The organism is Marichromatium bheemlicum (genome assembly GCF_012276755.1).
Lineage (GTDB): Bacteria > Pseudomonadota > Gammaproteobacteria > Chromatiales > Chromatiaceae > Marichromatium > Marichromatium bheemlicum.
Genome location: NZ_JAAXKX010000022.1, coordinates 1 through 57,671, shown reverse-complemented (window position 1 = coordinate 57,671; position 57,671 = coordinate 1). Strand labels below are relative to the sequence as shown.

General features: G+C 69.3%; 48 protein-coding genes and 1 pseudogene (1 of these 49 running past the window's edge). 27 read left to right on the top strand and 22 right to left on the bottom strand.

Annotation, left to right across the window (positions count from 1 at the left end):
• Positions 1-724 (bottom strand): annotated as a pseudogene (locus HF203_RS13455) (IS4 family transposase); its annotated part reaches 30 nt to the left of the window's first position; the annotation flags it as partial.
• Between the two features lie 363 nt (positions 725-1,087).
• Between HF203_RS13455 and HF203_RS13450 the strand changes: the two are divergent.
• The 9 genes from HF203_RS13450 to HF203_RS13410 all read left to right on the top strand — a co-directional run bounded on the left by HF203_RS13450 (position 1,088) and on the right by HF203_RS13410 (position 15,817).
• On the top strand, positions 1,088-3,736 hold the full coding sequence (locus HF203_RS13450) for a hypothetical protein (RefSeq protein ID WP_168670540.1): 2,649 nt from the start codon (positions 1,088-1,090) through the stop codon (positions 3,734-3,736).
• Positions 3,737-3,739: 3 nt separating this feature from the next.
• A complete protein-coding gene (locus HF203_RS13445) occupies positions 3,740-7,054 on the top strand; it encodes a hypothetical protein (protein WP_246221783.1) in 3,315 nt (1,104 codons plus the stop codon).
• Positions 7,055-7,062: 8 nt separating this feature from the next.
• Positions 7,063-8,493 carry a WD40 repeat domain-containing protein gene (locus tag HF203_RS13440; protein ID WP_168670538.1) on the top strand — a complete coding sequence of 477 codons (1,431 nt, stop codon included), beginning with the start codon at positions 7,063-7,065 and terminating at the stop codon, positions 8,491-8,493.
• Positions 8,493-8,933 (top strand): hypothetical protein, encoded by a 441-nt coding sequence (locus HF203_RS13435; RefSeq protein ID WP_168670536.1) that lies wholly within the window; start codon positions 8,493-8,495, stop codon positions 8,931-8,933. The genes HF203_RS13440 and HF203_RS13435 overlap by 1 nt, the downstream gene beginning before the upstream one ends.
• Positions 8,934-8,936: 3 nt before the next feature.
• Positions 8,937-9,818, top strand: coding sequence for a LamG domain-containing protein (locus HF203_RS13430; RefSeq protein ID WP_168670534.1), 882 nt, complete (start codon positions 8,937-8,939; stop codon positions 9,816-9,818).
• Positions 9,815-12,019: a hypothetical protein gene (locus tag HF203_RS13425; protein ID WP_168670532.1), complete on the top strand. Its 2,205-nt coding sequence runs from the start codon at positions 9,815-9,817 to the stop codon at positions 12,017-12,019. The genes HF203_RS13430 and HF203_RS13425 overlap by 4 nt, the downstream gene beginning before the upstream one ends.
• Complete coding sequence (locus HF203_RS13420; protein WP_062273850.1) at positions 12,016-12,243, top strand: hypothetical protein; 228 nt, start codon at positions 12,016-12,018, stop codon at positions 12,241-12,243. The genes HF203_RS13425 and HF203_RS13420 overlap by 4 nt, the downstream gene beginning before the upstream one ends.
• 270 nt (positions 12,244-12,513) lie before the next feature.
• Positions 12,514-14,124, top strand: a complete 1,611-nt coding sequence (locus HF203_RS16310) for a diguanylate cyclase (protein ID WP_168670530.1) — start codon at positions 12,514-12,516, stop codon at positions 14,122-14,124.
• 13 nt (positions 14,125-14,137) lie between these two features.
• Positions 14,138-15,817: a GGDEF domain-containing protein gene (locus HF203_RS13410; RefSeq protein ID WP_168670528.1), complete on the top strand. Its 1,680-nt coding sequence runs from the start codon at positions 14,138-14,140 to the stop codon at positions 15,815-15,817.
• Between the two features lie 36 nt (positions 15,818-15,853).
• Here HF203_RS13410 and HF203_RS13405 read toward each other — a convergent pair whose 3' ends face one another.
• From HF203_RS13405 to HF203_RS13380, 6 genes are all read right to left on the bottom strand, one after another.
• The gene (locus HF203_RS13405; RefSeq protein WP_168670526.1) at positions 15,854-16,090 is read right to left on the bottom strand and encodes a thioredoxin family protein; all 237 of its coding nucleotides are present in this window, start codon (positions 16,088-16,090) and stop codon (positions 15,854-15,856) included.
• A gap of 10 nt (positions 16,091-16,100) precedes the next feature.
• Entirely contained in the window at positions 16,101-17,054 is a 954-nt protein-coding gene (locus tag HF203_RS13400) for a permease (RefSeq protein WP_168670524.1), read from the bottom strand.
• 192 nt (positions 17,055-17,246) lie between these two features.
• A complete protein-coding gene (gene arsB, locus HF203_RS13395; protein ID WP_168670522.1) occupies positions 17,247-18,329 on the bottom strand; it encodes an ACR3 family arsenite efflux transporter in 1,083 nt (360 codons plus the stop codon).
• 3 nt (positions 18,330-18,332) lie between these two features.
• The gene (locus HF203_RS13390) at positions 18,333-18,842 is read right to left on the bottom strand and encodes an arsenate reductase ArsC (RefSeq protein ID WP_343043925.1); all 510 of its coding nucleotides are present in this window, start codon (positions 18,840-18,842) and stop codon (positions 18,333-18,335) included.
• A gap of 124 nt (positions 18,843-18,966) precedes the next feature.
• A complete protein-coding gene (locus HF203_RS13385; RefSeq protein ID WP_168670520.1) occupies positions 18,967-19,320 on the bottom strand; it encodes a metalloregulator ArsR/SmtB family transcription factor in 354 nt (117 codons plus the stop codon).
• 176 nt (positions 19,321-19,496) lie between these two features.
• A complete protein-coding gene (locus HF203_RS13380) occupies positions 19,497-21,506 on the bottom strand; it encodes an acetoacetate--CoA ligase (protein WP_168670518.1) in 2,010 nt (669 codons plus the stop codon).
• A 163-nt stretch (positions 21,507-21,669) separates the two neighbouring features.
• Between HF203_RS13380 and HF203_RS13375 the strand changes: the two genes are divergently transcribed.
• Together HF203_RS13375 and HF203_RS13370 are read left to right on the top strand one after the other, a co-directional pair.
• Positions 21,670-22,929: a hypothetical protein gene (locus tag HF203_RS13375; RefSeq protein WP_168670516.1), complete on the top strand. Its 1,260-nt coding sequence runs from the start codon at positions 21,670-21,672 to the stop codon at positions 22,927-22,929.
• Positions 22,930-23,014: 85 nt separating this feature from the next.
• A complete protein-coding gene (locus tag HF203_RS13370; RefSeq protein WP_168670514.1) occupies positions 23,015-23,854 on the top strand; it encodes a class I SAM-dependent methyltransferase in 840 nt (279 codons plus the stop codon).
• 13 nt (positions 23,855-23,867) lie between these two features.
• Here the strand turns inward: HF203_RS13370 and HF203_RS13365 are convergent, their stop codons facing one another.
• The 7 genes from HF203_RS13365 to HF203_RS13335 form a co-directional block, all read right to left on the bottom strand.
• Complete coding sequence (locus HF203_RS13365; protein ID WP_168670512.1) at positions 23,868-24,758, bottom strand: hydroxymethylglutaryl-CoA lyase; 891 nt, start codon at positions 24,756-24,758, stop codon at positions 23,868-23,870.
• Complete coding sequence (locus tag HF203_RS13360; protein ID WP_062271329.1) at positions 24,755-25,228, bottom strand: MaoC family dehydratase; 474 nt, start codon at positions 25,226-25,228, stop codon at positions 24,755-24,757. Before HF203_RS13360 ends, HF203_RS13365 begins: the two co-directional genes overlap by 4 nt.
• Positions 25,229-25,292: 64 nt before the next feature.
• A complete protein-coding gene (locus HF203_RS13355) occupies positions 25,293-27,305 on the bottom strand; it encodes an acetyl-CoA carboxylase biotin carboxylase subunit (RefSeq protein ID WP_168670510.1) in 2,013 nt (670 codons plus the stop codon).
• Between the two features lie 30 nt (positions 27,306-27,335).
• Complete coding sequence (locus HF203_RS13350) at positions 27,336-28,136, bottom strand: enoyl-CoA hydratase-related protein (protein ID WP_062271324.1); 801 nt, start codon at positions 28,134-28,136, stop codon at positions 27,336-27,338.
• A gap of 25 nt (positions 28,137-28,161) precedes the next feature.
• On the bottom strand, positions 28,162-29,769 hold the full coding sequence (locus tag HF203_RS13345; protein ID WP_062271321.1) for a carboxyl transferase domain-containing protein: 1,608 nt from the start codon (positions 29,767-29,769) through the stop codon (positions 28,162-28,164).
• 85 nt (positions 29,770-29,854) lie between these two features.
• Positions 29,855-31,018: an isovaleryl-CoA dehydrogenase gene (locus tag HF203_RS13340; RefSeq protein WP_200189317.1), complete on the bottom strand. Its 1,164-nt coding sequence runs from the start codon at positions 31,016-31,018 to the stop codon at positions 29,855-29,857.
• Between the two features lie 771 nt (positions 31,019-31,789).
• On the bottom strand, positions 31,790-32,239 hold the full coding sequence (locus HF203_RS13335; RefSeq protein WP_168670508.1) for a MerR family transcriptional regulator: 450 nt from the start codon (positions 32,237-32,239) through the stop codon (positions 31,790-31,792).
• Between the two features lie 289 nt (positions 32,240-32,528).
• Here HF203_RS13335 and HF203_RS13330 point away from each other — a divergent pair, with 289 nt between their 5' ends.
• The 9 genes from HF203_RS13330 (at position 32,529) to HF203_RS13290 (ending at position 43,093) form a co-directional block, all read left to right on the top strand.
• Positions 32,529-34,217 carry an AMP-binding protein gene (locus HF203_RS13330; protein ID WP_168670506.1) on the top strand — a complete coding sequence of 563 codons (1,689 nt, stop codon included), beginning with the start codon at positions 32,529-32,531 and terminating at the stop codon, positions 34,215-34,217.
• Positions 34,218-34,447: 230 nt separating this feature from the next.
• The gene (locus HF203_RS13325) at positions 34,448-35,254 is read left to right on the top strand and encodes an ABC transporter ATP-binding protein (RefSeq protein WP_025275262.1); all 807 of its coding nucleotides are present in this window, start codon (positions 34,448-34,450) and stop codon (positions 35,252-35,254) included.
• Positions 35,244-37,223, top strand: a complete 1,980-nt coding sequence (locus HF203_RS13320) for an AMP-dependent synthetase/ligase (RefSeq protein WP_168670504.1) — start codon at positions 35,244-35,246, stop codon at positions 37,221-37,223. Before HF203_RS13325 ends, HF203_RS13320 begins: the two co-directional genes overlap by 11 nt.
• 2 nt (positions 37,224-37,225) lie before the next feature.
• The gene (locus HF203_RS13315; RefSeq protein WP_005224230.1) at positions 37,226-38,113 is read left to right on the top strand and encodes a branched-chain amino acid ABC transporter permease; all 888 of its coding nucleotides are present in this window, start codon (positions 37,226-37,228) and stop codon (positions 38,111-38,113) included.
• Positions 38,114-38,117: 4 nt separating this feature from the next.
• Positions 38,118-39,191 (top strand): branched-chain amino acid ABC transporter permease, encoded by a 1,074-nt coding sequence (locus HF203_RS13310; RefSeq protein WP_168670502.1) that lies wholly within the window; start codon positions 38,118-38,120, stop codon positions 39,189-39,191.
• A gap of 41 nt (positions 39,192-39,232) precedes the next feature.
• Complete coding sequence (locus tag HF203_RS13305; protein WP_168670500.1) at positions 39,233-40,480, top strand: ABC transporter substrate-binding protein; 1,248 nt, start codon at positions 39,233-39,235, stop codon at positions 40,478-40,480.
• 123 nt (positions 40,481-40,603) lie between these two features.
• On the top strand, positions 40,604-41,437 hold the full coding sequence (locus HF203_RS13300) for an ABC transporter ATP-binding protein (protein ID WP_168670498.1): 834 nt from the start codon (positions 40,604-40,606) through the stop codon (positions 41,435-41,437).
• A 23-nt stretch (positions 41,438-41,460) separates the two neighbouring features.
• A complete protein-coding gene (locus HF203_RS13295; RefSeq protein ID WP_168670496.1) occupies positions 41,461-42,270 on the top strand; it encodes a universal stress protein in 810 nt (269 codons plus the stop codon).
• Between the two features lie 61 nt (positions 42,271-42,331).
• Complete coding sequence (locus HF203_RS13290) at positions 42,332-43,093, top strand: enoyl-CoA hydratase-related protein (protein WP_168670494.1); 762 nt, start codon at positions 42,332-42,334, stop codon at positions 43,091-43,093.
• On the opposite strand, the gene HF203_RS13285 is transcribed toward HF203_RS13290, so the two are convergent.
• From HF203_RS13285 to HF203_RS13250, 8 genes are all read right to left on the bottom strand, one after another.
• Positions 43,069-43,467 carry a very short patch repair endonuclease gene (locus HF203_RS13285; protein WP_168670492.1) on the bottom strand — a complete coding sequence of 133 codons (399 nt, stop codon included), beginning with the start codon at positions 43,465-43,467 and terminating at the stop codon, positions 43,069-43,071. The genes HF203_RS13290 and HF203_RS13285 overlap by 25 nt on opposite strands.
• Before the next feature lie 67 nt (positions 43,468-43,534).
• Positions 43,535-44,320, bottom strand: coding sequence for a hypothetical protein (locus HF203_RS13280; RefSeq protein ID WP_062271303.1), 786 nt, complete (start codon positions 44,318-44,320; stop codon positions 43,535-43,537).
• 23 nt (positions 44,321-44,343) lie between these two features.
• Positions 44,344-45,528 (bottom strand): DNA cytosine methyltransferase, encoded by a 1,185-nt coding sequence (locus HF203_RS13275; protein WP_062271466.1) that lies wholly within the window; start codon positions 45,526-45,528, stop codon positions 44,344-44,346.
• Positions 45,529-45,654: 126 nt separating this feature from the next.
• On the bottom strand, positions 45,655-48,705 hold the full coding sequence (locus HF203_RS13270; protein ID WP_168670490.1) for an efflux RND transporter permease subunit: 3,051 nt from the start codon (positions 48,703-48,705) through the stop codon (positions 45,655-45,657).
• A gap of 18 nt (positions 48,706-48,723) precedes the next feature.
• The gene (locus HF203_RS13265; RefSeq protein ID WP_168670488.1) at positions 48,724-49,812 is read right to left on the bottom strand and encodes an efflux RND transporter periplasmic adaptor subunit; all 1,089 of its coding nucleotides are present in this window, start codon (positions 49,810-49,812) and stop codon (positions 48,724-48,726) included.
• The gene (locus tag HF203_RS13260) at positions 49,809-50,378 is read right to left on the bottom strand and encodes a TetR/AcrR family transcriptional regulator (RefSeq protein ID WP_168670486.1); all 570 of its coding nucleotides are present in this window, start codon (positions 50,376-50,378) and stop codon (positions 49,809-49,811) included. Before HF203_RS13260 ends, HF203_RS13265 begins: the two co-directional genes overlap by 4 nt.
• A gap of 156 nt (positions 50,379-50,534) precedes the next feature.
• Entirely contained in the window at positions 50,535-50,846 is a 312-nt protein-coding gene (locus HF203_RS13255) for a hypothetical protein (protein ID WP_168670484.1), read from the bottom strand.
• 96 nt (positions 50,847-50,942) lie between these two features.
• Positions 50,943-51,719 (bottom strand): DUF2189 domain-containing protein, encoded by a 777-nt coding sequence (locus HF203_RS13250; RefSeq protein WP_168670482.1) that lies wholly within the window; start codon positions 51,717-51,719, stop codon positions 50,943-50,945.
• Positions 51,720-52,020: 301 nt separating this feature from the next.
• On the opposite strand from HF203_RS13250, the gene HF203_RS13245 reads away from it, so the two are divergent.
• The 7 genes from HF203_RS13245 (at position 52,021) to HF203_RS13215 (ending at position 57,626) form a co-directional block, all read left to right on the top strand.
• Complete coding sequence (locus HF203_RS13245; RefSeq protein ID WP_168670480.1) at positions 52,021-52,677, top strand: CDGSH iron-sulfur domain-containing protein; 657 nt, start codon at positions 52,021-52,023, stop codon at positions 52,675-52,677.
• A gap of 32 nt (positions 52,678-52,709) precedes the next feature.
• On the top strand, positions 52,710-52,958 hold the full coding sequence (locus HF203_RS13240) for a helix-hairpin-helix domain-containing protein (protein ID WP_123141775.1): 249 nt from the start codon (positions 52,710-52,712) through the stop codon (positions 52,956-52,958).
• 106 nt (positions 52,959-53,064) lie between these two features.
• Entirely contained in the window at positions 53,065-54,048 is a 984-nt protein-coding gene (locus tag HF203_RS13235) for an SPFH domain-containing protein (RefSeq protein ID WP_168670478.1), read from the top strand.
• Positions 54,049-54,061: 13 nt separating this feature from the next.
• On the top strand, positions 54,062-54,946 hold the full coding sequence (locus HF203_RS13230; RefSeq protein WP_062271288.1) for an SPFH domain-containing protein: 885 nt from the start codon (positions 54,062-54,064) through the stop codon (positions 54,944-54,946).
• Between the two features lie 131 nt (positions 54,947-55,077).
• Entirely contained in the window at positions 55,078-55,743 is a 666-nt protein-coding gene (locus HF203_RS13225; protein ID WP_168670476.1) for an HAD family hydrolase, read from the top strand.
• Positions 55,744-55,747: 4 nt separating this feature from the next.
• Positions 55,748-56,716 carry an AAA family ATPase gene (locus HF203_RS13220; protein WP_062271284.1) on the top strand — a complete coding sequence of 323 codons (969 nt, stop codon included), beginning with the start codon at positions 55,748-55,750 and terminating at the stop codon, positions 56,714-56,716.
• Complete coding sequence (locus HF203_RS13215; protein ID WP_168670474.1) at positions 56,709-57,626, top strand: DUF58 domain-containing protein; 918 nt, start codon at positions 56,709-56,711, stop codon at positions 57,624-57,626. Before HF203_RS13220 ends, HF203_RS13215 begins: the two co-directional genes overlap by 8 nt.
• The last annotated feature ends 45 nt before the right edge of the window (positions 57,627-57,671 follow it).

The window sequence follows — 57,671 nt, the reverse complement described above, 5'->3', positions numbered from 1 at the left end:
GAGCAGCTCGGCATCGAGTTCGGCGAGCGCGCGCCCGAGGCGCATCAGTCGGGTGATGCGCCAGGCGATGATCAGGAACAGGACCAACGCCTTCTCGATGCGCTCGACCTCGGCCAGCTGCAGCGCCTCGACGCGGCAGCCCTCCTTGAGCACGCGGAAGAACAGCTCGATCTCCCAGCGGGCGCGATACCAGTCGATGAGTTCGGCGACGCTCTCGGCATCGCTCACCTCACGGTTGGTCAGCAGGCGCCAGACGATCGGGCGGACCCCGCTCGGGGCGCCGATTTCGGTGGCGACCAGGCAGGTCACCGCAAGCGTGCCGCCGCAGCGATCGTCGAGCGCGACGCGCTCGGCGCGCAGCTGCTGGCGCACCCGTCGCGCCTTGCGCCCTTTGCCCGCCGGCAGCTCGAAGCACAGCTCGCCGAGCGGCTCGGCGGCCTCCAGACGACTCCAGAGCTTGCGCCCCTCGGGCAAGGCGCGATTGTGACTCGCGCGCACCAGGTAGTCGGCACGATGCCTCAGCTCGCGCGCGCACCAACAATGCCAGCAGGTCGGCCTCGCGATCGGTGACATAGACCAGGCGGGTCTCGGGTAACTCCGCGGCCAGCTCCGCCACTCGACTGTAGCCCTCCACCCAGCGCGTGCTCTCCTTGCCGCCCGGGCGCATCCCATCGGCCCCCTTCGGCGCTCGCGCCCACATCCACGCATCCACCATGCCGAGCGGGCGTTCAACCGCTCGTCTCCCAGATCGACCGTGCTCAACTCGGCGGCGGCCCAACTCATCTCACGTGTTCTGCTCTGCTGATGACGACAAGGCGATCAGGATAGCTGGTGGTGGGAATTATGTGTAAGGCGACTTGCTAACCCACATTCACTGATCTCAGGCACCATTGCCAGCAATCCTACCTGCATGGCAAAAGACCCCGAAATCAAACTTCGCATTGACGTCGATGGTGCTCCGGCCGAGGTTGCACTCGATGGCGTCGAATCCTCTCTCTCAGAGGTCGCTAGCGCAGCTCGCGAGGCTGGTGCCGAGGTCAGTGCCTTGATCAGTGGACTTGACGTCGCTGCTGATGCGGTACCAGGTATGGAGCGCGTAGGCGGTGCTGCTGGTGAACGGATTGGTGCAGGCCTTGGTCGTGTTGCGGAACAGGCGAAGGATGTCGTCGACAAGCTACAGGAGGCGACGGACGCGCTCACTGGCCTCACCTCGGTTGCTGCTGGCATCGAAATCGGTTTTGCCGCCATCGACGCGCTCAAAGACGTCGCTGCCGTGCTGCTCGATGCCGGCATGCGCGCCCAGGACCTGCGCAGTGATCTCATCTTCGCCGCCGGCGGCCTCGAGGAGGCCGACGCGGTCATGCGGGCGCTCAGAGTGACCGCTGATGACCTAGGCGTGCGCACCGACGAGTTGGCTCAGGCCTGGATCCGCCTCAAGAATCTCGGGCTCGACCCCTCGCGGGAGGCACTGGAGGCCTACGCCAACATCGCCGCAGGCAATTCTGGTAAGTCCATCATGGACTTCGTCGAGGCTGTTGCCGATGCCTCGGAAGGCCAGTTCGACCGCCTCAAGGCGTTCGGTATTCGCGCTACCGACGAGGGCGAACGTGTCGCGCTAACTTTCAAAGGTACGATGGTCGAGGTCGAGAACGACGCCCGGGCCATCCAGGGGGCCCTACGCGAGATCGCTGAGACCGAGTTTTCCGGTGCGCTGGAGGCACGTTCCGGCAATGCGAGCACGGCGCTGGATTCGCTCAACGAGTCCGTTGGTCGACTGACTGCAAGCCTTGCTGAGAACTCAGGGTTGGTCGACAAGACAAGCAGCCTGGCCAGTGCGTTCACCGAGCTATCCGATGCCCTCGCAGCCCCGAGTCAACGCCCCGCATTAACTGGGATGCTGCGGGAGATCTACGACAGCGCGCTGGCAGTCAATAACCCGATCGGCCTCATCAATGAGGCCCTAGGGCGGATGGGGGTTACCGCCGAAGCCACTGTTAAAGGTGCCGCCGGGATGGCGCGTGCCCTCAAGGATATCGAGGCGGGCGCTGAGACGAACACCGGCGTACTCGCCGATCACAGCAATGTTGTAGAGGACAACACCAGTGCGCTCCTGAGTGCCGAGGACGTCGTCAAGGCATACGCCGTCGCGCTCGCAGACCTCGTCGATGAGCACGCCGCCGAGGTTACCGCTGCCGAGCACGCCACCGAGCAGCTTGAGGGTGAGACCGACCTACGCGCCGACCACCTCCAGCACCTCGTCGCCGAGGCCCGCGCCCGCGGCGACGAGGCCGAGGCGTTGCGCCTAGAAGCCGAGGTACGCGCCGCGGCCATCGACGGCATCACCGCGCTGATCGACGCCAAAGAGCAAGAGCTTGCTGCGCAACAGCGGCTGCTTGCCGTCAAGCGTGCCGCGACGGCCGCCGATGGTGAGATCACACAGCAGGAGCAAGCCAAGCTCGCCACTCAGCAAGCGACCGTCGAGGGGGTCGAAGCCGAGATCGCCTCAATGCGCGAGCAGTTGCGCCACCGCCAGATGCTTGCCGATATCGGCGATTCGGCTGCCGACACCACCCGCACCTTCTCCGATTCCCAGCGCGACCTCGGTAACAGCGCCAAGGTCGCCGACGAAGGCATCAAGAAGGTCGTCGGGTCGAGCAACGACCTCAACATCGCCTTCCTCAACTCCCGCGAGCAGATCCGCAACGCTATCGCCGATCTGCGCGGCTACTCCTCGGCGGCGGCCGACGCCGTCGAGGAGATCGTCGGCAGCATCGATCGCTGGGACAACAAAATTCGCGCGATCGAGGCGCTGGAAGCGAGCGACTTCGTCGGCGACGGCGCGGACGAGGCTTCGGCGCGCATCGCTCAGCTCGAGGCCGAGCTGGAGGCGACGGCCGAGACGGCCGACCAGCTCGCCGAGCGCGTCGACATGGCCTTCAACTACCTGCGCGACACCGACGCCGTGGTGCTCGCGATCACCCAGCTCAAGCAGGAGGTCATCGAGGCCGAGATCGCCGTCGAACGTCTGGCGCAGCAGGGCGAGCGACTGCAGGCTGAGTTCACCGGGCTCGCTGATGCACTCGACGCTGGGTCGATCGGCCTGAGCGAATATGCTGGCAAGCTCGATCGCCTGATCAACGCCAACCAGCGCCTCGGCGAGGAGGAGTTGGAGCCGCTGCGCGCGGCGCTCGACGATGCGCGGCGCAAGATGGATGCACTCACCCAGAGCGCCGAGGACGGGCTCAACCAGTGGCGCGCCAAACTCTACGAGATCCAGGGCCAGCAGACTCAGCTCGAGGAGATGAACTGGCGCCAGGATCGACTCGAGACCGAGCGCGCCCTCGCCGAGGCGCGCCGTAACGGCAACCGCGAGGAGATCGCCGCCCTGCGCGAGCAGCTGCACCTTATCGACCAGTACTACGAGATCAAGACCGCCGAGGCGCGGCAGGCCGAGCGCGCAGCTGCTGCCGAGCAGGCTGCGGCGCAGAGCGCGGAAAGCCGCGCCGCTGCCGCGACTGCATCAGCGCCCTCAACCGGCAACCAAGAGGGCGCCACCCCTCGGATCGAGCCTGCTGCACGCATCACCCCCGATGTTGCGCCGGCGCGCACCGTGCGCCACGAGGTCGTCTTCCCGGGCGGGTTTACCGCTTCTGTCGAGGTTGCCGAGGCCCAGAGCGCCAACCTCGAGGCCGTGTTACGTCAATTCGAGACTGCGGCCGCCGTGGCGGCCAGGTGATATATGCCCATCCAGGAAGAGAACATCGTCTTCGTCGAGTCCCAGGTCATGGACGACGTCCCCGAGGGTGGCGGTGCCGCCACCGGGCGCGAGATCGTCGACGGCGCACTCAACAACGTCTTCGAGGACATCTCTGATCTCGATCGCGCCTATGGTCGATTCAACCTGCGCAAGCTCGCGCTGGCGGTGCGCAGCCTCGACGCCAGCCTTTACGGCGGCGCCAAGCTCGCCCTCACTGCGCTACCGCGCGACCCCTCCGTCAGCTACACCATGCTCCGCACCGACGACCCGTTCGATGTCCGCGCTGAGGCCGCCGACCGCGTCCAGGCCTATCTCTACAAGGGGCCGATGTGGCCGGGCGTGCTCTACGACAACCACATCGCCGGGATGCGCGCCATCCGCGTGCTGCAACGTGTCGGCACCGCGTTGCCGCCGATCGGCAAGACCCTGGTGCTCGTGCAGCACGAGGGGGAGGCCAATGCCGTCGAGCAGTACGTGCGGGTGATCGACGTCGAGACCGTCGAGGCCACCTTCACCGACGCCAACGGCGACTACACCCGCTGGGTCGTCACCCTGACCCTCAAGGACGCGCTGCGCCACGACTTCACCGGCCACACCCCGCGTCGCAGCGATGGCTACGACTATGAGGGTGGCGCGCGCCTGCGTGACACCACGGTAGCCGATGCCGCGCGCTACAGCGGCGCCCAGCCGCTGGCCGAGCCCGCCAAATCGGGCGACCTGCGGGTGCGCGCGGCGAGCATCTACAGCCAGCTCGTGCCGGCCACTCAGACCGAGACGCCGCTGGTTGCGCAGTCCATGTCCCTCGAGCGCGTCGACGTGGTCGATGCCGGCGGCGGCCATCAGGTCGAGGTTGCGCAGACTGCGCACACCCTGGCGCGCGAAGTCAGCGCAGAAAACCGCCGACTCAACTGGATCGAGACGCTGCGCCCCATTCCGCGTGATGGCTCGCTGACGGTGAGCTTCATGTCCCAGGGCAACTGGTACGAGCTGGTCGAGTCAGATGGTGTGCTCAGTGGCGCCGACCCCACGATCGGCGCGGGCACCTTCGATGCCCAGACCGGCACGGCGACGGTGACCCTGGGTGCGCTCCCGGACGCCGGCTCGCAGGTAATGTGGGTGTGGTCGAGTGCGGTGCATTACAGCCAGCGCCTCGGACCTTTGCCTGCAGCCAACCGCGAGATCCGCCTGGCACTCAACGAGCCGGCCCAGCCCGGCAGCGTAACCCTGACCTACCTCAGCGACGGCCAGCTACGCACCGCTACCGCCAACACTACCGGATACATCGAGGGCGACGGCACAGGCTATGTGGCTCACGCCGCAGGTGAGCTGTGGTTCAGCCCGGCGCTGATGCCGGACATCTCGACGCAGATCCAGGTTGAATACGCGCCACAATCGACCGTGACGCGGACGTTTGAAGGGGGGGTCGAGTCTGGCGGACTGGTCAGCTTGGCGCTTGGTGAGGCGATCCTCCCGGGCAGTCTGACGGCGGCGTGGTCGACCAACTACACCGAACGCTGGTCAAACGTCATCGAGAAGCGGCACTGGTATGGCGACATCAAAACGGTCGACGTGCAGCAGTCAAGCTCGACGACGCAGCGCATTGACCACATCGCCACCGACAACGGCGAGGGTGGCATCGTGGGGGCTGGCGGATTCGTCAGTTACGCCAACGGCGACATTCAGCTGCCGGTATTGCCGCCAATTAGCCAGACGATCTGGGATTCGAATGAGTCGGCCTGGGAGACGCGCGCCGACACCGAGGCGTCAAGCGAGCGCCTGCATCGTTTCACGTCAGGTCTGGTCACCGTCAGCTACATCTCTCAGTCTGCGGCAGCAGACCCGCCGCGAGCGGTCGCGTTCGACTGGTCGGCGCTCGAGGTGCGAGTGCTTCCGCCACTACTGGTCGAGCCAATCGTTCCCGGCTCGCTGCGCTTTGAGATGGGCGCGCGCTCCTACGAGGATCGCGGCACCGGCATCCTCTATACCGACAGCCCCTCGGGTGCGATCGAGGCGGGCGCTATCAACTATCAATCCGGCGTAGCAGCACTGACCGAGTGGGCCGTTGACGGCGGGCCGGTTGTCACTGCCTGCCTGACGCGTCGCGGTAACTGGGTTGGAGTTGAGGCATCTTTCCGTACCGAGTTGACCCCGCTCAAGCCTGAGGCGCTGTCGATCGTCGTCACCACCGAGGATGGCGAACAGCTGACAGCCAGCGCCGACGCTGACGGCGTGATTGCCGGCCCCGACGTGCTGGGCGCCGTAAATTACGAGTTCGGCACTGCCGTCGTGGCATTCGGTCACTTCGAAGGCCAGACATGGGTACCGCGTCGCGTCGATCCATCCACCCTGCGCTACAACGCCGTCGCCTACAGCTACCTACCGCTGGACGCTGATATCCTCGGCATCGACGGCACCCGACTGCCAGCCGATGGTCGGGTGCCGATCTACCGCCCCGGCGATCTGGTGATGATCCTCCACGCCGCCGAGACCACTCTCAACCTCAGCCCCGGAGTCGCTACCGAGATTGGCCGCACCCGGCTTGCTTGGGTGCGGGTGACCGACGCCACGGGCGCGGTGGTCAGTGGTGAGCGCTACCAGCTCGACCGCGCCGCCGGGCAGATCATGTTCCCCGACCTTGACGGCCTCACCCCGCCGCTCACCGTGCGCCACACCGTCGGCGACCTGCGCCAGGTCACCGATGCCCAGATCAGCGGCTGGCTCGCGCTCTCGCGCCCGCTCACCCACGACTACCCGGCCGGGGAGACCATCGTTGCCGGCTGCCTGATCATCGGCGATCGTCGCGCCCGGGTCTCGGCGACCTGGGATCAGGCGAGCTGGAGCGGAGAGTGGGCCGACGCCCCCAGCGGCAGCGCCGCCACCGCCACCCTCAACCTGATCGACCACCCCATCCAGGTCAGCAACGAGGGCTGCGATACCGACCGCTGGGTGCTGCGCTGCGCCAACGCGGCCAGCGACCAATGGGAGCTGATCAGCGAGAACCGCGGGCTCGTCTGGCAGGGCGTCTACGCCCCCGGCGGCGCCGACATCGCCCCGATCAACCCGCGCACCCGGATCGACCTCGGCGGCGGCGCCTACAGCACCGGCGCCCCCTACATGACCATCCCCGCCGCGGCCAACGGCGGCGGCTGGAGCACCGGCAACGTGGTGCGCATCGATACCGTCGGCGCCATCGCCGAGTTCTGGGTCGCGCGCTCGATCCAGCAATCCGACGAGCCCACAGACTCCGCCGCCGATGGCTGCGAGATCCACGCGCTTGGCAATGTTGACCGACCCTGAGGTGAGGGATGACTGACTACTTCCTGGCCATCGGCTCGACCGACGACACCCTGCGGACCCTGGAGGGGCCGACGTTCGATGTGGCGACGACGCGGTTTGCCTCGGGAGGGGATGTCAATGCGGTGGCGTTTTCGCCGGATGGAAAGTATCTGGCGGTGGCGCACAGTGGCGCGCCTTATCTGACCATTCTCGATACAAGCGACTGGTCTGTACTGTCTGACGCACCGGCATTTGAATTACCCGGTCGTGTAGAAAGCTGTGCTTTTTCGCCCGACGGCAAGTATTTTGTTATGGGGTATGTCGGTGGGGCGCCTCACCTACAGGTGTGGGATACCGAGGCGTGGTCTCGGGTCTCGATAAGCCTGAGCCTTTCGAGCTATGTAGCCGAGGTTGCTTTTAGCGCGAGTGGGCATTTAGCAATCGCACACTACGCTGCGCCTTATCTGACCCTCCTTGACACTGCCGAATGGAACCCAGTTAGCGGTTTGCCAGTGCTGCCTCTTTATGGGCAGGGTGTCGCTTTCAGCCCCGACGGCTCCTACCTGGCGGTTGCGCATTACGGTTCGCCATTCTTGACAGTGCTTCAGTCCCCTAATTGGGCGGCTGTTTCTGGTCTCCCCGCATTGCAGAGTACTGCTCGCCGATGTTGTTGGAGTCCAGATGGCGCCTACTTGGCGGTGGTGTACGCAAGCTCGCCCTATCTCGTCATCGTCGATACTGCCGACTGGTCAGCGGTCTCCGGCGTGCCAGCATTGCCGGGTGCGGGATACGAATGCGCGTGGAGCCCAGACAGCGCCTACCTAGCAATCGCTCACAACGGAGCGCCTTACCTGACCATCCTCGACGCGACTGACTGGTCCACCCTGCCTGGTGTCGCCGCAGGCGGTAATTATGGCCGCGCCGGTGCCTGGCTCCCCGACATCAACCGCCCGACCCGTCACGGCATCCTCTACGACCATGACGGCAACCCCCTGAGCCTCCCGGTGCAGCTGTTGCGCCGCCCGGCCTGGGCGCGCTCGCAGGTCGTCAACCCGGACCCGGTCTCGGGGGCGTTCACGGTGCGCGGCTTCGCCCCCGGCGACTACCACCTGCTGATCCCCGACACCCGCCCCGGGGCGACCGACGATCGCCTGCTGCGCATCACCCTCGACGAGACCACCGGCGCGCTCGCGCCGCTGAAGGTCTACATGCCCTACGCTGGGGCGCTCGCCACGATCAACGGCAACGCCACCAAGGCCATCGACGGCAGCGCCGCCGATGATGTGATCGTGCGCGCCTGGGGTAGCCACGGGCACGTCATCGACGTGGTGCCCGTGCCCAGCGGCGACTGGTCGGCCGAGGTGCCGCCGGGGACCTACGACATCACCTACCGCAGCGCCGGTTGTCAGCCGGTCTGTCACGGCCCCTACACCATCACCGCGCCGGAGGAGCAGGACTGATGGACCTCGGCGCCCAGCACCAGGCCGCGCGCGAGGCCGCCGCCCGCCTGCCAGTACTCGAGGCCGGGCTGGCCTTGCTCACAGGTGGCGCGGTCGGGGCGCGGCTCGTGCTCTACAGCGCGCCGCTCCCCGTCGCCCCCGGCGAGACCCCGCCCGAGGCTGCCGCCTTGGTCGAGATCCCGCTGGCGACGGGTATCGGCGCGGTCGACCCCGAGACCTACCAGCTCCGCCTCGACACCCCGCTCGAGGCACCGATTACCGGCGCCGACCCCGCGACCGGCACCGCCGCGGCCTGGGCGCGAATCTATGACGGCCACGGCGACTGGTGGGCCGACTGCACGGTGAGTGCCGCCGGTGACGGCGGCGAGGTGCAGCTCGACAGCTCGGTGCTGTACCAGGGCGCGTCCGTGCGCGTCACCTCGGCGGTCTTCCAGGGCTGAGCCATGAGTGCTCCGACGAGCGGCTACAACGTGTCGAGCGGCCCCGTCCCGGGGATGCGGATCCCCAATCCGCTCCCGCTCGATAACGAAGGCCATGCGCGCCCGTTTACGGTCGAGCACTGGTACCGCTTGCACGCGCTGCCCAGTAACGCGGGCGTGCTGGGGACGCTCATCCCCGGCGAGCGGTTCGACGCGGTCGGCATCAACCTGTATTTCCGCGCCGCTGCCGGGGTCGGCCTACGGCTGGGGATCGGCGCCTCCGACATCCGCGTCGGCACACCGGTGATCGGCGCCTGGACTCATCTCGCCTGGGTGTACGACGGCGCGCTCGCCGAGACCTGGCAGGATGGCGTCCTGGTCGGCTCCGGGGCCGTGACCAACATGGATCTGCGCGCGGCGGCCCCCTTTTGGCACGCCCAATTCAACGGCAGCGAACCGCGCGCCGACTGCGAGATTGCTAGGCTACGCTTCTGGGATCGGGCGCTGACCGGCCCTGAGATCACCGCCGCACGACAGGCCGAGTATCTGCCGTTCGGCACCCCGGGGCTGCTCGCCGAGTACCAGCTTGATACCCAACACCCGCTGGAGCCGCCCAGCGTCCACGCGGTCCCGGCCCAACTCCTCGGCAACACCGAGCAGACCGCGACGAGTGTCAGCGGCATCATCACCGATCAACAGGGTGCGCCCGCCGCGCGCACCGTGCGGCTCTATCATCGACAGAGCGGCGCGCTGCTCGCCGAGACGCGATCGAGCGCCACCGACGGCGCCTACCTGCTCACCACCACCGTGCCGCGCGAGGTCGATCGTCTGGTGCTCTCCGACGACGATGGCGGTCCGGCCGATCCGGTGCTCCCCGATCTGGTCGATCGCCTGATCCCGGGGTGAGCGACGTGCGCCTGCCGCCGGACGCCGCCGACGTCTCCTGGCAAGGGCGCGCGCCGCTGCTGCGCCTGCCGCCGGACGCGGCCGACGCCGCATGGCGCGAAGATGGCATCGGTTACGCGGCGCTGTACGCCACCTTGCCCGCGCCGACGGCGGGGCTGACGTTGGCGCTGACGGCGCGCGTCTATCAGCGCATCCGTCCTGGAGATCCCGCGCCATCACTTGATCGAGCCGTCGTGCTCGCCTGTGGCGCGCCGCCGCCGGCACTGGTCGAGACAGCCCTGCAATCAGTCGTGGTGCTGGGGCGGTCATATGGCTCGCCACCCCTGGCCGCCACCGTGCTCGACCCGATCTGCCGCCCGGTCCTCGACTCGAGCGATGTCGAGGCCGTGCTCCAGGCCGCGTTGCCCGCGCCGAGCGCCTGTCTGTCACTCACCGCCGCGCTCCGGGCGCGGGTCGTTGAGGATGCGAGCCTCGTTGCCGCCTTGCCCGCGCCGACGGCGGGGCTGACGCTCGGGGCTGCGCTCGTCGTCGAGCTGGATCTGGCCCTCCCTGCCGCCACCGGCCCCAGCGCCGAGGTCCCGGCACGCGACCAGCGCGCCACCGCTCGCGGTTGGCGGCTCATCGGCACCGAGATGCGCGCGACCCGCCACGCTGCGGTGCTCGGCCACCGGCAGGCGCGCTCGCGCCCGGGGCCGGTGCTCGGGCTGCGCCACAGCGAGACCCGACGGCTGCGCCGGGTCACCGACATCCCGCACGCCGAGGCGCGCCCGATCCGCGCCGCGCGTACCGCGCCCCATGCCGACACCCGGCGGTTGCGGCGCGCGACCCGGGCGGCGTGCACCGAGGCCGCCCCGATCCGGGCCGCCGCCCGAGCGGGGCATCGCGATCGAGAGCGCGCCCGCGACCGGTTGCGACTCGATCAGCAGGACGCGCGCCCGATCGGTCTCCGCCTCGATGTCGGGCACCACGTCGCGTGGCTCGTCGAGACCCCGCTCGGCACCCCACACACCGAAGCGATGTGGCCGCTTCCCGGGCGCTGGACGCCGTGCTACATGCCGGCGGCGCTGCCGCGCACCCGGGTGTCCTGTGGTGCGACCCCGCCGCTTGGCACTGATGTCGAGCTACCCGGCTGCTGCGACTGGCGACCGCGCCCGCCCTGGGTGCCCGAGCCGCCGACCGCGACCCGCATCGTCCCCATCCGGAGGCTCTATCTCGTGAGGAACACCGTCACCCTGACCCTGCTCGACGGCACCGAGATCCCCGTCGAGTCGCTGCGCCTTGCGCTCGAGGCCGACGCCTGGGCGTGGAGCTGGTCGGCGCGGGTGCCGGGCGCGGCGCTCGTGCAGCTCCAGGCCGAGCTCGAGGCGCCCGCCGTCGAGCTGATCGCCACCGTCAACGCCCACCCGATCCGGCTGTGCCTCGACACCATCACTCGCTCGCGGACCTTTGGTAGCGATCAGCTCGACCTCGGCGGGCGCGGTCGCGCCGCCGTGCTCGGCGCACCAACCGCCGCGCCGCGCACGCGCATCAACACCGAGTCGCGCAGCGCCCGCCAACTGCTCGACGCGGCGCTCACCGACAACGGCGTACCGATCGGCTGGACGCTTGACTGGCAGCTGGAGGATTGGACCGTCCCGGCCGGCGCCTGGAGCCACACCGGCACCTACATCGAGGCCGCCGCGCGCATTGCTGAGGCCGGCGGCGGCTACGTCCAGGGCCACGACACCGAGCCGGTGCTGCGCCTGCTGCCCTGGTATCCGCGCCCACCCTGGGACTGGGCTGATGCCACCCCAGACATCGAGCTGCCCGAGGATGCCTGTCACACCGAGCGCATCGAGTGGATCGCGCGCCCAGACTACGACGCGGTGTGGATCACTGGCGGCGAGGGCGGTCGGCGCGACCGCGTGCGCCGCGCCGGGCGCGCCGGCGACACCCAGGCCCCGACCTGCGTCGACGCGCTCGCCACCGATGTCGTCATGACCCGCCAGCGCGGCCTGCGTCTGCTCGCCGACACCGGCCGCCAGGCCCACATCACCCTGCGCACCCCGATCCACCCCGAGACCGGCATCATCCACCCTGGCCAGCTCATCGGCTACACCGAGGGCGGCATCACCCGTCTCGGGCTCTCTCGCGCGGTCGAACTCGACTGCCGCCTGCCCGAGGTGTGGCAATCCATCCGCATCGAGAGCCACCCGACATGAACACCTGGAACGCCTACCGCCGCCTGCTCCAACTCCTCCCCGAGCCGCCCACCGACGTCGGCACCATCACCGCCACCAGCAGCGATGGCTGCACCGTCACCCTGCTTAGCGGCGAGCAGACCCAGGTACGGGGACGCGGCAGCATCGGCGATCCGGTCTACATCAGAGACGGGGTGATCCAGGGACCGGCGCCGGTGTTGCAGACGGTGGAGATCGAGGTGTAGGGGAGCGGGTGCGTTGGTGATGTGGACCGCGGCTCGGGCTGTGCGGTCGTGTCGGTATCGCGCACATCATCGACCTGAGCGCGGCCTTCGATGCTAGCGATGAGCCTTGCGCGGAACCTCAGGACCTCGCGTTGGCTGGGATGAAAACGCCCCCACCATCTATGCCGGTCGCGGACGTTTCGATGGGGGCGGCGCACTGAGGTTGGCCGGGTTGATCATGGGGGACGTCAGCATGTCTGTCAGCAGGGGTGATGCGAGTTCGGGTGGTCGGTGAACGCTGTGGGGGTGCAGGGGTTCTGGCGGCTCTATCTGCCGCTCGCCGGCGTGTTGGTGGTGCTGTTGGTGCTGGTGTGGGGGTGGAGTGTGCGGCAGCTGCATCGCGAACTCGATGCCGCGGCCTGGGCTGGGGTCGACGAGCTGGTGCGGCTGATCGAGAACAAGCTCGATCATGTCGCCAGCGATACGCTGACGCTGGCGCACCAGCACGTCCTGCGGCGGTATCTCGAGACCGGCGATCGTGACTGGTTGCCGCTGATCGCCGCCGAGCTGGCCAACCGTATCCACTATGCCAGGCGTTATCAGAAGATCCGGCTGATCGACGAGACCGGACACGAGGTCGTGCGCGTCGAGTCGCTGGCCGACGCGATCCTGGTCGTCCCCGAGGCGGCACTGCAGGACAAGAGTGATCGTTATTATGTCGAGGCGACCTTGGGGCTCGAGCCCGGTGCACTCTATGTCTCGCCTCTCGATCTCAGTGTCGAGAACGGTGAGATCCTGTTGCCATTGCTGCCGTTGTTGCGGGTGGGGACGCCGGTGTTCGATGCCGACGGGCACGTGCGTGGGATGCTCATCATCAGCTATCGGGCCGGCCAATTGCTCGAACGGCTTGCGGACTTCGGCCAAGGCGGCCCCATCGAACCGATGCTGATCAATTGTGCGGGGTATTGGCTGCTGGCCCCGGAGCCGGGCATGGCTTGGGGGTTCATGCTGCGCGAGCGCGCACAACAGCGGATGCAGCTGCGTTATCCGCAGGTCTGGGCCCGGATGCGACACCATCCGGCGGGGCTGGTTCGGGTCGAGCAGGGCACCTTCGTCTATCGTGACGTGATGCCGTTACAGGGGCACTATCCGGTCTATTCGGCCGCCTGTGCGGGTGGTGACGAGGAGGTGGCGACGGCGAGTCTGTTGCGTTGGCACGTCGTCGCCTTCGTCGAGCAGGCGCGCTATGCCCGTGCGGCGGTGGCCCCGACCCTCGTGATCAGTGGGCTCGGTGTGTTGTTGTTGGCGATGCTGGCCTGCGCGGTACGGGCGCGGGCGGCGTTGCGCGCCGATCGGCGCGCTCGGCTCGAGCAGCTGCAGCGTCAGGCGCGTAGCGATGGGTTGACCGGGTTGGCCAATCGCATCGCCTTCGAGGAGCGTACCGATCTCGAGATCGGGCGGGCGGCGCGCCATCAGCGTCGCTTCGCGCTCTGTCTGCTCGATCTCGACGGCTTCAAGGCGATCAACGATCGTCAGGGACACCTGCGCGGTGACGAGGTGTTGTGCGACGTCGCCGATGTGTTGGCCAAACATCTGCGCAACGGCTCCGATGACCTCGCTAGTCGCTTCGGGGGCGATGAATTCGGCCTGCTGCTGTGTGAGCTGACCGAACTCGAGCAGGCGCAGACCATCCTTGCTGATCTTTGTCGTCGCATCGCCGCAGGTGACTGGGATGGACAGCAGGTGACGGTGAGTATCGGTGTCGCGTTCTACCCGGATCATGCCACCAGCCGCACCGGGCTGCTGCGTGCCGCCGATGTCGCCATGTATCGCGCCAAGATGCGCGGCAAGAATTGCGTGGTCGTCGCCGGTGGGCCCGATCATGATGCGTCCTCGCGCTGAGGAGGAAGTCTGGATGCAGACCTCGACACGGCGCCAGGCTGCAACCGAGCGTGCCGCCGAGACCGATCGCGAGGGGTGGTTGAGGTCGTTGTCGGCGCGTGGGCTGTTTCTGCTGATCTATCCGCTGCTGGCCGGGGTGTTGGTGCTGGTGTTGGTGCTGGTGCGGACGTGGCAGGTCGAGGGCCTGTATCGCGACCTCGATGCCGCGGCGGTCAATCGTGTCGAGGAGCAGGAGCGGCTGCTCGAGAACAAGCTCGACTATGTGGTCGCTGATGTGTTGACGCTGGCGCGTCAGAACGAGTTGTCGCGTTATCTGGCGCACGGTGATCGGGCCTCGCTCGATCGGATGGCGCGCGAGTACGCCGCACGGTTGCGCTACTCCGGTCTGTATCAACAGATCCGGCTGCTCGATGCCCAGGGGCGCGAGCGGGTGCGGGTCGAGCAGGGCGGCGATGGGCGGACGCGGAGCCTCGTGCACGATGCCGTGCGCAGCCCCTCGGGTGATGATGACATTGCCGCGGCCCTCGCCCTGGAGGCCGAGGAGATCTATATCTCCGCCCTGGGTCTCGATGTCACCGATGGTGAGGTTGCGCGCCCCTTCGTGCCGATCCTGCGGTTGGCGACCCCGGTGGTCGATGCCGCCGGTCACCATCGTGGGCTGGTCGTCATCCATTATCTCGCTGGGCGGTTGTTGCAGCGGCTCGAGGATGTCGGGCGCGGCGATCCGTCGCGCCCGATGCTGGTCAATTGCGATGGGTACTGGTTGCTTGCGCCGGTGGCTGAGATGCGTTGGGGGTTCATGCTCGAAGGACGGGCGCAGCAGCGTATGCAATGGCGCTTTCCCCAGGTGTGGCAAGCGATGCAACGGGCCGAGGCCGGCACGGTGCGCACTGCGGCCGGCTTCTTCGCCTTTCAGCGGGTCGAGCCGTTGCGTGTCGATTATCCGGTGCGTTCGAGCGGTTGTAAGGGGCGCGCGGGGGGCGTGTCCGAGGCGGTCTCGCCGTTGCAGTGGACGATGTTGGCCTTCGTTGCGCGTACGCATTACGAACGCGCGGCACTGACACCGACGGTAGTCATCGGGCTCTTCGGCCTGTTGCTACTGGGGGTGCTCGCGGCGGCGGTACAGTCGATGATCTCGCTCTATGTCAATCGCCGCACGCAGCTCTATCAGCTCGAGCGGTTGGCGCGTACCGATGCCTTGACCGGTGGGGCCAATCGCATCGCCTTCGAGGAGCGCGCCGCGCTGGAGATCGAGCGTGCCGCGCGCCATCGCCGCTGCTTTGCGCTCTGCGTGATCGATCTCGATGGCTTCAAGGCGATCAACGATGCCCAGGGGCACCTGGTCGGTGACGAGGTGCTGCGCTTCGTCGCCGGGGTGCTGAGCGCACGCTTGCGCAGCCGCTCCGACGATCTTGCCGGGCGCATCGGTGGTGATGAATTCGGCTTGCTGCTGACCGAGTTACCGGGTCCTGAGGCCGTTCGTGCGATCCTCGAGGACGTCCGTCGCGCGATCGGCGCCGGCGAATGGGATGGTCAGCGGGTCTCGGCGAGTATCGGCGCCGCGCTCTATCCCTATGATGCGCGTCACCTCCCCGAGCTGTTCAAATGCGCCGACGCGACCATGTACCGGGCCAAATCGGCGGGTAAGGACCGGGTGCTGCTGGCCAGCGATCCCGAGCCCGTGGTCGGCTGAATCAGTCGGCGCGGTGTTGGGCCGCGCCGCTCCTTGTCAGCCCGAGACCCAGTCGCGTATCTGCTCGCTCGCCGGTACCCCGCCAGCGTGAACCACTGTGCCGTCGAGGACCACGGCAGGCGTCGACATGACGCCGTAGCCGAGGATCTCGGCCATGTCGGTGACCTTCTCCAGCGCGATCTCGACGCCCGCTTCGGCGGCGGCGTGCGCGATCGCCTCGGCCGTGACCTCGCAGTTGCGGCAGCCGCCGCCCAGTACCTTGAACGTCTTCATGTGTATCTCCTCATGCAATCAGATTGAAGCCCCACCCGACCAGGGTGAAGGCGACGGCCAGCACTGCGGCGAACAGCGCCAGGGCCGGCCAGCGGATGACCTTGCGCAGGATCAGCAGCTCCGGCAGCGAGAGCGCCGCAACACTCATCATCAGCGCCAGGGTGGTGCCGATCGCCACGCCCTTGGTCAGCATCGCCTCGGCCACCGGGATGACGCCGGTGGCGTTGGCATAGAGCGGGATGCCCAGCAGCACCGCCGCCGGCACGCTGAACCAGTCGTCCCCGCCCAGGTGCTCGGTCACCCAGCCGGCGGGGACGAAGCCGTGGAAGAGGGCGCCGACGCCGATGCCGAGCAGCACCCAGCGCCAGATCCGCCCGACGATCTCGCGTACCTCGCCGAGCGCGTAGCGGTGGCGCCCACGCAGGCTGGTGTCGGGCTCGGCCATGGCCGTCTCTCCCATGCGGATCTTCCACACATAGTCCTCGACCCAGCGTTCGGGCCGGAAGGCCTGCATGGCGAGACCGCCGAACCAGGCTACGAGCAGCCCGGCGAGCACATAGAGCGCCGCGAGCTTCCAGCCCAGGACACCGACCAAGATGACGGCGGCGACCTCATTGATCATCGGGCTGGCGATGAGAAAGGAGAAGGTCACCCCGAGCGGGATACCGGCCTCGACGAAGCCGATGAACAGCGGCACCGACGAGCACGAGCAGAAGGGCGTCACCGCGCCCAGGGTGACGGCCATGCCGCGCGCCTGCCAGTCCGGTCGGCCACGCACGAAGGCGCGTACCCGCTCCGGTGAGAGCATGGCGCGCAACAGCCCCATGACATAGATCACCAACACCAGCAGGACGAAGATCTTGGCCACGTCCATGACGAAGAACTGCACCGCCGCGCCGCTGCGCGAGGCCGGCTCCAGCCCGAGCAGGCCGAAGGCGATGAGATCACCGAGTTGCTCAAACATGGGAGCCTGCTCGCGGTGAGCGGTGGGGATGGATACGGAGAGAAATGTTCATGTCTGTCTCTGAATGTGAAGAAAGGAACCACCAGGAGCGTCTTGTCCGTCGTCGTCGGTCATGCGGCCAGCCCCGCCACTGCAGGCTATAAGCTGGCGGCTGGCGGCTGGCGGCTGGCGGCTGGCGGCTGGCGGCTGGCTTCACGACCGTACCCGTGGCCCGCGCTCGTACCAGGCCCGGGTGCGGTTGACCACCCGCACCACCAGCAGCATCACCGGCACCTCGATCAGCACCCCGACCACGGTCGCGAGTGCGGCGCCGGACTCGAAGCCGAACAGCGCGATGGCCGCGGCGACGGCCAGCTCGAAGAAGTTGGAGGCACCGATCAGCGCCGAGGGGCAGGCGACGCTGTGACGCTCGCCGACGGTGCGATTGAGCCAGTAGGCCAGCGCCGAGTTGAAAAAGACCTGGATGAGGATCGGCACCGCCAGCAGCAGGATGATCAGCGGTGCGTCGATGATCGCCTGTCCCTGGAAGGCGAACAGCAGCACCAGGGTGGCGAGCAGCGCGAGGATCGAGGCGTGGCCGAGGGTCTCGAGGGTGGCCTCGAAGCGCGCGCTGCCGTGGCGCAGCAGTCGGCGCCGCCACCACTGGGCGATGATCACCGGCACCACGATATAGAGCGCCACCGAGGTCAGCAGCGTCTCCCAGGGCACCACGATCGACGACAGCCCTAGCAGCAGCCCGACGATGGGGGCGAAGGCGAACACCATGATGGCGTCGTTGAGCGCCACCTGCGAGAGGGTGAAATAGGGATCGCCCCCGGTCAGCCGGCTCCACACGAAGACCATCGCGGTGCAGGGCGCAGCGGCGAGCAGGATGAGCCCGGCGACATAGGCGTCGAGCTGCTCGGCCGGCAGCCAGGGCGCGAACAGCCCACGGATGAACAGCCAGGCGAGCAACGCCATGGAGAAGGGCTTGACCGCCCAGTTGACGAACAGGGTGACGCCGATGCCGCGCCAGTGCGTGCGCACCTGATGGAGGGCGCCGAAGTCGATCTTCATCAACATCGGGATGATCATCACCCAAATCAGCAGTCCCACCGGGATGTTGACCTGGGCGACCTCCAGCTTGCCGAGGAGCTGAAAGGGCGCCGGCGCCCATTGTCCGAGCCCGATGCCGATGAGGATGCAGAGCCCGACCCAGAGGGTCAGACCGCGCTCGAAGAGGCTCATCGGTGCGCCGCTCGCCTGTTTGGTGGAGACCTCGCACGGTACCGACATGACTTACTCCGATGGTGGCGTGATGGTGAGCCCCAGCGCCTCGGCCACCGCCGGCACCAGGCGCACGCGGATCTGGTCGCGGACCGCGATGAAGGCGTCCAGCGGCTCGCCGTGGGGGTCGTGGAAGGGGAGGTGGAGCCGGGGGAGCGGGCGCGGGAACATCGGGCACTGCTCGCGGGCGTTGTCGCAGACGCTGACCACCAGATCGAAGGGCTGGTCGAGCAGGGTGTCGACCGCCTTGGGATGGAGCCCCGCGGTCGGCAGCCCGGCCTCGGCAAGCGCGGCGATGGCCCCCTCGGCGACCCGGGGCTGTGGCCGGGTGCCGGCGGAGAGGGCGCGCACTCGATCGGCGAGATCGTGGTTGAGCAGCACCTCGGCCATCTGCGAGCGGCAGGCGTTGCCGGTACAGAGCACGAGCACGGTCTTGGCGGTGGCGTTCATGCAGGGATCCTCGATCTGATCCTTGGTGCCCGGTGTCGGGCGGGTGTCATGGCGGTTGAGGCGTGCGATCACGGTTTCTTAATATATGTAAAACCATATATTTGGTTTTGTGTATATTGCGGCGCGAACCTTGCCTTTCCCCGACTGCGATAACTGAGGTGGTTATCGGTGGCGACTCGATACCTGTCGGTGCCAGTCAGGCGCAGCGCGGCGCCGAGGGGCGCCCCGGCATGCTCGCCAGGTTGGCGGCGTCAGTGCTGAAGGGGGCCTGTCCGCGCACCCCGGCGAGGGTCTCGTTGAGGACTCGGCGCGCCCAGTCGGGGAGCGCCGGGTGGACGCGGTAGTAGACCCAGAGCCCGGCGCGCCGGTCGGCGACCAGCCCCAGCTCGCGCAGTTGGGCGAGATGGCGCGAGACGTGCGGTTGCGCTGACCCGGTGGCGTGGGTCAGCTCACAGACACACAGCTCGCCCTGTTCGAGCAACAGCACCACGCAACGCAATCGGGTGTCGTTGGACAGGGCAGCGAAGAGATCCGTCGGCTTGAGGTTCATGCCTATAAATATATGGCATTCGGTATATATGTCAAAGTGTATTTTGGGCGTCTCGTGAGGGAGGTGCGCTGTGCCGGGCGTAGGAACCTCTCCCTGTCAGGGGGGGGATGGTACGCGCGGGCGATCGACCATCGCCGAGTGGGGGGCTCGGCGATGGTGTGTCGTGCCGTTGGGGGTCAGACTGCGGCGGTCGGGGCGCTGGAGCGACGCGGCGCCGGCTCGGCGATCGCTGCGGCGATCTCGGTGAGCGCCTCGGGGTTGGCCAGGGCGTGGGCGTTGTCGCCGCCCGTCTCTCCCCGGAGCATGCGCGCGACCGCCAGCTCCACCTTCTTGCCGCTGCGGGTGTAGGGCACCTGGGAGACGGCGAGGATGCGCGCCGGGACGTGACGCGGGCTGGCGTTGGCGCGGATGCGCTGGCGGATGGTCTGGATCATCGCGGCATCGAGCGCGTGGCCCTCGGCCATCACCACCAGCAGCAGCACCTCGACGTCGCCATCGGGTAGTGGTGCGCCGACCACCAGGCTGTCGGCGATCTCGGGCAGGGTCTCGACCTGGCGATAGAGCTCGGCGGTGCCGATGCGCACCCCGCCGGGGTTGAGGGTGGCGTCGGCGCGGCCGTGGATGATGGCGCCGCCGTGTGCGGTGAACTCAACGAAATCACCGTGCGCCCAGACCCCGGGGAAGCGGCTGAAATAGGCATCGCGATAGCGGCTGCCGTCGGCGTCGTCCCAGAACCCCACCGGCATGCACGGCAGCGGGCTGAGACAGACCAGCTCGCCGTGTGCGCCCTTGGTGTCGCGCCCCTCGGGGTCGAAGGCGCGCACGTCGACGCCGAGCAGTCGGCAGGGGATCTCGCCGCGGCGTACCGCCACCAGCGGGCTGCCGCCGACGAAGCAGCCGCAGATGTCGGTGCCGCCGGAGATCGAGCTGAGCATCAGCTCGCGTCCGACCGCTTCGTAGACCCAGTCGTAGTCCTCGGCGAGCAGTGGCGAGCCGGTGGAGAAGAGCACGCGCAGCGCTGTGAGGTCGTGATCGGTGCCTGGGGTCAGCCCCTGTTTGCGACAGTTGCCGAGGTATTTGGCGCTGGTGCCGAAGTGGCTCACCCGCTCCTGCGCCAGCAGTGCCCACAGCCGCTCGAGCGAGGGCTGCGCCGGCGAGCCGTCGTAGAGCACCAGCCGCGCCCCGGTGAGCAGCGCCGAGGCCATCCAGTTCCACATCATCCAGCCGGTGGTGGTGAAGTAGCAGAGGCTGTCGCCGGGGCCGAGGTCGGCGTGCAGCAGCAGCTCCTTGCTGTGGTTGAGCAGCATTCCCGCGGCGCCGTGGACGATGCACTTGGGTACCCCGGTGGTGCCCGAGGAGTAGAGGATGTAGACCGGGTGGTCGGGCGGCAGCTGGACGAACTCGGGGACGTTGTCGGCGTGCGCGGTCAGGGCCTGTTCCCAGGGGACGAAGACCGGGTCGTCGGGGTGTGCGCTCCCGGGCAGCAGGGCGATCGAGAGCGCCCGCTCCAGCCCCGGCAGCGCGGCGGCAAGGGCGCGGTTCTGCGCGCCGCGGTCGTGGTCGCGGCCCTGATAGCGGTAGCCGGTGACCGTCAGCAGCACCTTGGGGCGGATTTGGCCGAAGCGATCGAGGATGGCGGCGGTGCCGAAGTCCGGCGAGGCCGAACTCCAGATCGCCCCCAGCCCGGTGGTGGCGAGCATCGCCACTAGCGCCTCGTGAGTATTGGCGACCACCCCGGCGACCCGGTCGCCGACGCCGACGCCCTGGGCGCGCAGCCAGCCCTGCAGGGCGCCGACCTGGGCGAGCAGCGCGCCGCGCCCGAGCCGCACGGTCGCGCGCGATTCGCTGACCTCGGTCACGCACTCCTGGGTATCGGGGGAGCGCAGGGCGTGACGCAGCAGGTTCTCGGCGAAATTGAGCCGCGCGCCCTCGAACCAGCCGCGCGCCGGCAGCCCGGGGTCGGCCAGCACCCGGGTGTAGCTGCGCGAGGCGATCACCCCGGTGAAACGCCACAGGCTCTCCCAGAATGCCTCGGGCTGGGTGATCGACCACTGGTGCAGTGCCCGATAGCCGACGAACCAGCCATAGTCGTGATCCGCGAGCCAGGCCAGATAACGCGCCATGGCGCTGTCGTTGAGCGCACGCGCATCCGGTTGCCAGAGGATCTCCGCCCGTTCCGTCGTCATTGTCTCGTCCTCCCTGAAGGATCTTCGAGCGCGAGTATTAACGTTTACGTCAACAAGTTCAATAGTTGACGTTAGCGTAAACGTAATTTAGCGTGTGCGCCGTTCGTGGTGGTGTCCACGGACCACGATAACCACAACGAGAGAGATTGCAGGAGGCATCTGAATGGACATCAGACCCGCCAGACTGGCGCTGCTCGGCCTGTTGGCTGCGCCCGCCGCAGCGGCCTTCGAGCGCGCCGTCGAGTACGAGTTCAGCGGTGACTTCGACGTTCGCACCTTCAATCGCGACCCCGGCCTCGGCGATACCCAGAGCGGCTTCGAGCAGCGCCTGCGGCTGCGCGGCAGCCTCACCCTCGACGACCGGGTGAGCCTCCATGCCGGGGTCAACCTCACCAACGACACCTGGCGCGGTGACGAGTCCGCCAAGGCGGTCGAGGACGAGGAGCCCTTCACCATCGGGCGCACCCACCGCACCGTCACCTTCGACTACGGCTATGTCGAGTTGCCCTTCGACGACTGGACGCTGCGCGTCGGCCGCCAGATCGCCAACTGGAACTTCGACATGACCGTCTCCGACGACCGTCGCGACCGCATCATGCTGCTCGGGCCGGTGGCCGAGGACATCACCTTCATCCTCGGTGGCGACCAGCGCCAGAACACCACCTACGACGACCGGCTCGACGATGGCTACCTGCTCTTCGCCGGGTTCGTCGGCAAGACCGCCGAGTGGTCCTGGGGGGCGCTGCTCGGCCACTACATCGGCGACGACGAGCGCGCCTTCGACGGCAGCTACCAGCCCGGCTATTTCTACACCCCGCGCAGCGGCACCCTGGTCTCGCCCTGGGCCCAGGGCATGCTCGGCCCGGTCGAGATCACCACCGGTGCACACTATCTCGGCGGCGGCGATGCGATCTTCACCAACAACACCTTCGCCGGCTTCCTGCGCGGCGGCTATCAAGCCACGCCCGAGCTGTTGTTCGAGGCCCAGGGCTTCTTCAACCTCGGCGGCTCGCTGATCGAGCCCGGCTTCGACAGCTTCTCCAGCCTCATCCACAACAGCCCGCGTCACAATGCCTCGGCCACCCGCATCCCGGCGCTCGATCTGACTGGCGTGGGTAAGGGGGAGCGCGAGCTTAGCGGCATCGACCAGGACTTCGACCGTTATCTGCTGGCGCTGCGCGGCAGCTACAGCCCGACCGACAAGTGGCGGCTGCAGCTGGCCGGGGGCTGGGTGCGCTACGATGGCCTGACCCGTGATCTCGACGAGGCCGAGGACGTGGTCTTCGGCGATGTCCAGCTGAGCTACCAGGTCACCCGCTCGACCCGGATCTGGGGCAGCTACGGTTATGCCGCGACCTCGGACCTGATCCCCGGGGTGGACAGCGTCGATGCGTTGAGCCTCAATCTACGGACCGAGTTCTGAGTGTGCCCGGTGCCCTCGCGTCTGCGGGGCCGGGCACCAGCCGCCCCGGCGACCTGCCGGGGGCGTTCATGGAGGAGCACGATTCATGTCCCAATCGACCTATGCTCGTTCGCTCGCGGCGCGCTATGCGCCGGAGGATCTACAACAGCGGCTGCGTGCGGCGCTATGCGAGGAGGCGCTCGACCCCGACCGGCTCGACTGCGACGACATCGCCGCCATTGACCAGCTCCACGTCGGCGGGCGCGAGGCCAGTCGCCGGCTGCTCGAGCGCGCCGGCGTCGAACCCGGCGCGCGGGTGCTCGACCTCGGTTGCGGCACCGGCGGCAGCGCCCGGCTGCTGATGGCCGAGTACGGCCTGCAGGTGACCGGGATCGACCTCACCGCCGGCTTCGTCGGGGTCGCCGGCTGGCTCACCCGCGCCACCGGCATGGCCGCGGCGGGCGACTTCGTCTGCGGCGACGCCCAGCGCCTGCCGTTTACCGAGGGCGCCTTCGACCTGATCTGGGCGCAGCACGTGCTGCTCAACGTCCCCGACATGATGCGGGTGCTGCTCGAGGCACAGCGGGTGCTGCGCCCCGGTGGCCGCATCCTGGTCCACGAGGTGGTCGCCGGCGGTGCCGAGGACGCGTTGCGCTTCCCGGTGCCCTGGGCCGACAGCCCGCGCCACAGTCATCTGCTCGAGCGCGAGGCGCTGATCGAGCGCTTCACCGGCCACGGCTTCCGCGCCGCGTTCGTCGACGACATCACCGCCGACGGGCTGCGCTGGCGCCAGAAGCACAGCGCGCGCGAGCGCCGTGACGGCGGCGCCGTGCTGGGACCGGCGCTGATCTTCGGCGAGGGCTTCGGCACCATGGCGAGCAACCTGATGGAGAACCTCGCCGCCGACCGCATCCGCATCCTCCAGGCCGGGTTCGTGCGGCGCTGAGCCGCCCGCGGCCTCAGTCGGCGGGGGCGAGGGCGCGCGCCAGGCGCGAGGGCGGGCGCCCGAGCCGCTCGCCGATCCAGCGTGCGGTCTCGACCAGCGCGGGGAGATCGACCCCGGTGTCGAAGCCGAGCCCGTGGAGCATGTAGACCACCTCCTCGGTGGCGACGTTGCCCGAGGCGCCGCGCGCGTAGGGACAGCCGCCGAGCCCGGCGACCGAGGCGTCGACGGTGCGTATCCCGGCCTCGATCACCGCGTGGAGGTTGGCCAGCGCCTGACCGTAGGTGTCGTGGAAGTGCGCCGCGAGCCGTGCCATCGGCACCCGCTCGGCCACCGTCTCGACCATCGCCCGCGCCTGTCCTGGGGTGCCGATGCCGATGGTGTCGCCGAGCGAGATCTCGGCACAGCCGAGCGCGGCCAGCCGCTCGGCCACCCGCGCCACCGCCGCCGGCGCGATCGCGCCCTCGTAGGGACAGCCGAGGGCGCAGGAGACATAGCCGCGCACCGGGATGTCGAGGGCGCCGGCGCGCGCGATCACCGGGGCGAAGCGCTCCAGGCTCTCGTCGATGCCGCAGTTGATGTTGCGCCGGGTGAAGGACTCGGAGGCGGCGGTGAACACCGCGATCTCGCGCGCCCCGGCCTCGAGCGCGCGCTCCAGCCCCTGGAGGTTGGGCACCAGCACCGGGTAGTGCATGCCCGGCGTCTGTTCGAGCGCGGCCATCAGCTCGGCATGATCGGCCATCTGCGGCACCCAGCGCGGCGAGACGAAGGCGGTCGGCTCGATCCAGCGCAGCCCGGCGGCGGCGAGCCGCGCGATCAGCTCCAGCTTGACTGCGGTCGCGACCGCCGTGGGCTCATTCTGCAGCCCGTCGCGCGGGCCGACCTCGACCACGCGTACCCGGCTCATGCCGCCGCCCCCGTGCCGCGGGCGCGCACCAGGATACTCGGGCAGACCTCGAGCACCGCCTCGTCGTGCTGGTTGAAGGCCCGCCAGCACACCCGGATCACCCCCCAGCCGGGACGCGAGCGCGACGGGGTGTTCTCCAGCACCTCGATCTCCAGACGGATGGCGTCGCCCGGTCGCACCGCCTTGATGAAGCGGATGCCCTCGGCGCCGAGACCGATCTGGCCCTCGGCCAGGCGCATCGGCGAGCGGATCGCCAACCCGGTCATCACCGCGATGGTGTGCCAGCCGCTGGCCACCAGCCCGTCGAAGAAGGTGTGACGCGCCGCCTCCGGGTCGGTGTGATAGGGCTGGGGGTCGAACTCGCGACCGAAGCGGATGATCTCCGTTTCGGTCAGGGTCACCGCCGCATCGTTGCGAAAGCGGGTGCCCGGGGGCAGGTCCTCCAAGTAATAGGTCGCGTCTTGTTCCATCGATACTGACTCCCTCGGATTGATGGCGCGCGCGGTGACGCACGCCGCTGTCGTCGGGGCCGGCTCAGTCGGTCGCCGGCTCGCCGATCACCACCAGCTCGCTGCCCTCGGCGACCTGATCGCCCTCGCCATAGTGCACCGTCTCGACCACGCCGGCGGCACTGGCACGGATCACCGTCTCCATCTTCATCGCCTCGAGCACCAGCAGTGCGTCGCCCTCGTCGACGTGCTCGCCGGGGCGGACGTGGACGGCGACGACGATGCCCGGCATCGGCGCGACCAGGCGGTTTTCCTCATGGGCGTCGTCCATGCCGGCGGCGAGCGGGTTGTGGACCACCAGGGTGCGGGTCTCCCCGGCCATCGCCACGGTCAGCTCGGCGCCGTCCTGCAGTACCCGCGCCTCGCTCTGGACCCCGTCGACGCGCAGCCGGATGTGACCCTCGGCGTCGAGCTGGCCGTCGACCGCGAGGGTCTCGCGCGGGGTCTCGAGCCGGAAGCCGTCGTCGCGATAGTGGGCGACCACGGTCAGGGTCTCGGCGCGCAGCGGGTCGATGAAGTGCAGGGTGCGGTGACAGTCGGTGTTGAGCCGCCAGCCGGAGGTCGCGTGCCAGGGCGAGTAGGGGTCGCTGGAGTCGGCCGCGCGCGCGCGCGCCTCGCGCTCGACGCCGAGCAGCTGGTGTAGGGTGGCGGCGGCGAGCATGCGACAGTCGGGGGCCGTCGGCGCGGCGAGCAGGGTGTCGCGGTGTTGCTCGATGAAGCCGGTGTCGAGTTGCGCGGCGGCGAAGGCCGGGTGCGCGGCGAGGCGCCCGAGCAGCCCGAGGTTGGTGCTGACCCCGACCACCACGAAGCCCTCGAGCGCCTGGCGCAGCCGCGCCAGCGCGCGGTCGCGGTCGCGGTCGTGGACGATCAGCTTGGCGATCATGGGGTCGTAGTGCACCGAGATGGTGTCGCCGGCGCGCACCCCGCTGTCGATGCGCACATGCGCGTCGGGCGGCGGCGTGAGCAGGTGGTGCAGGGTGCCGGTGGCGGGCATGAAGTCGCGCGCCGGGTCCTCGGCATAGACCCGCACCTCGAAGGCGTGACCGGCGATCGTCAGCTCCGACTGGCGCCGCGGCAGCGGCTCGCCGGCGGCGACGGCCAGTTGCCAGGCGACCAGGTCGGTGCCGGTGATCGCCTCGGTGACCGGGTGCTCGACCTGCAACCGGGTGTTCATCTCCATGAAGTAGCAGCGGCCCTCGGCGTCCATGATGAACTCCACGGTGCCGGCCCCGACATAGTCGATGGCGCGCGCCGCGGCGATCGCCGTCTCGCCGAGGTGCTGGCGCGCGCGTGCGTCGAGCCCAGGGGCCGGGGCCTCCTCGATCACCTTCTGGTGGCGACGCTGGATCGAGCAGTCGCGCTCGAACAGGTGCACCACCTCGCCGTGGCTGTCGGCGAACACCTGGACCTCGACGTGACGCGGCGTGAGCAGGTACTTCTCGATCAGCACCCGGTCGTCGCCGAAGGCCGAGCGCGCCTCGCGCCGGGCGGCGTCCAGCGCCTCGGCGAGGTCGGCCGGGGCGTCGACCCGGCGCATGCCCTTGCCGCCGCCACCGGCCGTGGCCTTGATCAGCACCGGATAGCCGATCTCCGCGGCCGCCGCGGCGAGGCGCTCGGGCGATTGGTCGTCGCCGTGGTAGCCGGGCACCACCGGCACCCCGGCCTCGATCATGATCGCCTTGGCCGCCTGCTTCGAGCCCATCGCCTCGATCGCCGCCGGCGGTGGACCGATGAACACCAGCCCGGCCTCGGCGCAGGCGCGGGCGAAGGCGGCGTTCTCGGCGAGGAAGCCGTAGCCGGGGTGGATCGCCTCGGCACCGGCGCGGCGCGCCACCTCGATGATGCGCGCGCCGTCGAGATAGCTCTCGCGCGCCGGTGCCGCGCCGATCGGCCAGGCCTCGTCGCACAGCGCGACGTGGCGGGCGTCGGCGTCGGCGGTGGAGTAGACGGCGACGGTGCGCACCCCGAGCGCGCGGCAGGTGCGGGCGATGCGGCAGGCGATCTCGCCGCGATTGGCGATCAGGATCTTGTCGAACATGTGCGATTCCCTGCGTGGTTGGACGGGGCCTCAGCCGGCGGGCGTCGTGCGCCAGCGCGGCGCGCGCTTGTCGAGGAAGGCGCCGAGGCCCTCCTGCGCCTCGGCGCCGACACGGATGCGGGCGATGCGGCGCGCCGTCTCCTCGACCAGCTCGGGACCGATCGGCTGGCCGTGCACGCGCCGGATCAGCGTCTTGGCCGCGGCCATCGCCTCGGGGCCGTTGGCGGCGAGCGCGGCGGTGATCTCGGCGATGCGCGCATCGAGCGCGGCGAGGTCCGGGCTGATGCCGTGGAGCAGGCCGATGCGCTCGGCCTCGGCGGCGTCGAAGCGCTCGGCGGTGAGCATGTAGCGGCTGGCCTGACGTGGCCCGATGGCGGCGATCACATAGGGCGCGATCACCGCCGGGATCAGCCCCAGGCGCACCTCGGTGAGGGCGAAGGCGGCGTCGGCGGTGGCGAAGGCCAGGTCGCAGGCGGCCACCAGCCCCAGCCCGCCGCCGATCGCCGCGCCCTGCACCCGGGCGAGGGTCGGCTTGGCGAGTCGGTGGAGGGTCGAGAGCAGCGCGCCGAGGGCGCGGGCGTCGGCCTGGTTGGCGGGCTCGTCGTAGTCGGCCATGCGCCGCATCCAGTCGATGTCGGCACCGGCCGAGAAGCTCGCGCCCTCGCCGCCGAGCACCACGCAACGCACCCGCTGGTCGCGCTCGAGGCCCTGCAGGGTCTCGGTCAGCTCGGCGATCAGGGCGTCGTCGAAGGCGTTGTGACGCTCGGGGCGGGCGAGGCGCAGCTGGGCCACGCCGGCCTCGATGCGCAGGCTGAGTCGGGTCTGTGGCATCGGGGTGGCTCCTGTGGGTGAATGCTCACATGCGGAACAGGCCGAAACGGGTCTCTTCGATCGGCGCGTTGAGGCTCGCCGAGAGCCCGAGCGCGAGCACCGTGCGGGTGTCGGCGGGGTCGATCACGCCGTCGTCCCACAGTCGCGCGGTGGCGTAGTAGGGGTGGCCCTGGCGCTCGTACTGCTCGAGGATCGGCTGCTTGAACGCCGCCTCCTCGTGCGCCGACCAGGACTCGCCGCGCGTCTCCAGGGTGTCGCGACGTACCTGCGCCATGACGTTGGCCGCCTGCTCACCGCCCATCACCGAGATGCGCGCGTTGGGCCACATCCACAGCAGTCGCGGCGAGTAGGCGCGCCCGCACATGCCGTAGTTGCCGGCGCCGAAGCTGCCGCCGATGATCACGGTGAACTTGGGCACCCGGGCGCAGGCCACGGCGGTGACCATCTTCGCCCCGGCCTTGGCGATGCCGCCGGACTCGTACTTGCGCCCGACCATGAAGCCGGTGATGTTCTGCAGGAAGATCAGCGGGATGCCGCGCTGGCTGCAGAGTTCGATGAAGTGGGTGCCCTTGAGCGCCGACTCCGAGAACAGCACCCCGTTGTTGGCGACGATGCCGACCGGATAGCCGTTGAGGTGGGCGAAGCCGCACACCAGGGTGGTGCCGTAGAGCGCCTTGAACTCGTCGAATTCGGAGCCGTCGACGATGCGCGCGATCACCTCGCGGACGTCGTAGGCGGTGCGGTTGTCGGGCGGGACGATGCCGCCGAGCTCGGCCGGGTCGTGACGCGGCGGGCGGCTGGGGCGGATCTCCAGCGGCATCGGCTTGGTGTGGTTGAGCCGGGACACGGCGCGGCGCGCCAGCCCCAGGGCGTGGGCGTCGTGGAGGGCGAAGTGGTCGGTCACCCCGGAGGTGCGCGAGTGCACCTCGGCGCCGCCGAGCGCCTCGGCGCTGACCGTCTCGCCGGTGGCCGCCTTCACCAGCGGCGGGCCGGCGAGGAAGATGGTGCCCTGTTCCTTGACGATGATGCTCTCCTCGGCCATCGCCGGCACATAGGCGCCGCCGGCGGTGCACGAGCCCATCACCACCGCGATCTGGGCGATGCCCTGCGCGGACATCACCGCCTGGTTGTAGAAGATGCGACCGAAGTGGTCACGGTCGGGGAAGACCTCGTCCTGGTTGGGCAGGTTGGCGCCGCCGGAGTCGACCAGATAGATGCAGGGCAGGCGGTTGTGTTGGGCGATCTCCTGGGCGCGCAGGTGTTTCTTCAGGGTCAGCGGGTAGTAGGTGCCGCCCTTCACCGTGGCGTCGTTGGCCACGATCATGCACTCGCGCCCGCACACCCGACCGATCCCGGTGATGATCCCGGCCGAGGGCACGGCGTCGTCGTAGAGCCCGAGCGCGGCGAGCTGCGAGAGTTCGAGGAAGGGTGAGCCCGGGTCGACCAGGACCTCGATGCGCTCGCGCGGCAGCAGCTTGCCGCGTTCGAGATGGCGCGCCCGCGCCCGCTCGCTGCCGCCGGCGGCGACCGCGGCGACGCGCGCGCGCAGGTCGGCGACCAGCGCGTCCATCGCCTCGCGGTTGGCGCGGAAGGTCTCCGAACGCGGATCGATCTTGCTCTTGATGACATTCATCGGTTGTCCCTGACCCTGATGCTTCGCGCGTGTCCGACGGCGAGGTCGGGCTGTCCTCCTCGTCCCCCGCCGTCCTCCCTCGGCCTCAGGCCGTCTCCCTGAACAGCTCGCGGCCGATCAGCATGCGCCGGATCTCCGAGGTGCCGGCGCCGATCTCGTAGAGCTTGGCGTCGCGCAGCAACCGCCCGGTGGGGTACTCGTTGATGTAGCCGTTGCCGCCGAGGCACTGGATTGCGTCGAGCGCCATCGCGGTGGCGCGCTCGGCGCTGTAGAGGATGGCGCCGGCGGCGTCCTTGCGCGTGGTGCGGCCAAGGTCGCAGGCGCGGCCCACGGCATAGACGTAGGCGCGACAGGCGTTGAGGTTGGTGTACATGTCGGCGAGCTTGGCCTGGATCAGCTGGAACTCGCCGATCGGCTGGCCGAACTGCTCGCGCTCGTGGACATAGGGCAGCACCACGTCGAGACAGGCGGCCATGATCCCCAACGGCCCACCGGCGAGCACCGCGCGCTCGTAGTCGAGCCCGGACATCAGCACCCGCACCCCGCCGCCCTCGCTGCCGAGCACGTTCTCGACCGGCACCTCGCAGTCCTCGAACACCAGCTCGCAGGTGTTGGAGCCGCGCATGCCGAGCTTGTCGAGCTTCTGCGCGGTGGAGAAACCGGGCATGTCGCGCTCGACGATGAAAGTGGTGATGCCGCGCGAGCCGGCCTCGGGGTCGGTCTTGGCGTAGACCACCAGGGTGTCGGCGTCGGGGCCGTTGGTGATCCACATCTTGTTGCCGTTGAGGATGTAGCGATCACCCTCGCGGCGTGCGCGCAGCCGCATGCCGACCACGTCGGAGCCGGCGCCGGGCTCGGACATCGCCAGGGCGCCGACGTGCTCGCCGCTGATCAGCTTGGGCAGATAGCGGGCCTTCTGCTCGGGGGTGCCGTTGCGCCGGATCTGGTTGACGCAGAGGTTGGAGTGGGCGCCGTAGGAGAGGGCGACCGCGGCCGAGGCGCGCGAGAGTTCCTCCATGGTGACGATATGGGCGAGATAGCCCATACCGGTGCCGCCGTCGTCCTCGTCGACGGTGAGACCGAGCAGCCCGAGGTCGCCGAACTTGCGCCAGAGGTCGGCGGGGAAGGCGTTGTCGTGATCGATGGCGGCGGCGCGCGGGGCGATCTCGGCGGCGGCGAACTCGGCCACCGCGCTGCGCAACATCTCGACCTCCTCACCGAGGTCGAAGTCCAGGGTCGGGAACTGCATCATGCGCGTGTCCTCCGTTGACGGATCGGTGCGCCGGGGGGCGGTCCTCGACCGGCCTTCGGCGTGGCGGCGCGGGGCGCGCGTCCTCGCTCGCGTCCAGACGCGGTCCGGGCGCATCCCTGCGGTTAAGGTCGATGCTAAATAACGTTGACGTAAACGTCAATAGGGGGAGCGACCAGCCATCAGCGACCAGTCGCCAGCCGCCAGTCGGCAGTCGCGGCTGGGCGTAGTTTGCGGGGAGGGGCGGGGTTCGGTGGGATCAGGCCGCCATGATTTCACCGGAGCCACCAGCCACCAGTGCTGCTGCTACGTGCTCGCGGTTCGCAGAGATGTTTGATGGCCTGCGAGGCAGCTGGGTCTCGCTGCTCTGACGGCTGGTGGCTGGAAGCCACCATCGCATCTGCTATGACCTCACGGTTCGAGCGACACCCGATGACCTGCGAGGTGTCCGAATCCCGCTGACTGGCGGCTGGAAGCTGGTCGCTGGTGGCAGGTAGTCGTGCCTCGACCACCAGCGCCGTTACTACGTCCTCGCGGTTCGAGCGACGCCCGATGGCCTGCGAGGTGTCCGAATCCCGCTGACTGGTGGCTGGAAGCTGGCGGCTGGTCGCTGGTCGCTGGTCGCTGGTCGCTGGAAACCGTGCCTTGACCGCCATCGCCGCTACTACGTCTTCACGGCTCGATCGACGCCCGATGACCTGCGAGGTGTCCGGATCCCGCTGACTGGAGGCTGGTCGCTGACAGCTGGCCGCTGAGCCCTGGCCGCTACCCCTACGACGCAATCCGCTGTGCACCGTTGCGTTCGCGCTCCTGCTGTTCGAGCAGCTGTTGGCAGTGGGCGTAGGACTGTTCGAGTTCGCGCATGGTCGCCTCCAGGTCGTCGCGCTGCTGGAGTAGGTGCTGGCGCTTCTCGTCGAGCACCGAGAGGTAGTAGCGCAGTTGTTGCGCCTCGCCGTGGGCCTCGTCGTAGAGGTCGAAGGCCTCGCGCATCTCGGCGAGGGTGAAGCCGAGGCGCTTGCCACGCAGGATCAGCTTGAGCCGGGCGCGGTCGCGACGGCGATAGAGCCGACGCGAGCCGACCCGGGTTGGCGAGAGCAGGCCCTGATCCTCGTAGAAGCGGATGGTGCGGGTGGTGATGTCGAACTCGCGGGCCAGCTCGCCGATGGTGTAGGTGGTGCCGCCGGGCTCCTGTTCGGGTTGGGGCTTGGTCGATGTGCTCATGCGCCAGGGGTTCTCCTGCAAGGGTGTCATGTCTTTGTTGTTGACGTTAACGTCGCTTTTCCGCCTCGGGCGCTGGTGGGGGCGGGGCGGTGCTGGGTCAACCGGCTATTCTACGCAATCTCTGCGCTGAATCGATGATGAAGGGTGGTGCCGTGCCAACCCCGACGAACGTGTGAGAAAATAGTTGACGTGGACGTAAACGGCAAATAGATTCTATCCCAGCGGCAGGATCCGCATCGAGACCGAGACGCCCGCCACGCCGTCAGACAACCTTCTCAGGAGGAGCCAGATGGATCAGCTTCGGCGCAGTTATGTGCACGGGACCGCAACGCAGACGCTCCAGGGGGTGACGGTCGGCGACTGTCTGAGACGACTCGCTGAGACCCGGCCAGAGGGACTGGCGCTGGTCGATCGGGGGCGGGATGCGCGGCTCGACTGGCGCGGGCTCGATGCCCGGGTCGATCGGCTCGCCGCCGGGCTGCTCGAACTCGGCTTCGTCGCCGGCGACCGCATCGCGGTGTGTACCGGCAACCGCATCGAGTGGACCCTGGTGCAGTTGGCCACCGCGCGGCTGGGGATGATCCTGGTGAGCCTCAACCCGGCGCTGCGCCCGGCCGAGCTGGAGCGCGCCCTGGCGCTGGTCGGGGCACGCGCGCTGGTGGTCGAGCAGCGCATCCGCGAGACCGACTATCCGCCGCTGCTCGCCGAGCTGCTGCCGGAGCTGGCGACGGCCGGTGAGGCGCCACTGGCGGCCCAGGCGCTGCCCGCGCTCGAACGGGTGATCCGTCTCGACGACGAGGCCTGGCCGGGCACCGTCGCCTTCTCCACGCTGCTCGTCGAGCCCGCCCCCGAGACCCTGGAGCGGGTGCGCGCGCTCGCCGCTGCGGTCGACCCCGACGACCCGGTCAACATCCAGTTCAGCAACGCCACCGGCGGCCCGCCGGCCGGCGCCACCCTGACCCATCACAACATCGTCAACAACGGCCTGATGGTGGGGCGCCAGCTCGGGCTCGGCGCCGCCGACCGGGTGTGCATCCCGGTGCCGCTCTATCACTGCTTCGGCATGGTGATGGGCAACATGGCCTGTCTGCTGCACGGTAGCGCCATGGTCTATCCGGGGCCGGGGTTCGACCCGCTCGCCACCCTGGAGGCGGTCGCCGCTGAGTCCTGCACCGCGCTCTACGGGGTGCCGGCGATGTTCAAGGCGATGCTCGATCACCCCCGCGCCGAGACCTTCGACCCCGGCCGACTGCGCACCGGCATCATGGCCGGCGCGCCCTGTCCGCCCGAGACCATGGATCAGGTGAGACGTCGCCTGGGGATGGCCGAGGTGACCATCGCCTACGGCATGACCGAGTCCTCGCCGGTCTCCTTCATGAGCGCCCCGGACGACCCGGTCGAGCGGCGGCTGCAGACGGTCGGGCGCATCGGCCCGCACCTCGAGGCCAAGGTGATCGACGACGCCGGGCGCATCCGCCCGGTCGGCGAGCCCGGCGAGCTGTGCGTGCGCGGCTACAGCCTGATGCGCGGCTACTGGGACGACCCCGAGCTGACCGCGCGGGTGATCGACGAGGCCGGTTGGCTGCACACCGGCGATCTCGCGGTGCTCGATGCCGAGGGCTATTGCCGCATCGTCGGCGGGGTCAAGGACACCATCATCCGCGGCGGCGAGAACATCCACCCCGAGGAGGTCGAGCGCTTCCTCGAGACCCACCCGGCGGTGCGCGCGGCGGTGGTCGTCGGGGTGCCCGACGCGCGCCTCGGCGAGGTGGTGTGCGCCTGCGTCGAGCTGCAGCCGGGCGCGAGCCTCGAACCCGAGGCGCTGCGCGAGTACTGCAAGGACCAGATCGCCTACTTCAAGGTGCCGCGCTATGTGCGTCTCTATCCGCAGCTGCCGCGCAGCACTGGGCGGGCGCTCAAGACCATGCTGCGCGAGCAGAGCATCGCCGCGCTCGGGCGCGCCGAGGAGACCGGTTGATCGCGTGAGCGACGGGCGGCGCCGGGAGGGCGCCGCGGGGCCGGGCACGCGCCCCGGCCCAGTGCACCGGCCACGCCACGGAGGGCGGCGGGCCGGTCTCTCCCCGACCGGGCCGCGCCCGGTCCGATCCGCGAGCCATGACGACGACGCCCGCCGTGCGAGCGGGCGCGCTCCCCTGCACCCATGACAGGGGCGCCGAGACACACGAGGAGAGCAGGGAGGACACAGGCGTGACGACGACGCGACAGGACCATGATCCCGACGAGGTGATACTCGAATGCGCCGCGGTCAGCCGCTGGTTCGGCGGACTGCAGGCGCTCAAGGGGATCGATTTGCACATCCACCGGGGCGAGATCTTCGGCCTGGTCGGTCCCAACGGCTCGGGCAAGACCACCCTGGTCAACGCCATCACCGGCTTCTATCCGCCGCAGCAGGGCGAGATCCGCTATCGCGGCGAGCGCATCAGCGGGCTCAAGCCCCACCGCATCGCCCGCAAGGGGGTGGCGCGCACCTTCCAGAACGTGGCGCTGTTTCGCGGGCTGAGCGTGCTCGACAACATCCTCCTCGGGCGCCACCTGTTCATGCGCCCGAGCATCCTCGGCGCGGCCTTCTACTGGTGGTGGGCCGAGCGCGAGGAGGTCGCCCACCGGGTGCGGGTCGAGGAGGTGATCGACCTGCTCCAGCTCGAGAGCGTGCGCGACGAGCCGGTCGACGTCATCCCGCTGGGGATGCAAAAGCGCGTCGAGCTGGCGCGCGCGCTCTGTGCCGAGCCCGGTTTCCTGGTGCTCGACGAGCCGATGGCGGGGATGAACCAGGAGGAGAAGGAGTACATGGTGCGCTTCATCCTCGATGCGCGCGACGCCATGGGCACCACCATGCTGCTCATCGAGCACCACATGGACGTGGTCACCGCCATCTGCAACCGCGCGGTGGTGCTCAACAACGGCGAGAAGATCGCCGAGGGACCGACCCGCGAGGCGATCAACGATCCCACCGTGGTCGCGGCCTATATCGGGAGGGTGAAGGATGCAGCCTGAACAGCGCCAGCCGCACGCGATCGGGGACATCGCGCTGCACCCGCACTGGCAGTCCCACGACCATCTCATCCACTGGCTGGTGTACAACGCCGAGCACCACGGTCACGAGGTGGCGCTGCGCGAGCGTCGGCGCGGCATCTGGCAGGGCTACACCTGGCGCCAGTACCTCGACGAGGTGCTGGCGCTGGCCGCCGGGCTCGAGGCCCTGGGGGTCGAGCCCGGCGATCGGGTGCTGGTGATCGGCGACAACCGCCCGGCGCTCTACTTCGGCATGCTCGCGGCCATCGCGCTGCGCGCGCTGCCCTCGCCGGCCTATCCCGACACCCCGCCCGAGGAGCTGCGCGGCCAGCTCGAGGCCGAGTCGATCCGTTGCGCCCTGGTCGAGGACCAGGAGCAGGTCGACAAGCTCTTGACGATCCGCGTGGCCGGCTACGGGGCGCTCGATCACATCCTCTACGACGACCCGCGCGGGCTGGAGCAGGCCCCACCGCCGGGCGCCCGGGCGATCGCGGCGCTGAGCGCACAGGGCCGCGCGCGCTTCAGCGCCGAGCCGGGACTGCGCGCGGCGCTGCAGGAGCGCACCAGCGTCCATGCCCCGGCGGTGCTGCTGCACTCCTCCGGCACCACCGGGCGGCCCAAGGGTATCCCGCTCAAGCACGGCCACATCATCGCGGCGGTGCGCAACGCCTCGCGCGCCGGTTACTTCCGCGAGGGCGAGGTGCACATGGCCTATCTGCCGATGGCCTGGGTGGGGGACTTCATCTTCTCGGTCGGCGCGGCGATCCTGCTGCGCTTCTGTGTCCACATCCCCGAGCAGCAGGAGACCGCGCTCCACGACCTGCGCGAGATCGCCCCGACGCTCTACTTCGGCTCGCCGCGCGCCTGGTCGAGCATGCTCACCCGCATCCAGGTCGGCATCAAGGAGTCGAGTCCGCTCAAGCGCGCGCTCTATGCCCACTTCATGCCCTTCGCCGAGCGGCTCGAACGCGATCGTCTGGAGGGCCGGCGTCCGGCGCCGTGGCGGCGGCTGTGGCGCGGGGTGGGGGAGGTGCTGATGTTCGGCCCGCTTAAGGACCAGCTCGGGCTGCGGCGGGTGGCGCGCCCCTATACCGCCGGCGACGCCATGGGCGAGGACGTGTTCCTGTTCTTCCGCGCGCTCGGGCTCGACCTGCGTCAGTTCTATGGCCAGACCGAGAACTGCGCGCTGTGCGTGGCCCAGGACCCGGGCTCGGTGAGCCTGCACACCGCCGGGCGGCCCTTCCCCGGGGTGGAGCTGCGCATCAGCGACGAGGGCGAGATCCTGATGCGCGCCGACAACGTCTTCGACGGCTATTTCGACAACCCCGAGGCCACCGCCGAGACCCTGCGCGCGGGCTGGATGCACACCGGCGACGCCGGCCAGCTCGAGGCCGACGGTCAGCTGGTGGTGCTCGGACGGCTCTCCGAGGTGGTCTACACCAACACCGGCGAGCGCTTCATCCCGACCTATATCGAGAACCGGCTGAAGTTCAGCGACTACATCCGCGAGGCCTGCGTGCTCGGGCGCGAGCGCGATTTCCTCGCCGCGCTGGTGGTGATCGACAGCGAGGCGGTGGGGCACTGGGCGCAGATCAACGGCGTGCCCTATACCTCCTTCGCCGATCTGTCGCAGAAGCCCGAGGTCTATGCGCTGGTGCGCGCCGAGGTGGCGCGGGTCAACGCGCTGCTGCCGCCGGCGCTGGCGATCCGCAGCTTCGTCAACCTGCACAAGGCGTTCGATCCCGACGACGGCGAGGTCACCCGCACCCGCAAGCTGCGCCGCGACGTCATCGACGCCCACTATGCGCCGATCATCGAGTCGCTCTACGCCGGACGCGACTCGATCGAGTACGAGGCCCGGATCGGTTACGAGACCGGCGCCTCCGGCACCCTCAAGCGTCACCTGGCCATCGCCCGGGTGAACGCCGACCGCATCGCCGAGGAGGCCTGAGCATGGATATCGCATTCCTCATCGAACTGACCATCAACGGCGCCCTGACCGGGCTGATGTACGGCCTGGTCGCGCTCGGCATCGTGCTGATCTACAAGTCCTCCGGGGTGCCCAACCTCGCCCAGGGGGCGATGGTGATGATCGCCGCCTATCTGGTGTGGATGGTCGCCGGCTGGCTCGGTGCGCCGGTGGTGGTGGCGCTGCTGGTGGCCGTGCTCGGCATGTTCCTGTTCGGCATGCTCACCGAGCGGGTGCTGCTGCGGCGCATGGTCGGGCAGCCGATCATCATGGTGGTGATGCTCACCCTCGGGCTCGAGAGCCTGCTGCGCGGCCTCGGTCCGGGGCTGCTCGGCGCCGCGCCGAAGAGCCTGGATCTCGGCATCGACATGATGCCGATCATCGTCGGCGACGTGTTCATCAACCGCGAGTACCTGATCGGCGGGGCGATCGGCGCGCTGATGATCGGGCTGGCGCTGTTCTTCTTCCGCACCCGCCTCGGCACCAAGCTGCTGGCCGTCTCCGACGATCACGTCTCGAGCTGGTCGGTGGGGATCTCGGTGGAGCGCGCGGTGGCCGTCTCCTGGGGGCTCGCCGGGGTCGCAGCGGTGGCCGCCGGGGTGATGTGGGGCTCGGTGCAGGGCGTCGACTGGAGCCTGACCACGCTGCTCTTCCCGGCGGTGGCGGTGGTCATCCTCGGCGGGCTCGACAGCATCCACGGGGTGCTGGTCGCGGGGCTGGTCGTCGGCATCCTCGGCAGCGTCGTCCCCGGCTATGTCGATCCCCTGGTCGGTGGCGGCACCCGTGATGTGGTGACCTCGCTGATCATCCTGCTCACCATCCTGTTCCGCCCCCACGGCATCTTCGGGCGGGAAGAGATCGAGAGGGTCTGAGATCATGTTCTATCGTCAATCCGGCATCCATCACACCCGCTACGCCGCCACCCGCAAGCTGTGGCCGCTGGCCGCCGACCGCCGCCTGCTCGGCGGGCTGCTCGCCCTGGCGCTGCTCGCGCCGCTGCTGCTGCCCGAGCTGTATCTCAACAGCTATCTCGCGCCCTGGCTGATCTGGACTGCGGCGGCGCTGTCGCTGACCCTGCTGATGGGGATCGCCGGTCAGCTCCACTTCGGCTTCGCCGCGGTGATGGCCATCGGCGCCTACACCAGCATCCATCTCGCCCGCGCCGGGGTGCCCTTCGAGCTGGCGCTGATCGGCGCGGGGCTGGCCGCGGCGCTGATCGGCTGCGTCTTCGGCGCCGCCGCGCTGCGCGTCAAGGGGCTCTATCTGGTGATGGCGACCCTGGCGATGCAGTACCTGGTCTCCTGGGTGATCATCAACGTCCCGGTGATCTCGGGCGGAGCGCAGGCCACCCTCGCCACCCCCGAGGTGCGACTGCTGTTCATCCCCCTCGACGGCGACACCGCGCTCTACTACACCGCGCTCGGCTGGACGCTGATCTGCACCCTGCTGCTGCTCAACATCAAGCGCAGCAGCGTCGGGCGGGCGCTGGTGGCGGTGCGCGACAAGGACTTCGCCGCCGCCGTGATCGGCGTCGACCCGCTGCGCTACAAGCTGCTGGCCTTCTTCACCAGCTCCTTCCTCGGTGGTGTCAGCGGCGCCATCCTCGCCTTCTGCTACTACCAGGCGGTGACCCCGGAGCAGTTCGGTTTCAACGTCTCCATCCAGCTGGTGGCGATGGTGCTGGTCGGCGGTCTGGGCAGCGTGATCGGGGCCTATCTCGGCGCCGGTTTCATCCTGCTGCTGCCGATCGTGCTCACCAACCTGCTGGCCTGGGTGGCGGGGCTGGAGCTGTTCCCGGTCTCCTTCAACCTCATCGCCCACATTCCGCTGATGGTCTACGGCGCGCTGATCATCGCGGTGATCCTGTTCGAGCCGTTGGGGTTGGCGAAGATCTACGACAACATCCGCAAGTACTTCCTGGTCTGGCCCTTCCGCCACGCCCAGCGCTGATCGACACCCACGACAACGACGAGACAAGGAGGACCCCATCGATGAAGAAGACATGGTTGAGCGGCCTGCTCGGCGCCTGTAGCGCCCTGGCCCTGGGCGCGAGTCTCGCCAACGTGCCCGACAAGGAGCCGGTGCGCTTTGCGCTGCTGCAGGACTTCACCGCCGTCTACACCTTCCTCACCAACGAGTACAACCAGGGCCAGCAGGACTATCTGCGTTTGGTCAACGCCCGCGGCGGGCTCGATGGCCACCCCGTCGAGGCGCTGGTGCGCGACACCGCCAACGAGCCCCAGCGCGGCATCGAGGCCTACAACCGCGCCCGCGGTGACGGCGCGGTGCTGGTCGACTTCCTCAGCACCCCGGTGTCGCGCGCGGCGGTCAACCGCGTGCTCGAGGACGAGGTGGTGATGATCACCCCGCTGCACGGTCGCGGTGACGCCAGCCACGGCGAGACCTTCCCCTTCGTCTTCCCGATGATGGCGACCTACTGGTCGCAGGCGGCGATCCTCGCCGACTATATCGACACCGAACTCGGCGGGCTCGCCGGCAAGCGCATCGCCCTGGTGCACATCGACTCGCCCTTCGGGCGCGAGCCGGTGCCGGTGCTCGAGACCCTGGCCGCGCGCCACGGCTTCGAGCTGCGCGCCTTCGCCTATCCCAGCCCCGGCACCGAGCAGTCGGCGACCTGGTCCGACGTGCGTCGCTACCGGCCCGACCAGGTGCTGATCTGGGGCGCCGGCAGCGGCCAGCAGGTCTCGGTGCGCGAGGCCATCCGCAACGGCATCCGCCCCGAGCACATCCTCTCGGTGGTGTGGCTGGCCGAGGCCGACGCCGAGCACCTCGGCAAGCACATGACCGGGGTCAAGCGCTACGAGGCGGTCGCCCCCGGACGCGAGTTGCCGGTGATCCAGGCGATCCTCGACGAGGTGGTGGCCAAGGGCGAGGGCAGTGGGCCCGAGGAGAACGTCGGTTCGAGCTACTACAACATCGGCGTGGCGACCATGGCGGTGGCGGTCGAGGCCGCGCGCCTGGCGCTCGCCGAGTACGGCGCGCCGCTCACCGGCGACAAGCTGCGCCGCGGCTTCGAGCAGATCAGCAACTTCGACGCCGAGGGGCTGATGCCGCCGCTGAGCTTCAGCGCCACCGACCACCAGGGCGGCGGTTTCGGTCGGGTGTCGCGCTGGGACGGCGGCGCCTGGGTGCCGGTCACCGAGTGGCGCAGCGTCTATCAGGACATCGTCTGGGACGAGATCGAGAAGGACGCCGCGGGCTTCCGCGACGGGCGCTGAGTCGGCGCGGGCGGGGCCGGGCGCCCCGTCCGCGACCGTGCGCGAGGGGGCCGGCGCGCGTCGTCGGCGCCGATCGAACCCGACCGGCCTGTCCGGTCGACCAAGGAGAGAGCGAGGGTCTTCATGGAGACAGCAGCCAATCGCGTCGCGTCGCTGCCGGTGACGCCGCCGCTGCTCGAGCTGAGCAACGTCGAGGTGGTCTACGACCGGGTGTTCCTAGCGATCAAGGGGGTGTCGCTGCGCATCGGCAAGGGCCAGATGGTCGCCCTGCTCGGTGGCAACGGCGCCGGCAAGAGCACCACGCTCAAGGCCGTCAGCGGCCTGCTCGCGCCCGAGCGCGGGCTGGTTACGCGCGGTGAGATCCGCTTCCAGGGCGCCGACATGCTGGCGCTGGCGCCGCCGGCGCGGGTCGCCAGCGGGCTGGTGCACGTGCTCGAGGGGCGGCGCATCTTCGAGCACCTCACCCCCGAGGCCAACCTGCTCGCCGCCTACCCGCTGCGCGGCAGCCGCAAGCGCTACCAGGAGCTGCGCGAGCGGGTGTTGACCTACTTCCCCCGGCTCGGCGAGCGCGCCCGCACCAAGGCGGGCTATCTCTCCGGCGGCGAGCAGCAGATGCTCGCCATCGGGCGCGCGCTGATGACCGAGCCCGAGCTGATCATGCTCGACGAGCCGAGCCTCGGGCTCTCGCCGCTGCTGGTGCAGGAGATCTTCGCCATCATCGGCGAGATCAACCGCGAGCAGGGGGTCGGCGTGCTGCTCGTCGAGCAGAACGCCGCCGCCGCGCTGGAGGTGGTCGATCACGCCTATCTGCTCGAGAACGGGCAGGTGGTGATGAGCGGCGAGGCGGCGGTGCTGCGCGAGAACCCCGACGTGCAGGAGTTCTATCTCGGCGGTGCCGACCAGGTCGACTATCTCAACGTCAAACACTATCGCCGCCGCAAGCGCTGGCTCGCCTGAGCCGACGCGGCAAGGAGTCCGTCATGTCCACTGCTGTCGTCACCATCCCGGTGGATGCCTCCACCGTCTCCCAGGGCGCGCTGCGTCCGGGGCTGTCGCTGGCCGGCCAGCTCGGCGCCCGGGCGCGGTTGCTCTCGGTGGTCACCCGCGAGAGCGAGACCGCCGAGCGCCGCGCCCTGCTCGAGAGCCTGCTCGCCGCGCGCGGGCTCAACGACGCCGAGGTCGAGGTCGGCGTCCACGAGGTCGCCACCGACGGGCTGATCGAGCGCATCGGCGCGACCAGCCCTGATCACCCGGTGGTGATGTCGACCCACGCCCGCGGCGTGGTCGGCGAGGCGGTGCTCGGCAGCGTCGCCAGCGAGCTGCTGCGCCAGACCCACCGCCCGATCCTGCTCACCGGTCCGCACCTCGACGACGCCTGGAGCGGGCCGATCCGCAGCCTGCTGGTGTGTCTCGACGGCTCGGCGCTGTCCGAGGCGATGCTCCCCGAGGCGGTCGCCTTCGCCCGCGCCATCGGCGCCGAGCTGCGGCTGATCCAGGTGCTCAAGCCGAGCTTCGGCCAGGGCGCCGACGCCGGCGAGTGGGTCTATCTGCGGCGCGTCGCCGACCACCTGCCCGAGCGTTACGGCGTCAGCGCCAACTGGGACGTGCTCCACGGCACCGACGTGAGCCGCGCGGTGGTCGAGTACGCGGCGCTGATCAAGGGCGCGGTGATCGCCATGACCACCCACGGTCGCACCGGGCTGCAACGCATGCGTCTCGGCAGCTTCGCCCGCGAGGTGCTGCTCGCCGCGCGCTCCCCGGTGCTGGTGATGCAACCGGCCGGCGACTGATCCGCAATCCCCGCAAGCGCCCCGACGCCCGTCGGGGCGCCCCGTCATGGAAGGCCCCGCGATGAACCCGCCCGACCTCACCGATGCCCGGCTCGGTCTCGCCGACCGGGTCGCCACCCTCACCCTCGCGCGCGACGACGTGCGCAACGCCCTCACCGGCACCGCCCTGATCGACGACATCGTCGCCACCGTCGACTGGGTCAACGCCTGCGAGGCGGTCTCGGTGCTGGTGATCGCCGCCGAGGGCGCGGCCTTCAGCGCCGGCGGCAACATCAAGGACATGGCCGCGCGCCGCGGCGACTTCGCCGGCGACGCCGCCGAACTCGAACGCCGCTACCGCCACGGCATCCAGCGCATCCCCCGCGCCCTCTACCGCTGCGAGGTGCCGGTCATCGCCGCCGTCGACGGCCCGGCGATCGGCGCCGGCTGCGACCTCGCCTGCATGGCCGACCTGCGCATCGCCTCCACCCGCGCGCGCTTCGGCGAGACCTTCATCGACCTCGGCCTCATCCCCGGCGACGGCGGCGCCTGGTTCCTGCAACGCCAGATCGGCTACCAGGCCGCCTTCGCCCTCACCGTCACCGGCCGCGTCATCGACGCCGCCGAGGCCCACCGCCTCGGCCTCGTCCTCGACGTCGTCGATCCCGACGCACTCACCGCACGCGTCCACGAAATGGCCTCAACAATCGCCGCCAAGTCCCCGCAGGCACTGCGTTATGCCAAGCGGCTGATGCGGCTGGGGCAGGTCGGGAGCCTGGAACAGGTGCTGGAGATGAGTGCGGTGTTGCAGGGGTTGTGTCATTGGGGGGAGGGGGTGGCTTGACGAGCGCGGAGGTCGCCGTAGATCTCGGCGATCGCGCGAGCGGCGGCAACAGGGTCCTCGTGCTCCCAGACGCGGATGACCGTCCATCCTGCTTCATGTAACCGCTGGTCGGTGTCACGGTCGCGGGCGACATTGGTGCGTAACTTGTTCTCCCACCAGGTGCGATTGTGTTTCGGCACTGTGCCGTGGAGCGGACAGGCGTGCCAGAAGCAGCCGTCGACGAAGACCGCGATCCTGCATCTCGGGAAGGCGATGTCGGCCCGGCGCCTGGAGACGGGGATCGGGTAGTCGACCCGGTAACCGCAGCCGAGCCGGTGGAGTTCGCGGCGGATGGCGAGTTCAGGGGCTGTGTCCTTGCGCTTCTGTGCCCGCATCCGGGCGCGAGTCGCCGATGACGGGTGTGTGGTGCGAGACCTTTCGTTCAAGGTGTGTCGGGCGGGGTCATTCGTTGGGTTCGGGGTCGGCCCAGAGGACGTCGTCCTGGACGGTGGCTCGGGCGACGATGCGTTCGACCGCTTCCTGCAAGGACAGTGTGGTGTGGACGCGTGGACGCCCACGGCGAGGAGGGGCCTGCTCGGTGACGTCGAGGAAGCGCACGAGCCCGGGCGGGAACCCTTCGGGTTCGCTCCCGGTGGTGTAGAGCGCGACGAATGCGATGTCGCAGCGCGGTGCGTGGTGCGCCAGCGATGGGTCGATCCGTCCGGTCCTGCGTGCGAGTTTGTACACGGCGTTGGCGAAGGATGAGTTGCCGTTCTGCTTGTCGTCCACTGCCCCGAGCGGAAGGAAGAACACACCCGCCATGAATGCATGTGGTAGGTGTTCGTGGACCACCCGTACCTCGTCGCCGAGCTCGTAGAGACGACCGGTCAGGTTTTTGTCGTAGTTGCCACTGCGGCCGTCGCGGAAATTGAGTCCCTTGAGGGAGACCCCGATCTCCAGACCGAGCAACGGGTCGGTGACCGTGACGTCGATCCGTTTGCTGACGCCGGAGCCCAGAGGGACGAGCGGCTCGACGCCTTGATCGGGATCGACGGGGCGTACGGTCTTACCGCGCAGTTCCCTCGCTTCTGCGATCGTCCTGGCGATGGCCACGGCGCATGCATTGGCGAAACGCTCGCTCCAGCCGCGTTTCTGGTTCTGGTCGCCGCCCTCGGGTCGAGCCCCTGCTTGTCGGAGTGCATCGGCAATGCGTGGATCGGGCTCGAGGTCTGCCCAGCGCATGGTCATCTCGGTCTCCGTCCGGTTCGTGCTCATGCCGCGGCGATACGCCTCTTTTTTCCGTGGTGGGTGTCCCCCGATGCCATGTATTCGACGTGTTGCTCGAGGTCGGCAAGGAATTCCGGGACGAACCTGAGTCGTGAGCGTTTGACCCGAGACAGGAACCCCGCGCTCGCGCGTTGTGACAACGGATTGGCTGCATCCTGGGTGAGTAGGTCGAGCAGGTGTCGGTACTCGCGTCGGATCGGCCAGGAACTGGCCTCGAATTTCCAAACCTCCCCGGCGGTGCCGTAGGCCGCATGGGGCCAACGTCCGGGTGTATTGAGCCGGCGGTGCGGGACGACGACCTCACCAGGTCGGTGCAGGCGACCGATCAACCACTCGGCGACGCCTACCGTCACCGCGTTGCCGACCAGTTTCCAGCGTGCGCTCTTACCGCGTCGGTCGAGTTGTGCCGGAGCCGTCCAGCCGCGCTCGAACCCTTGTAGCGCCTCGGCGTCCTCGATGCATGGTGTCACCAGTCGTCGCCCAGTGTCGGCCCCCGGTACCCAGACCGCCGGCGGTGAGGGGATACCGAGTCCGGACCCCCCCTTCAAGGGTGGTACTGCGTCCTGTGCCCAGCCGAGTCCGGTCAGGCCCTCGGTCCAGTAGAACCCGAACGCGTCGTCACGGAAGATCGAGGATCCCGGTTCGCCGTGTTCGTCGGCGAAGAGGACGGTACGTGGGTCGTGATGGCGTGAAGCGACGAGCAGGACACGGTGGCGTCGCTGCGGTACGCCGGTGAAGCGCGAATCGACCAACCGGTAGGCCCAGCGGAAACCCAGGGCCTCCAGCTCCGAGACCAGGTAGGACATCGCCCGCCCGCCGTCGAGTACCAACATGTTGCGCACGTTCTCCAGCACCAACCACTCGACCTCGCGTGCGCGCAGCAACCGGAAGACGTGTTCGACCAGCCCGGACTCCTCGCCACGGATGCCGGCCATGCGCCCTGCCTGGGAGAGGTCGGTGCAGGGGAAACCGGCGGTGACGATGTCGACCCCGTCCGGGAGTTCGTCGAGTTCGCGGACGTCGTCGCTCAATCTGACGTCGGGGAAGTGTGCCGACAGGACGCTACGGGACGAGTCCCATGCGTCGCACAGCAAAACGGTATTCGCACCGTGAGCCTCGAAGGGGAGTTCCAAGCCACCGATGCCGCTGAACAGGCCGGCTACGTTCATGGTGTCGATCAAGGGTCGTACGTTTCCAAAACGTCATTATGCCCCAGTTGCGTGATCCTGGTCATACTCACTCGACACAGCCTCGTCGGATCGACGGAGTGGCTGGCGACTGTCGCAGTTCACCTCTCACCCCTCATCCTCCCGCACCTTGAAGAACCCGGCATAGAACACCGGCACCGCGATCAGGGTGAGGGCGGTGGCGAAGGCCAGTCCGCCCATGATGGTGACGGCCATGGAGGCGAAGAAGACGTCGAAGAGCAGCGGGATCATGCCGAGGATGGTGGTGCCGGCGGCGAGCATCACCGGGGTGAAACGGCTGACGCTGGCAGCGACGATGGCGTCGTGGCGGTGGTGGCCGTCGGCGATACGCAGGTCGATCTCGTCGACCAGGACGATGGCGTTCTTGATCAGCATGCCCGAGAGGCTGAGGAAGCCGAGCAGGGCCATGAAGCCGAACGACTGTCCGGTGGCGAGCAGCGCGGCGGTGACGCCGGTGATCGCCATCGGCACGCATAGCCAGATGATCAGCGGCTGGCGCACCCGGCCGAACAGCGCCACGGTGATCAGCACCATCGCCAGGAAGCCGAGCGGGACGCTGTGCGCGAGCGCGGCCTCGGCGTCGCTGGAGTCCTCGTACTCGCCGCCCCATTCGAGCCGATAGCCCGGCGGTAGCGCGATCGCCTCGACCGCGCCGCGCACCTGCGCGAGCGCCGCGTCGGTATTGGCGCCGTAGGCGGGGTCGGCCTGGGCGGTGATGGTGCGCGCCTTGTCGAGCCGGCGGATCAGCCCGTCCTCGGTGCCGGTCTCGAAGCGATCGATGACCTCGGTCATGGGGATGTAGGCACCGGCGGTGGTCGACCAGACGCGGCGGTCGCGCAGGTCGGTGTTGCCGTTGCGCTCGTCATCGGGGGCGCGCATCACGATCGGGATCAGCCGGTCGCCCTCGCGATAGAGCCCGACGGTGCGCCCCTCGGCGACCATCGCCAGGGCGTCGGCGATGTCGGCGCGGCTCACCCCGGCGGCGGTGGCGCGCTCCTCGGCTAGGCGCGGGACAATCAGCGGGCGGTACTGGCGCCAGTCGTGGCGCACGTTGATCAGGCCGTGGTCACGGAAGATGTGCTCGGCCTCGGCGGCGAGCGCGCGCAGGGTGGCATTGTCGGGGCCGGAGAAGCGCGCCTCGATCTTGGCGCCGCCACCGGGGCCGAGGCGGATGCGGGTGGTCCAACCCTTGACCTGGGGCTGGTGCTCGCTGAGCCACTGGCGCACGCGCGCGGCGATCTCGGGGATGCGCGCGGCGTCGGTGACGCGCACGATGCACTGGCCATAGGCGCTGTTGGGTAGCTCCGGGGCATAGACCAGCATCAGCCGGTCGGCGCCCGAGCCGCTGAAGGTGGTGACGTCCGTGACCCCGTCGAGCTGGCTGAGCGCGTTGCCGAGTTCGGCCATGTCGGCGGCGGTGGCGCGGATGTCGGTGCCCTGTTCGTGCCACACGTCGACATAGAAGAGCGGCGTGGCGCTGTCGGGGAAGAAGGACTGGGGCACGGCGCCGAAGCCGATCACCGCCGCCAGGGTCGAGCCGACCAGCATCGCCACCGTGCTCAGCCGGTGGCGCAGCGCCAGGTGCACCAGACCGCGATAACCGCCGAGCAGGACGCCGCCGGCCTCCTCCTCGTCGCGGCGCTCGGCGGCGCTACGGAACAGATAGCTGCCGAACAGCGGGGCTACGGTCACCGCCAGCACCCAGCTCAGCAGCAGCGAGATGGCGATCACCGCGAACAGTGAGAAGGTGTACTCGCCGGTCGAGTCGTTCGATAGCCCGATCCCGGAGAAGGCGAGGATGCCGATCACCGTCGCTGCCAGCAGCGGCCACTTGGTCTGGTTGGTGATCTGCTGCGCCGCCTCCAGCGCCCCCAGCCCACGCCGCATCCGCACCATCATCCCCTCGGCGATGACGATGGCGTTGTCGACCAGCATGCCCATGGCGATGATCAGCGCGCCGAGCGAGACGCGCTGCATGGTGATGCCGCCGATCTTCATCAGCAGCAGGGTGCCGAGCACGGTGAGCAGCAGCACCCCGCCGACCACCAGCCCGCCGCGCCAGCCCATCGCTAGACAGAGCACCAGGATGACGATCGCCACCGAGCTGGCGAGGTTGACGAGAAAACCGTTGACCGCCTCGTCGACCACTCGGTGCTGCTGATAGATCGGGTCGATGGTGACGCCGAGCGGCAGGGTCTCGAGCAGCGTGCGGATGTGCGTCTCGACCGCCGCGCCGACCTCGACGATGTTGGTGCCGCTCTGCGCCGAGACGCCGATGGCCACCGCCGGGCGACCGTTGTGGCGCACCAGTAGGGTCGGGATCTCCTCCTCGCCACGGCTCACCCGGGCGATGTCGCCGAGCCGCAGGCTGGCGTGCTCGCTGCGCGCCCCGGGGCCGCCGAGCGGCAGCGCCTCGATGCGCGCGACCGAATCGAAGGTGCCGGAGGGGGCGAGTCGTACCGAGCGATCGCCGACCCGCAGCGCGCCGCTGTCGACCACCGCGTTCTGCACCGAGATGGCGTTGACGATCTGGGTCGGGGCGATGCCGAGTTGGGTGAGTACTGACTGCGGCGGCTCGACGAAGATGCGCTCGGCGCGCAGCCCGCTGATCGCCACCTTGGCCACGCCCGGTATCCGCAGCAGTTCCTGGCGCAGGGTGCGGGCGAAGTCGCGCAGCTCGGCCTGGCTGTAGCCGGGCGCACTGAGCGCGTAATAGAGCCCGTAGACATCTCCGAAGTCGTCGTTGACGTAGGGCGTCCCCGCCCCTGGAGGCAGGGCAGCGGTGGCGTCGCCGACCTTGCGCCGTACCTCGTCCCAGACCTGGGGGAGTTGGCTGGAGTCGTAGTGCTCGAAGATCTCGATATCGATCAGCGAGCGCCCCGGCTCGGAGCGCGAGCGGATCTCCTTGATCTGGGGCAGGCGTTGGAGCGCGATCTCGAGCTGATCGGTCACCTCCTGCTCGACCTCGAGCGCGGAGGCCCCGGGATAGCTGGTGCTGATGATCGCGCGTTTGATGGTGAACTCGGGGTCCTCCAACCGTCCCAGGCTGAACAGGGCCCAGAGCCCCCCGAGCAGACAGATGAGGATCAGCAGCCAGGTGTTGACTGGCTTGTCGATAGCGGCGCGGGCGATATCCATGAATACGACGTCCTGGTTCTATGGTGCGCTCGCCTCGAGCGGGCGTACCCGTTGGCCGGCGCTGAGGAAGCCGACCCCGGCGGCGACGATGCGTTCACCCTCGGCCAGCCCCGAGAGGATGCGTGCGTGGCTGCCGTCGAGGGTAGCGACCGCGACGGCGCGCGGCTGTACCTGACCGCGCTCGGGGTCGTAGACCCAGACGCGGAAGTCGCCGGCGGCATCGGCGTCGAGCGCGCCGATCGGCACCTCGATCGCGCCCTCAGGGGCGGCGAGGATCTCGGCGTGGACGGTGGCGGTCATCCCCGGCAGGACCCGCAGGTCGTCGGGGTTGGTCATGAACAGGGTGATGGTATAGGTGCGGGTGCGCGGATCGGGCTCGGTGGCGAACTCGCGGATGGTCAGCGGAAAGCTGCGCCCTGGACGAGCCGAGAGTTCGGCGGTGATGGCGCCGACCTGCTCGCGTTGTACCAGGGCCATCAGCCGTTCGGGTACATCGACCTCGACGGTGAGCACCGAGATGTCCTGCAGCAGCGCGATCGGTTCGCCGGCACGAACGTTGACGAAACGATCGACCAGGCGTTCGGCGAGCAGCGCGTCGAAGGGCGCCTCCAGCTCGGTGTAGGCGAGGTTCTGTGCTGCCTGTTCCAGCCGCACCTGCGCGAGATCAGCGGTGGCGCGCGCGTCGTCGAGGGCGTTCTCGGCGAGATGGCCGCGCGCGCTGAGCGCCTGCTTGCGCTTGAGTTCCTTACGCGCGAGATCGGCCTGGACCCTGGCCTCGCGCAGCGCGAGCGCGTAGTCGGTGGCGTCGAGCGCGGCGATCGTCTCACCGGCGCGGATGGTCTCGCCCTCGCGGATGGGGAAGCGTTCGAGTTTGCCCGGCACCTGGAATGAGACGGCCGAGGTCTGCGAGGCCTGGATGGTAGCCGGGAACTGGCGGGTCTCGACCTTGGGGCTGGCATCGACGGTGAACAGCCTTACCGGCTGTGGCGCAGGCGTGCCGGGTGGGTGGGACTCGGCGCCGGCCCGATCACAGCCGGTGAGCGTGGCCGTCAGCAGGCCGAGCAGGGCCACGCCCAGCAATGGGAGGCGATGGGTGATGGCGGTCATGTGCGTGCTCCGTGATCATCGAGGATGCGCCGGGCCTGGGCGCGCAGCGCATCGGCTGCGTCGGGTTCGAGCGGCGAGATGCCGAGGGCGTCGAGCATGTAGAGTCCGGCCATCGCCAGATAGAGCAAGCGTGCGGTCGGGATCTCCGACTCCAGCTCGGTGAGTGCATCGAGTGCGCTGGCGATGTGCGCGCGCGCCGGGGTGAGCAGTTCGCGGTGGTGGGCGGAGGCGGCGATCACCGCGATGCCGAGTTCGGGCGAGACTGGGCAGTGCGCGAGCGAGGCGGTGAGTCGGGCGCGGCCCTCTCGGTTGGGGAGGTCGGCGGGCAGGGTATCGCGCAACGCCGCGATCTCGGCCTCGTCGCGTGCCAGGGTGCGTGCGACCAGCCCCTCGAGCAGCGCCTCCTTGCTCTTGAAGTGATAGAGCATCCCGCCCTTGCTGACAGCGGCCTCGGTGATCACCGCATCGAGGGTTAATCGTGCGGCACCGTCGCGCATCACCACGGTCTCGGCGGCATCGAGCACGCGCTCGCGCAGCGGCGGCTTGGGGGCTTGGGGCTCGGGCATGGAGAAGGTCACCGGTCTGGACAGGAGTAAAACAGTCTAGACGGTACGAAATGGGTGAGGCAAATGGGGTACCAGCTTCCAGCCGCCAGCTGTTAGCTGGCAGCGCCTAACCTCTCCCGCTGGCGGCTGTCAGCGAGACGCTGACAGCCGGCTCGGTCAGTCGATGGTCACGCGGCGGGCGCGGAAGTCGCGATCGTCGTCATCGTCATCGTCGTCGAAGTCATCATCGTAGTCGTCGTCATAATCGCCGGCGATGGTCACCCGAATGCCCGGGGTGATGCCCAGGGCGCGCAGGCTGTAGATCTCGACATCGAGGATCTCGGTGCCGGTGTCGAGCAGAAAACCGTCGTCCCAGACGCGCTCGACCACGCCGCTGGCACTGACATCGGCGCGGGCGCCGAAGCTGGTGACCAGGGCGAGCAGGGCGCCGTAGAGCACGATGTGGAAGGGAGTCGGACGTTTACGCATGGTTGCATCCTCCATGGTGCAGTGAGATGCGCCGCCTTGCGGCGCGAGGTTGAGAACCGTGTCCGTCGTCCGCCCCGCGACCGCGGGGCGGACGTCTCAGGCGATCATTCGTCGATAGCTCTCCCAGGTGGCATAGCCGAGCACCGGGAAGATCACCACCAGCCCGATGAACAGGGTGAGGATCCCGAAGCCGGTGAGGGCCACGATCAGCGCTGCCCACAAGGTCATCGCCGGTGCATTGTGGGCACAGGCACGCAGGCTGGTGTGGATGGCGGTGAGCGGGCCGACGTCGCGGTCGAGGATCATCGGGATGGAGACGGCACTGGTGACGAACACTGCTATCGCTAGCAGCAGTCCGATGCCGAGGAAGAACAGTGTGACCACTGGATCGAAGTGCCCGGCCAAGAGCCCGGTGATGCGCTCGGTCGAGGGCGAGAGGGTGTTGAACTTGATCGCGAACAGCAGTGCCGAGAAGCGCACCCAGGCCGCGGCAATCAGCCCGAGGAAGAGCACGAACAGCCCTAGGTTGGTACGGCGCTCCCAGATCAGTGTCAGGCTGGCGCGGATGGCCACCGGCTCGCCGGCCTCGCGCTGGCGTGCGGCGACATAGAGCCCGGCGGCGAGGAAGGGGCCGAGCAGCAGCAGGCCGGTGAGGAAAGCGATGGTGAACCAGGGCAGGGTCCAGGTCAGCGCCAACGCGCCCCAGCAGGCGAGTACGAAGAGCGTGCCGTAGAGCAGGCTCGCCGCGGGTGCCTCGGCAAAGCCCCGGACGCCGGCGGCGAGCCAGTCGAGCGGGTCACCGATGTCGACCCGGCTGACCGTCGGGGCCGGGGCGGGTGTGGGGTGGTGCGAGCGGACGGCTTGACTGGGCATGTTCTCGACTCCGTGTTGGTGACGGCGGCGAGCGCCGTGCGTGACGACGGGGACGGGTGCGGCCGTGGGGCCTGCCACGGCCGATGAGACGTCAGGAGGGCGATGAAGTTCACTCCGACGCTTTGCATGATCGACCAAGGGCCCCATTAGGAAAACACGCGTGTGGTGCTGTTTTGTGTGCCGACGCGTTGCGAGGTTCGGCCTCGCGCCGACCGACGGTGTGTTGCGGCGTCGGTTGGTCTCTCCAGGCGGTCCCGTGCGCGGGACGCTTACCCACAGAGACCACTTGAGGAGTCCAGTGATGAGCAATGATGGCGTGCACCACTTCCCGGGCGAGGAGATCGATGTCTACTGGGACGAGCGTCTGTGTATCCATATCGGCGAGTGCGTCCGTGCCAAGGGCGAGCTGTTCGTTCCCGGGCGCGATCCCTGGTGCGATCCCGATGTCACCGAGCGCGAACGGGTGCGCGAGATCGTCGAGCGCTGTCCGAGCGGTGCGCTGAGCTATGTCGACAAGACCGGCGGTCCTGAGTCGGCCCCTGGCGAGAACGCGGCGGTGGTGGTCTACAATGGCCCCCTGTACTGTCACGGCGAGCTGGCGCTGGAGGGTGCCGGCGAGGTGCCCGAGCACGCCGGCACCAGCCGCCGGGTGGCGCTGTGTCGCTGCGGGGCCTCGGCCAACAAGCCGTTTTGCGACAACAGCCACCGCGAGGCCGACTTCGAGGACTATGGCGCCGTCGGCGAGCAGGGGCGCGGCACCTTCGCCGCCGATGGGCCGCTGGCGGTGCGGCCACTGCCCGACGGGCCGCTCGAACTCGAGGGCAACCTGGTGATCCGTGCCGCCAGCGCGCGCGTGGCCTGGCGCGGCGACAAGGCCTATCTGTGCCGCTGCGGGGCCTCGGCCAACAAGCCCTTCTGCGACGGTAGCCACCAGCGGGTGGGCTTCAAGGGCGACTGAGCGCCGGTCGGCACCGGCGCGGGGAGGGATCGATGCCGTTTTCCAGTGCCGAGCGCGCCCTGCTGCTCGGCGGCCATCAGATCGGACCGCGGGTGATCGCGCGGCTCGAACAGCTCGGCATCGAGGATCTCGACACCCTCGCCGGGCAGCAGATCGAGCCCCTGGTCGGGCTGATCGCCGACATGCTCCACGCCCCCTGCTGGCGCGCCAGCCCGCATGCCCGCACCGCCATCGGCAACGCCATCGCCATCGCTCGCGCCGCGCGCGAGCGCACGCCCTGATGTGCGGCCCTTCTTCCCGTCTCCGCCCGCGCCCCGCCCCCGTCGGCGGGGCGCGTCCCCCAGGCGGCGCGGATGCGCCGCCCTCCGCTAGAGAGGTCAAGCTGCCATGTATCTGACGGCATTCATGCTCGGCATGCTGGCGTTCGTGGTGTTCAAGGTGTTCGTGCGCGCCTTCTACACCGTGAGTCCGGACGAGCGCGCGCTGATCACCAGCTTCGGTCGCGTCGAGCGACTCGGCGAGCTGATGGTCGAGGACCCGGCGCTCGACGCCGAGGAACAGCAACGCTACCGCTTCCCGCAGGTGCGGGTGATCGGCCCCGGCGGCCCCTACTTCAAGTGGCCGTGGCAGGAGGTGCACAAGGTCAGCGTCGTCACCCAGGCCATCGACCTGACCTGGGACCCGACCAAGGATCAGGTGATGGTCGAGGCGGTCACCAAGGACAACCTCACCACCGGGGTCGGCGGTCAGATCCGCTTCCGCGTCGCCGAATCCAACCTCTATGCCTACTGCTTCGGTGTCGACAGCCCGCTCGAGCACGTCATGGGTTACTTCATCTCGGTGCTGCGCGAGCGCATCGCCAACTTCGTCGACCCCAAGGGCGAGGGGCTGGTCGGTGAGGGCGAGCTGGCGCAGGGTGAGGCCGCCGCCGAACTCTCCGAGGGCGTCTCGATCAACGACCTGCGCAAGAACCTGCCGCTGCTCAACGACTACATGGAGCAGCAGTGCCGCTCGACCGGGGCGCGCTACGGCATCGAGCTCGATGCCGCACTGATCACCCAGATCGACCCGCCGAGCGAGGTCGACCGTGCGCTCTCGGCGATCAACTCCACCCGCAACCAGGTCGCCGCCGATATCTCCACGGCGCGCGCCGACGCCGAGCAGCAGATCACCATGAGCAAGCGCGCGGTGGAGATCGCGCGCAACAACGCCCAGGCCGAGGTCGCGCCGCTGCGCGAGCTGGCCGAGACGCTGTCGCGGATCAAGTCGAGCGGCGGCACCGAGGCGCTGCGCGCCTATATCCGCAACCTGCGCGTGCCGCTGCTCGGGCGCGCCTCGCGCATCGTCCGCACCACCGGGCTCGAGCGCTGAGGGGAGAGACGCCATGGACAACATGATCGGTTCCACCATCGCCTTCGTCATCGGTCTCATCTACATCCCGGTGCTGCTCGCCATCGCCCGCAGCCTCGGGCTCTATGCCGTGGTGCGCGAGCGCGAGGCCCAGGTCTTCACCCTGTTCGGCAAGGTCATCGGTACCCTCGACGAGCCCGGGCTGCGCTTCCCGCTCGCCCACTTCGGGCTGCGCGCCCTGCTGCTGCCCTTCTTCGGCAAGCGCTACAAGGTCTCCACCGCGCTGCGCCAGCACTATCTGCGCGACCAGATGGTCAACTCCGAGGAGGGCACGCCGATGGGCGTGGGGCTGTGGTACGAGATGCAGGTGAGCGACCCCATCGCCTATCTGTTCAACAACGCCAACCCCGAGGGCTCGCTGCAGGCCAATGTCGCCAGCGCCGCCGTCTCCACCCTGAGCAATCTGGAGATGGACAAGATGCTCGAGGACCGTCACCAGCTCAGCCGTCGGGTGCGCGCCGAGGTCTCGCCGCTCTCCGAGCGCTGGGGCTACCGGCTCGGCTCGGTCTATATCCGCAAGGTCGCCTTCACCGACCGGCAGATGGTCGACAACATCACCGACAAGGTGGTCAAGCGGCTGATCCAGGTCACCAGCGCGATGAAGCAGGACGGCGAGAACCGCGTCGGCCTGATCCAGAGCCAGACCGCCTACAAGGTCTCGCAGCAGATGGCCGAGGCCGCCGCCACCCGCCCGGCGATCGTCGGCGAGGCGCTCAACGCCATCGCCGAACGCGACCCCGAGGTGCTCGATACGGTGCTCGAGGTGATGGAGACCGAGCAGCTGCTCGCCTCCAAGGCCGAGGTCGAGGTGCTGCCGCGCGACTCGGAGATCCTGGTGCAGCTCGGCGCCACCCTGTAGTAGCCTGTTGTGCGCGGCGTCGGGAGGACGTCGCGTCTCTCCCCGGCGCCGGGCGGTCCCGTCCCCCAGGGTCGCGCCCGCCCGGCCCGGTCGATCGTGCTTGACCCCGACCCTCATGGACCCCTGACCCTATGTTCGACTGTCTCTGTTTCGACTTCGACGGCACCCTGGTCGACAGCACCGAGGCGGCGCTCGACGCCTTCACCCGGGTCGGCCCGGCGTTCGGTTGCGACGCGCTCGACCGCGCCGCTGCCGAGCGGTTGCGCGGGCTGCACGCGCGCGAGATCGTGCAGACGCTGGGTATTCCGGCCTACCGGGTGCCGAGCTTCGCGGCGCGGATGCGCCGCGAGATGCGCGCCGGTCTGCTCGCCACCCCGCCGGTCCCCGGCTGGACCGAGACCCTGGAGGCGCTGGCCGCGCGCGGGGTGCGTCTCGGCGTGCTCTCCTCCAACGCCAGCGAGAGCCTGGCGGCCTATCTCGCGTGCTACCCGCTGCCCCATCTCGATTTCGTCGTCGGCGGCGCGGCGCTGTTCGGCAAGTCGCGCGTGCTGCGTCGGCTCGCCGCGCGCGAGCGGCTGCGCCCGGCGCGCATGCTCTATGTCGGCGACGAGCTGCGCGATCTGGAGGCGGCGCGCGCCGCCGGCACCGGCTTCGTCGCCGTCGGCTGGGGCTATACCGACCCGGCGCGGCTGCACGCGGCCGGCGCCGGGGCGCCGCTGAGCAGCCCGCATGAGCTGCTCGACTGGATCGAGTCCGACGCTTTTGATAACGAGGAGGTGCGCCGTGTCGGCAGCTGATCCGATGAGCGATCTACAGGCGGTCTTCGCCGCGCTGCGGGTGCGGCTCTCGGCGCGCATCCTCGGTCAACGCGCCCTGGTCGAGCGGCTGTTGGTGGCCTTGCTCGCCGACGGCCATCTGCTCGTCGAGGGCCCGCCCGGGGTGGCCAAGACCAGCGCGGTCAAGGCCCTGGCCGAGGGGATCGAGGGCGACTTCCACCGCGTCCAGTTCACCCCCGACCTGCTGCCCGCCGACCTCACCGGCACCGAGATCTACCGTCCCCACGACGGCAGCTTCCGCTTCGATCGCGGGCCGCTGTTCCACAACCTGCTGCTCGCCGACGAGGTCAACCGCGCCCCGGCCAAGGTGCAGTCGGCGCTGCTCGAGGCGATGGGCGAGCGCCAGATCACCGTCGGACGCGAGACCTACCGGCTGCCCGAGCTGTTCCTGGTGATGGCCACCCAGAACCCGATCGAGCAGGAGGGCACCTATCCGCTGCCCGAGGCCCAGCTCGATCGCTTCCTGATGCAGGTGCGGGTCGACTACCCCGATCTCGACACCGAGCGCGCCATCCTCGCCCTCGACCGCGCCCGGGCGCGCGAGGGCGCCGGTGCGAGCGAGGGCGGCGCCGAGATCACCCAGGCCCAGGTGTTCGCGGCGCGGCGCGCCATCCTCGATCTCTATCTCGCCCCCGAGGTCGAGGACTATCTGCTCCATCTGGTGCTCGCCACCCGCGCCCCGGCCGACTACGACCCGGCGCTCGACGGCTGGTTGCGCTTCGGCGCCAGTCCGCGCGCCACCCTGGCGCTGGAGCGCTGCGCGCGCGCCCTGGCCTGGCTGGAGGGACGCGACTTCGTCTCCCCCGAGGACGTGCGCCGCCTCGCCCCCGACGTGCTCCGTCACCGTCTGCTGCTCGGCTACGAGGCCGAGGCCGAGGGGCGCACCGCCGACGACTTCATCGCGCTGCTGTTGGCGCGGGTGAGCTGTGCCTGAGACCAGCGCGCTTGCCGTCGGGGTCGCCGAGCTGGTCGGGCTGCGCGCCCGCGCCAGCGGGCTCGATCTCGCCCCGCGCGTGCGGGTGCTCGCCGCGCGGGGCGGGGCGCACCCGTCGCGGCTGCGCGGGCGCGGCATGGAGTTCGCCGAATCGCGCCCCTACCAGCCCGGCGACGAGCCACGTCACATGGACTGGCGGGTCACCGCGCGCGCCGGTGAGGCGCACGTCAAGTGCTTCCGCGAGGAGCGCGAGCGCCCGGTGTGGCTCTGTGTCGACCAGCGCGCGACGATGCGCTTCGCCACCCGGGTGGCCTTCAAGTCGGTGATCGCCGCGCGCGTCGCCGCGCTGCTCGGCTGGGCGGCGCTGGCGCGGGGTGATCGCGTCGGCGGGTTGGTGTTCGACGACCACGCCATCCGGCTGCACCCGCCGGCGGCGCGCGCTCGCGGGCTGCTCGCGCTGTTCGAGTCGCTGGCCGCGCCCGCCACCACCTCGGCAGAGACGGCGATGACGCTGCAGACGGCGCTCGCGCGGCTCGATCGGGTGGTCCGTCCCGGCGCGCTGGTGGTGCTGGTGAGCGATCTCGCCGGGCTCGGCGCGGGACGCGACCCCAGCCTGACCCGGCTGGGGCGCGGGGCCGAGCTGGTGTGGGTACAGATCGAGGATGTGCTCGAGTGCGAACCGCCGCCGCCCGGACGCTACCCGGTGCTCGCCGCCGGGCGCTGCGGCTGGCTCGATCTGCGCGGGTCGCGACGGCGCGCCGCCTGGGCCGAGGCGCGTGCCGCCGCGCGCGAGCAGGTCGTTGAGCAGGCGCGCGCCCATCGCGCCCATCTGCTGCGTCTGCGCACCGATCAGGACCCGGCCGCGGCGCTGGCGCGCGGGCTCGGGCTGCGCCCGGGAGGGGGGCGATGACCCCGACGGATCCGCTTGCCGGGCTGCGCGACTGGCATGCACCGG

Bases quoted from the DNA above. Each gene is read 5' to 3' on its own strand.
- HF203_RS13355 (WP_168670510.1), bottom strand. From the start codon at position 27,305: ATGTTCGACAAGATCCTGATCGCCAATCGCGGCGAGATCGCCTGCCGC.
- HF203_RS13315 (WP_005224230.1), top strand. From the start codon at position 37,226: ATGGATATCGCATTCCTCATCGAACTGACCATCAACGGCGCCCTGACC.
- HF203_RS13420 (WP_062273850.1), top strand. From the start codon at position 12,016: ATGAACACCTGGAACGCCTACCGCCGCCTGCTCCAACTCCTCCCCGAG.
- HF203_RS13240 (WP_123141775.1), top strand. From the start codon at position 52,710: ATGCCGTTTTCCAGTGCCGAGCGCGCCCTGCTGCTCGGCGGCCATCAG.
- HF203_RS13440 (WP_168670538.1), top strand. From the start codon at position 7,063: ATGACTGACTACTTCCTGGCCATCGGCTCGACCGACGACACCCTGCGG.
- HF203_RS13435 (WP_168670536.1), top strand. From the start codon at position 8,493: ATGGACCTCGGCGCCCAGCACCAGGCCGCGCGCGAGGCCGCCGCCCGC.
- HF203_RS13385 (WP_168670520.1), bottom strand. From the start codon at position 19,320: ATGAACCTCAAGCCGACGGATCTCTTCGCTGCCCTGTCCAACGACACC.
- HF203_RS13300 (WP_168670498.1), top strand. From the start codon at position 40,604: ATGGAGACAGCAGCCAATCGCGTCGCGTCGCTGCCGGTGACGCCGCCG.
- HF203_RS13450 (WP_168670540.1), top strand. From the start codon at position 1,088: ATGGAGCGCGTAGGCGGTGCTGCTGGTGAACGGATTGGTGCAGGCCTT.
- HF203_RS13230 (WP_062271288.1), top strand. From the start codon at position 54,062: ATGGACAACATGATCGGTTCCACCATCGCCTTCGTCATCGGTCTCATC.
- HF203_RS13360 (WP_062271329.1), bottom strand. From the start codon at position 25,228: ATGGAACAAGACGCGACCTATTACTTGGAGGACCTGCCCCCGGGCACC.
- HF203_RS13290 (WP_168670494.1), top strand. From the start codon at position 42,332: ATGAACCCGCCCGACCTCACCGATGCCCGGCTCGGTCTCGCCGACCGG.
- HF203_RS13260 (WP_168670486.1), bottom strand. From the start codon at position 50,378: ATGCCCGAGCCCCAAGCCCCCAAGCCGCCGCTGCGCGAGCGCGTGCTC.
- HF203_RS13220 (WP_062271284.1), top strand. From the start codon at position 55,748: ATGAGCGATCTACAGGCGGTCTTCGCCGCGCTGCGGGTGCGGCTCTCG.
- HF203_RS13250 (WP_168670482.1), bottom strand. From the start codon at position 51,719: ATGCCCAGTCAAGCCGTCCGCTCGCACCACCCCACACCCGCCCCGGCC.
- HF203_RS13255 (WP_168670484.1), bottom strand. From the start codon at position 50,846: ATGCGTAAACGTCCGACTCCCTTCCACATCGTGCTCTACGGCGCCCTG.
- HF203_RS13235 (WP_168670478.1), top strand. From the start codon at position 53,065: ATGTATCTGACGGCATTCATGCTCGGCATGCTGGCGTTCGTGGTGTTC.
- HF203_RS13340 (WP_200189317.1), bottom strand. From the start codon at position 31,018: ATGCAGTTCCCGACCCTGGACTTCGACCTCGGTGAGGAGGTCGAGATG.
- HF203_RS13305 (WP_168670500.1), top strand. From the start codon at position 39,233: ATGAAGAAGACATGGTTGAGCGGCCTGCTCGGCGCCTGTAGCGCCCTG.
- HF203_RS13285 (WP_168670492.1), bottom strand. From the start codon at position 43,467: ATGCGGGCACAGAAGCGCAAGGACACAGCCCCTGAACTCGCCATCCGC.
- HF203_RS13225 (WP_168670476.1), top strand. From the start codon at position 55,078: ATGTTCGACTGTCTCTGTTTCGACTTCGACGGCACCCTGGTCGACAGC.
- HF203_RS13275 (WP_062271466.1), bottom strand. From the start codon at position 45,528: ATGAACGTAGCCGGCCTGTTCAGCGGCATCGGTGGCTTGGAACTCCCC.
- HF203_RS13345 (WP_062271321.1), bottom strand. From the start codon at position 29,769: ATGAATGTCATCAAGAGCAAGATCGATCCGCGTTCGGAGACCTTCCGC.
- HF203_RS13330 (WP_168670506.1), top strand. From the start codon at position 32,529: ATGGATCAGCTTCGGCGCAGTTATGTGCACGGGACCGCAACGCAGACG.
- HF203_RS13375 (WP_168670516.1), top strand. From the start codon at position 21,670: ATGGACATCAGACCCGCCAGACTGGCGCTGCTCGGCCTGTTGGCTGCG.
- HF203_RS13365 (WP_168670512.1), bottom strand. From the start codon at position 24,758: ATGAGCCGGGTACGCGTGGTCGAGGTCGGCCCGCGCGACGGGCTGCAG.
- HF203_RS13400 (WP_168670524.1), bottom strand. From the start codon at position 17,054: ATGTTTGAGCAACTCGGTGATCTCATCGCCTTCGGCCTGCTCGGGCTG.
- HF203_RS13445 (WP_246221783.1), top strand. From the start codon at position 3,740: ATGCCCATCCAGGAAGAGAACATCGTCTTCGTCGAGTCCCAGGTCATG.
- HF203_RS13280 (WP_062271303.1), bottom strand. From the start codon at position 44,320: ATGACCATGCGCTGGGCAGACCTCGAGCCCGATCCACGCATTGCCGAT.
- arsB (WP_168670522.1), bottom strand. From the start codon at position 18,329: ATGTCGGTACCGTGCGAGGTCTCCACCAAACAGGCGAGCGGCGCACCG.
- HF203_RS13245 (WP_168670480.1), top strand. From the start codon at position 52,021: ATGAGCAATGATGGCGTGCACCACTTCCCGGGCGAGGAGATCGATGTC.
- HF203_RS13405 (WP_168670526.1), bottom strand. From the start codon at position 16,090: ATGAAGACGTTCAAGGTACTGGGCGGCGGCTGCCGCAACTGCGAGGTC.
- HF203_RS13270 (WP_168670490.1), bottom strand. From the start codon at position 48,705: ATGGATATCGCCCGCGCCGCTATCGACAAGCCAGTCAACACCTGGCTG.
- HF203_RS13310 (WP_168670502.1), top strand. From the start codon at position 38,118: ATGTTCTATCGTCAATCCGGCATCCATCACACCCGCTACGCCGCCACC.
- HF203_RS13350 (WP_062271324.1), bottom strand. From the start codon at position 28,136: ATGCCACAGACCCGACTCAGCCTGCGCATCGAGGCCGGCGTGGCCCAG.
- HF203_RS13265 (WP_168670488.1), bottom strand. From the start codon at position 49,812: ATGACCGCCATCACCCATCGCCTCCCATTGCTGGGCGTGGCCCTGCTC.
- HF203_RS13320 (WP_168670504.1), top strand. From the start codon at position 35,244: ATGCAGCCTGAACAGCGCCAGCCGCACGCGATCGGGGACATCGCGCTG.
- HF203_RS13380 (WP_168670518.1), bottom strand. From the start codon at position 21,506: ATGACGACGGAACGGGCGGAGATCCTCTGGCAACCGGATGCGCGTGCG.
- HF203_RS13430 (WP_168670534.1), top strand. From the start codon at position 8,937: ATGAGTGCTCCGACGAGCGGCTACAACGTGTCGAGCGGCCCCGTCCCG.
- HF203_RS13335 (WP_168670508.1), bottom strand. From the start codon at position 32,239: ATGAGCACATCGACCAAGCCCCAACCCGAACAGGAGCCCGGCGGCACC.
- HF203_RS13410 (WP_168670528.1), top strand. From the start codon at position 14,138: ATGCAGACCTCGACACGGCGCCAGGCTGCAACCGAGCGTGCCGCCGAG.
- HF203_RS13295 (WP_168670496.1), top strand. From the start codon at position 41,461: ATGTCCACTGCTGTCGTCACCATCCCGGTGGATGCCTCCACCGTCTCC.
- HF203_RS13370 (WP_168670514.1), top strand. From the start codon at position 23,015: ATGTCCCAATCGACCTATGCTCGTTCGCTCGCGGCGCGCTATGCGCCG.